Source organism: Rossellomorea vietnamensis, from assembly GCF_001305855.1.
Lineage (GTDB): Bacteria > Bacillota > Bacilli > Bacillales > Bacillaceae_B > Rossellomorea > Rossellomorea vietnamensis_A.
In genome coordinates this window covers 57,672-115,342 of the sequence record NZ_LIXZ01000009.1, presented here as the reverse complement: position 1 = coordinate 115,342, position 57,671 = coordinate 57,672, and the positions used below count along the sequence as shown (strand labels likewise).

Sequence of the window (57,671 nt, the reverse complement as noted above, 5' to 3'; positions counted from 1 at the left end):
GGAGATTCTCCGGTTAAGACTTCAGAATAGAGCTTTATTCTGGATATAAGCGGAGGTATTCCGACTAAGCAAAGAAATATTAACCATTTTCACGTTTTTCGAGTAAATAGTCGGAATCTTTCCGTCTATTTAAGGTAATTTCAGTTCTATTTGATAATTAAGCGGAATTCCTCCGCTTAATTATCAAATTGGCTTTATCCTCCTTTGTTGAACATGGACAAAAGAAAAAAGCCTTAGAGGTATTTGCACCTCTAAGGCTTTTTCACTGTGAATTATGCTGTGGAAGTTTAGCTGATGATTCGCTATTAGAATCGGTCTGCGATTAACCGTTTTGCACCTAACAAATAAACCCCCACTCACAAAGAGCAGGGGTTCATACTACTTATCCATCAGTCTTCCATCGTACTCAAATCACCTGTCGGCAAATCTAACTCCCATGCCTTCAATACGCGGCGCATGATTTTTCCGCTTCGTGTTTTAGGAAGTTTGTCGCGGAATTCGATTTCTCTCGGTGCCGCGTGGGCAGCGAGTCCTTTTTTCACGAATTGGCGAATCTCTTCCTTCAACTCGTCTGTCACTTCGTATCCGTCACGAAGGGCGATGAATGCTTTGATGACTTCACCGCGGACCGGGTCGGGCTTCCCGATTACACCCGCTTCAGCGACAGCCGGATGTTCAACAAGCTTGCTTTCCACCTCGAAAGGACCTACCCTTTCTCCTGAAGTCATGATCACATCATCGATCCGTCCCTGGAACCAGAAGTATCCGTCTTCATCCATGTAAGCGGAATCCCCTGAAACATACCAATCGCCAGGCATGAAGTATGATTCATATTTCTGTGGATTATTCCAGATTTGATTCATCATCGATGGCCAGCCCTTTTTGATGGCCAGGTTCCCCATCCGGTAAGGCGGTACTTCATTTCCTTGATCATCGACGATCGCGGCTTGGATACCAGGGAATGGTTTTCCCATGGAGCCCGGTTTGATTTCAAGGCTTGGATAGTTACAGATCAGCTGACCGCCTGTTTCCGTCATCCACCACGTATCATGGATGCGCAGGTTGAATACTTTCATTCCCCAGCGGACAACCTCGGGATTCAATGGTTCTCCCACGCTGAGGATATGACGGAGGGAGCTCAGGTCGAATTGTTTCACGACTTCATCCCCTGCACCCATCAGCATCCGGAAAGCGGTCGGTGCGCTGTACCAGACCGTCACACCATAGTCTTCAATCGTTTTATACCAGTTCTCCGGCTTGAAACGACCCCCGACAATGACATTGGAGGCACCCGTCAGCCACGGACCGAAGATTCCATAGGAAGTACCTGTGACCCAGCCTGGATCCGCTGTGCACCAATACACATCTTCCTCTTGAAGGTCCAGTACCCATTTAGACGTTTGATAGTGCTGGATCATTGCGTTATGGACGTGAAGGACCCCTTTGGGCTTTCCAGTGGAACCGGACGTATAGTGAAGGATCAGACCATCGTTCCGGTCCACCCATTCCACTTGAAGCTTATCGCTTGCTTCAGCAAACTTCGTCATGAAGTCTACGTGTACATCATCTTCCTCCACACCTTCTCCTACAAGGAAGACGTGCTTCAGATTCGGCAGCTCACTTACAGGAACCCTTGAAAGTAGCTCGGGAGTGGTAATGAGAACCTTTGCTTCGCTATCCTCCAGGCGATCCCGGATAGCTCCCTCCATGAATGCTTCAAACAGGGGTCCCACGATGGCTCCGAGTTTGATCGCCCCCAGGACGGAGAAATACAATTCCGGTGATCTTGGCATAAAGATGAACACACGGTCACCTTTCTCAACATCCCCAAATCTCTTCAATACATTTCCTGCTTTGTTCGACATCTTCTTCATATCAGAGTACGTATATTTTTCATCACGTTCTGCATCTCGGTAATAAAGAGCGACTTTATTCTTCCTGAAAGACACTGCATGCCGGTCAATCGCTTCATGCGCAAGATTGACGCGACCTGTTTCCGCCCATGAAAATTCCTTCTCGACGTCTTTCCAATCGAATGAATCATACGTATTTTCATAGTTTTCAAGATTATAGTTTCCCTTTGTCACTGGTAGCGCTTCCACTTTCATATACCGTATCCCCCTTATGTAAGAAATTACAATCTTATTATAGTATAAAACGAATATTTTCTCAATTTTTTAAAAAATCTGCCATGAAGTATTTCTACTGGATTCTGGTGCAATATCTCCTCAAAACCCCGTCACTAATAGGTATTTCAGAATAACAATCCTAATCTAAACGTCTGAATTTTTTGTGAAAGCGCTCTCTCGTTTTCGATTTCATGTATAATGGAAGGGAGGAATATCTTTAGGTGGTGTCCAGATGAAATTGAAAAAAACCTATAATGCAACAGAGTTAAAGACAACTAAAGGAAATATCATTATTGAAGGTCCGATTTCGGCAGAGGATTTGTCCCGTCTTGATTTCCATGAAGACCTGGTTGCTTTCAGACCTCCTGCCCAGCAGCACAAGGCCCTGATTGAGATTGCCGGTTTACCGGAAGGGCGCATCTTGATTGCAAGGGACAATCATACCATCGTCGGATACGTTACATATTTATATCCTGATCCCCTCGAACGGTGGTCACAGGGAAAGATGGAGAACCTGATCGAGCTTGGAGCCATCGAAGTCATCCCGAAATTCCGCGGGGCGGCCGTCGGGAAGAATCTATTAAAAGTGTCCATGATGGATGATCATATGGAAGATTATATCGTCATTACGACCGAATACTATTGGCACTGGGACCTCAAAGGGACTGGCCTGAACGTATGGGAATACCGGAAAGTGATGGAAAAAATGATGAACGCCGGCGGATTGGAATATTATGCAACGGATGACCCTGAAATCAGTTCCCATCCGGCCAACTGCTTAATGGCAAGAATCGGAAAACGAGTGGATTCAGATTCCATTCAGCAATTTGATCAGCTTCGATTCATGAATCGTTTTATGTATTAACGTGACTGTTTCTAAAAGGGGTGGAGAGCGTGATAGTAGAAGAGATAATGAAAACGAAAATCGAAACATTGAAAGCGGAGGATACGATTGAATCGGCCATAAACTTAATGAGGGAAAAGAAAATCAAACATATCCCGATCACGAATGACGAGATGGAGGTCGTCGGCATCGTAAGTGACCGGGACGTGAAGGATGGTACACCTTCTATTTTCCATGATGGATCTGTTACTTCCGAGTTACAGAAGCCCCTTAAATTCATTATGAAGACCGACGTGATCACGGGGCATCCACTGGATTTCGTAGAGGAAGTCGCTGCCCTTTTTTATGAGCATCATATCAGCTGCCTTCCAATATTGAAGGAAAAGAAGCTCGTAGGGATCATTACGGAGACCGATCTCTTGTATACCCTCATTCAATTGACCGGTGCACATCAGCCCGGATCTCAGATTGAAGTGAAGGTCCCTCATAAAGCCGGCATCCTCTATGAAGTGGCCGGCATCATCAGACGGCATAATTCCAATATCCAAAGTGTCCTTGTCTATCCTGATAAGAAAGACGAATCCTTTAAAGTCCTTGTATTCCGGGTGCGGACGATGAACCCGATGAACGTGATCAGTGATCTAAAGAAAGAAGGATATGACGTGTTATGGCCAAACATGCCGGGAATCTCATCATGACAAAGGATGCTGTCTTTATTTATTCAGATGAACTGCTGGGGTACCGGTTCTCTGATGAGCATCCCTTCAACCAGACCCGGATCACCCTGACAATGGACCTCTTAAAGGAAGTGAAGGCTCTTCAACCGGATGATATCGTCCCTCCGCGGATGGCTACAGACGAAGAGTTATTTCTTAATCATGATCCCAACTATGTAAACGCTGTCAGACAAGCGAGTAATGGCCAGCTTTCTCAAGATCAGGCAGAAGGATTCGGGATCGGTACAGAAGATACCCCCATGTTTCAAGGTATGCATGAAGCAAGTGCATATTTAGTGGGCGGCACGCTGACGGCCGTTGACTGCGTCATGACCGGTAAAGCGAAGCATGCTATCCACTTGGGGGGCGGATTGCATCACGGGTTCAAGGGTAAGGCTTCCGGGTTCTGCATTTATAACGACAGTTCCGTGGCGATCCGTTATTTACAGGAAAAATACGGGGCACGGGTATTGTACGTCGATACAGATGCCCATCATGGGGATGGGGTCCAGTGGTCCTTTTACGATGATCCCGATGTGTGCACCCTGTCGATTCACGAGACAGGCAGGTATCTCTTCCCGGGAACGGGCAATATCAATGAGCGCGGTCACGGAAAAGGATATGGATTTTCATTCAATATTCCCCTTGACGCTTTCACGGAAGACGAATCGTGGCTCGAGGCATATGAAACGTCCTTCCGGGAAGTCATTGAATTCTTCAAGCCGGACGTGATCCTGACCCAAAACGGTGCGGATGCCCATTACTATGATCCACTCACCCATCTTTCGGCAACCATGAACATTTACCGTGAAATCCCCCGCATCGCCCATGAACTTGCCCATGAGTATTGCGGCGGGAAGTGGATTGCCGTTGGTGGCGGCGGCTATGACATATGGAGAGTCGTCCCACGTGCCTGGAGCATGATTTGGATGGAGATGACGGGGCAGATGGATCTTGCCTCCTCTTTTCCATCTAAATGGGTCGAACGCTGGAAAGAGAAAGCAGGCGTCACATTACCAACGGAATGGACAGATGCACCCGATATCTATAAGCCGATACCGAGAAAAGGGGAAATCACGGAAAAGAACAAACAAACCGTTGAAAAAGCCCTGTATTCCATCCGGCAGCAACTGAAACACAAGCCATCGATTTAATCTAAGACTAACCAATGTACAGTAGAGATGATAGAATGATAGAATAAGTGCCAAGTCCAAAGGATGTGTCAGGGCTTGGCGCTTTTCTGATTAAATCTTTCTATCAATTTGTTTACATAGCTTTCTTGTAAAGGAAAATGTGTTAAACTCCTCCATAATCTTCTAAGAAAAAAGGATGTGTGAGGCAATGAATAAATATTTGCCGCTAATGTTAACCGTAACACTTGCACTGGGAGCCTGTTCCTCTCCCACTGCTACAAAAGAACCGGAGAAAAAAGAAACCACTTCGGAACAAGGGAAGTCTAAAGGAGAAAAGAATCCTAAAGAAGACAAGGTCGCAGAAAGCAAGGAAGAGAGTAAGCCACCTTTCAAACCGCTGGAACCGGCTGAAGATGCAGTGTCCCTGAAGGAAAAACTGTCAAATGAAGAAGAACAGCAACCGCCTGAAGGAGAGTCTAAGGAAGAGGTCCCTCAACGAACGGTACCTTTTGGTGAGACACTTGCAAACGGTGTGGAAGACCCCTCGGACGGACCACTAAAGAATCATCGACTGGTGACCTACTATGGAACGCCCGCATCCAAACATATGGGGATTCTCGGAAAATACGAACCAGAAGAATACATAAAGAAACTGAAAGAACAAACCCAGGTCTATTCCGATCTCGACCCGGATCGTCCAGCGGTCCCGACGATTGAATTGATTACCACCATGGCCCAGAATGCGCCCGGTCCGGACGGTGATTATGTGCAGATGACGTCTGAGGAAAATATCGAAACGTATGTGAAGCTTGCCGAGAAGCATGATGCCCTCGTATTGCTCGATATTCAACTCGGAACGGATACGGTGATGAATCAGGTGAAAATGGTTGAAAAGTGGCTTAAGCGCCCGAACGTTCATCTGGCAATCGATACGGAATTCCACGTTGCCGAAGGGGAAAAGCCCGGAGAGGATCTCGGCGAAGTCGATGGCCGCGAAATCCAGGAGGCCATCGAGTATATATCAGCCCTTGCGGAGAAAAACGATCTACCGGATAAACTGGTCCTCGTCCACCAATTCACCGGTCCCGTGCTGACGAACAAAGATGCGATCAAACCGACTGAAAACGTCGAAGTCGCCATCAACTTCGATGGCTGGGGAGCAGCTGCTGATAAACAGGCATTGTACGGCCGATACGTTCGGGATGAACCGACTCAGTATGGCGCCTTCAAAGTCTTCTATGAGAAGGATTTCCCGGTCCTGACACCCGAAGAGGTGCTGAAAATGGATCCGAGTCCGGCAGTCGTCAATTATCAGTGATCCCTTCGATCATTTTAAAAAAGCAAGGATTTCTCTTTGGTGAGAAATCCTTGCTTTTTCATTTATCCTCCAATATAGGACATCTCGATTTTCCGGGATGCCTGGCTTTCTTCCGTTCTTATTTCAGAATAACGATCATCCCGTTTTTCCCATACGCTTCTGATCGCTTCTTTCAGTTCATCATCAGAAGCATTGCCCCGCATCATGGCCTTCAAGTCGAATCCACTTTCGGCAAATAGACACGTGAACAGCTTTCCATCTGTGGATATCCGTGCGCGGTTGCAGCTGGTACAAAAACTTTCCGTTACGGAGGAAATGAATCCTACCTCTGTATCTGTCCCGCTGTACCGATACCTTTTGGCCACTTCTCCATCGTAACCGGGCTCCACGGGTTCCAATGGATAATGACTGTTTATAAGATCATGGATTTCCTTCTTGCTGATCACATCTTTATAATTCCAGCCATTTGTGGTTCCGACATCCATAAACTCGATGAATCGAAGCGTGATCCCTTCTTGTTTAAAATAGTGAACCATCGGCATGATTTCATTGTCGCTAAGGCCTTTTTTCACTACCATATTCACTTTCACTTCAAGGCCTTCCTGTTTGGCAGCGCGAATCCCCTCCAATACAGGTTTTACTCGCCTGCCCACATCATTGATCTTCATAAATACCTCATCATCCAGGGAATCCAGACTTACGTTCACTCTTGTAAGGCCGGCTTGTTTCAATGTCTTTGCATACTTCGGCAGGAATACTCCATTTGTCGTTAAGGCGATATCCTTTATATCTGTCACTTTAAATAAGCTTTCAATCAACTCGGGCAGATTTCTTCTAAGCAGGGGTTCTCCCCCCGTGAACCTGATTTTTTCCACACCGAATTCAGAAAAAATGCCGGCTAAACGGGTGATCTCCTCAAATGAAAGAATCTCTTCTCTTTCTAAAAAGGGATAATCTGCTCCAAAAATTTCTTTCGGCATGCAATACCTGCACCGGAAATTACATCGATCCGTTACAGAAATCCTCAAATCACGAAGGGTTCGGGTTCTCTTGTCTATGATATGGTCCATGCATGCTCACTCCAGTTACAGTTTTCATACTTTCATTTAATATAAGTATCGTAATCTTGCTTCGTATTGATATTATGAAAGGCTTCCTTTTCTGCTACTTCCTCTTCTGTCAGATATAGGACAGAGAGGCTTTTAAGTATATTACCCATCTTATAATCTTCATTAACAAGCTGTTCATAAATCGTTTCCCTGACAGACTCCCGATACAGGGCTAACAAAGGTTGGAGCTTACCCCCAATGACGGGAACAATCGCATCATACCTTTCATCCACTTTACTTACCAGCCGATTCACTAAGCTGCTCGTCACAAGCGGGACATCGACAGGAAGTACGGCGTACCATTCTGCTTGATATGCACTCATGACCGTATAGATTCCAGCCAGAGGACCACAGCCTTTGAATTCGTCCACATCCTCTACTACGTGTACATTTGGCAAAGCTTCAAATCGGGAGAATAACCTTGAGCTTGTCACAATGATCATCTCATCGGCAAAGGAAGAAACGGCCTGAAGCGAGTGCTGGAAGAACGGCTTCCCTTTATATAAAGAGAAAGCTTTGTCGCTTCCAAATCGCCTGGATTGTCCCCCTGCCACGATGACTCCGGCTATTTTGATATCACGAATCTTCAAAACCCCCTTTCCTTTTTTTTTAGAGATGCCTGAAGCCATGAAAGATACCATTTTTCAAATTCCTTCATCCCGTCATTTGAGAAATAAGCGATCGTCACCTTCTGCTCTTCAATCGGGAAAGGGGCTATCACCGCAACCACATTCTCGATTTCCTGAAGGATTCGTTGATCACTCTGATTCCGAAGAAGAACGATCTTGGGGTATCCTTCCCTTTTGTATCCTTCTACTATAACCAGATCCGTTTTCATATAAGAATAGATTGAGAGGATGTCATCAAGCTGCCAATCCGATTTTGAAATAGCGAGCTGAAGCATGCCACCTCCTTCCACACCTGATATCGCTGCTCCAGCCCTCTGATGCAAAGTACTATCGGTGCCTTCAACCACATCAGGCTTTCCACCGTGACCATGATGTTTGCATGAAGAAACGGAAATCCCTGATTCAGCAGCCCATTGGATCATATTGCAAACCAGGGAAGTCTTCCCACTATTTTTAAAACCAACCACCTGTATCACCGAAAGATCCTCCAACACACCCATCACCTCACTTCCATTTACTGAACCACATACACTAGCTACGGCAGTGGGCAATTTACTTTCGTTCAAATTACGATTACACTAAAACAGAGGTGAACATAATGTCTAACTTTACTCATTTTAATGAAGAGGGCAGAGCGAAAATGGTTGATATCTCAAGCAAAGAGGAAACCGTCCGAACGGCCAAAGCTCACTCTTCCATTCAAGTCAATCAGGAAATTCATCAAAAAATAGTCAATCATGATTTTAAAAAAGGCGATGTCCTTGGAGTCGCCCAGGTTGCCGGTATCATGGCGGCAAAACAAACATCTGCCATTATCCCGATGTGCCACCCCATTCCCATTAGCAGTGTGAATATCTCTTTTACATGGAAAGAAATAAGTGATGCCGATTATGAGTTACATATAACGGCCGAAGTCAAAACGAAAGGGAGCACCGGGGTGGAGATGGAAGCCTTGACTGCGGCTACGGCAACAGCCCTTTGTGTGTATGATATGTGTAAGTCTGTAGATAAAGGTATGATCATTGGACAGACCTACTTATTGAATAAATCGGGCGGGGAAAATGGTGATTTCCACCGGGATCATCTCTGACACACGATCCCTATGAATCTTCTGGCCTTCGCTCTTCAGGGCCGGTCGTTGATTCGATTGACCAACAGCAGGAAGATGAAGGAAACCGCAATGCTTATCCCGACATATTTCCACGCCAGACTGTCTTCCCCGGATTCAATGGCCACATAAATGGCCGTTGAGATGGTCTGGGTTTTCCCAGGGATATTCCCTGCAAACAGTAAAGTGGCCCCGAATTCCCCCAATGCCCTTGTGAAACTGAGTACCGATCCGGTCAGCAGGGATCTGCTGGCAAGCGGGATCGAAACATACATGAGAGTCTTCCTCTCTGAAGCACCATCCACCCTTGAAGCATCCTCAATATCTCCATCTATGCTCAGAAATCCCGCTTTGGCTGATTGATACATCAATGGAAAAGCCACTACGACAGCGGCAACGATGGCGGCATATGGGGTAAACAAAATCGTTTCTCCCATTACTTTTTCTATTCCTCTCCCTATTGGACTATTGATCCCAAACATGATGAGAAGAATGAACCCAACGACGGACGGGGGTAATACGAGCGGCAGCATGAACAGGGTTTCCAAAACGGTCTTTCCCCGAAAGTTGATCCGGGAGAACCTGTGTGAAAGTGCTATAGAAACAATGAACGTAAAAATGGTTGCTGACACTGCGACCAAAAGGGAAAGCTTGATAGGGAACCAGAATGATTCCATTTGAATGTCCACCTACTTCTTTACAAATTACCCTTTCGTAAATCCAAATTTTTCAAACGTCTCTTTTCTTTTATCGCTAATGACAAATTTGTAAAAAACGGCTGCTTCTTTTGGATGCTTGCTGTTTTGCAGAACTCCTGCATAGTAACCGATTTTCGAATGATAGGAAGAGCTGATCGACTGTATGGATTTCACCTTTTTGCTTGCAGTCAAATCACTGGCATAGACGATCCCCAACGACACAGACTGATTTTCCACCAGCGTAAGCACCCCTCTTACATCTTTGGCCAATACGAGCTGATCCTTGACAGCATCCCACTTATCCATCCCCATCAATGCCTGTTTCGCATAGTTTCCCGCCGGAACAAATGCCGGATTTCCTATGGCAAGCTTGTCCTTGGAGTGGGAAAGGGCATCAAGACTTGGGTCACTGCTCGATTCAGGGGCGATGATCACTAATCGGTTTGTTAAGAACGACCCTCCCAGGGTTGAGTCAATCAATCCCCGGTCTATCAATCTTTCGTAATCTTTTTTGGATGCAGAAAGAAACACATCGCTCGGGGCCCCTTGTTCCACCTGTTTTCTTAACGCGCCGGTTCCGCCAAAGTTAAAGACGATCTGAATGCCGGGATGCTGTTTCTCGAAGTCCTTTTTCACTTCCATCATACTATCTTTCAGGCTGGCCGCTGCCGATATGGTCAGGGTGACCTTGTCCTGGTCTTTAGGGGAACAGCCGGTTACAAGGAGTAAGATGGTGATGAGGATCCATATCCTTTTAGTCATCATGTTTCCCTTCTACCTCGAATCCTTTGTCATTTCATTTGCAATATGACCTATCTCGGGAATGATCAGTTGTTCCATGGCAAGCTTCACGGCTCCCGATGATCCCGGCATGGAAAAGATGATCGTGTCACCCGATACCCCTGCAATCGCCCTCGATAGAATGGCAGCGGAGCCTATATCATCCCGGTAGCTCAGGAAACGGAACAGTTCACCAAAGCCCACCAGTTCCTTATCCAGTAAAGATTTCACCGCTTCTATCGTTACATCCCTTTTGCTTATGCCTGTTCCACCATTCAATAAAACTGCCTGTATGTCTTGATTATGTACCGCTTTTTCAAGTGAAGCCGTGATGGTGCTGATATCGTCTTTTACGATTTCATATTCAGCGACGGAATGTCCTGATTGTTGGAGGAATTCCATTAGAAGCTTTCCACTTTTATCTGTATCTTTCGTTCTTGTATCGCTTACTGTCACCACTTTACATGTCACGGCTTCAGCCGCTGCCTTCCTATGCTCCTCTAGCATTGGATCATCTCCTTTCTTCTCTTCATCGTCGGTCGTGTAACCCCATCATCCCCCGCTGACTGGAGGAATGAGTGCCACCACGTCTCCTGAGGAAATCACTTCATCTTCCACGGAGTATTGTTCATTGACGGCAACCATGACGCCATCTAAGGAAGGAAGGTGGAAGTCATCCATCAGCCGTTCCTTCAGCTCTTTCACGGTGAGTTCCCCCTGGTCTACCGTCACCTCTTGTCGCCCTGCACTTTCCTGCAGATGGGCAAAAAGGAATACTTTAATCATCCGCTCCACTTCCTTTCATTGGTTTCCCGTCCGGATATTCTTGCTGCCCGCGTTGATCTCCTATCCACTGTTCGCCATCTTCCCAGTGTTCTTTCTTCCAGATCGGGACGATTTTTTTAATCTGTTCGATTACGTATTCATTGGCCTCATAGGCCGCTTTCCGGTGGGGGGATGATACGGCAATGACCACTGCCAGGTCAGATATTTCGAGCCTTCCCACCCGGTGTGTAATCGCTACCTTGGCAGCCGGCCACTTTTCTTGGACCTGCACCCCGATTTCTGCAAGTTTCTTCACAGCCATTGATTTATAGGCCTGATACTCTAAATAGAGGGTTCTTCTTCCTTTCGTCCATTCTCTGACGGTGCCGCAAAAAATGGTTACGGCTCCGGCGTTCCTGCTTTCCACTTTCGCCGAAACTTCTTCTGTAGAAATAGGGGCATCTGTTATCACAAATAAATCATCATTCACGGAGCTGCATCCTTTCTTCACTTGATTCATTCTTCTGAAAATAATACCCGGTCAGGTCGCTTCCCTGCTGGTCTTCCAGCAGTAATACGTGCACCCTCATTCCCTCCTCATATCCCCTTGTTCCACTCGGAAGGACAATCAGGACATTGGCGGAAGCCAGGGAGGAAACGACACCCGATTTATCCAGACCTGTCGGCGAGGCAAACACGCTTCCTCCTGAATACGTCATTTCCCCCCTGACAAACCGGGTGAACGGATTAGGCTTTGGAAAATCTTTACCGAGAACGGCTTCTTCCCTTCTGACAAAGAGATGGGGGCACTGTAGATAAAAGCGAATGACGGGTCGGACGAATAATTCAAAACCTACATAACAGGCAGATGGATTTCCGGATAACCCGAATAGGAGCTTTCCATCCTTCTCAGCAACCGTTGTGACACTTCCCGGCCGCATTCCCACTTTATTGAACAGCACATTGGCCCCAAGCTTTTTATAAATAGCCGGAAGGTAATCATAATCCCCTACTGATACACCACCTGTCGTGATCAGGAAATCCACCTGTTGAAGGGCATTTTCCACATGCCCGAAGCACAGGTCAAAGTCATCGCTCAATTGCCCCAGGAATATCCCTTCGCCCCCTGCCCGTTCAATCTGGGAGAGAACCATATAGGAATTACTATTCCTGATCTTACCGGGTACGAGGGGTTCATCTATTTCAAGCAATTCACTTCCAGTCGCCAGGACCCCTACTTTCGGTTTCCTGCTGACGGGGACTTCCTTATAGCCGAATGTGGCCAGGAGTGCAACGATCCCAGGATTGATGTACGTTCCTTTTTCAGCAAGGATCGTCCCCTTTTTCGTATCCTCTCCCCGGAAGGAAATATTGTCCCCCTCTTTATATGGCCGGTTTATGGTGATATATGCTCTTCCGTTTTCCTCATGGTTCTTCACTAATTCAAGCATGACCACTGCGCTCGCTCCCTCGGGAATCGGTGCGCCTGTCATGATCCGTACGGCCTGGTTCTCTTTTATCGGTTGATTGTATACACTTCCCGCTCCTATTTCAGAAACCACTTCCATGGAAACAGGGTTTTCCTTCGAAGCATATGTAGTATCTTCGGCTCTTATCGCAAACCCATCGTATGGGGAGCGGTCAAATAGCGGGACATCATGATCGGCAAAAAGATTTTCCCCAAGGAATCTGCCGGATGCCTTTTCGATTTCCACGGTTTCGACTGCGCCTTTCTTTTTGTACTTCAGAAGATATTCTATGGCTTCTTCTACCTTAATGGGCGTTCGACGTTCCAACATCTGCTCCCTCCTATCCGATTAAGCGATGATAAATCTTTTTAGCTTCGTTCATATCATTCGTACCATGGATAAATGTCCGGCCATCATGAAAGAACACGATCCTATATGGCTCATAATGAATTGAAAGTAAATATGGATTCCTCTTCATTTCCCCTAAACCTTTCAAGTTTCGTTCCAGTTCATTTAATGAGTGTTGATGATGCGGCGACCTGATCTGCACTGTGTCCCTTCCACATAGGACTGTTGTCTTGGTACGGTTTTCAAACTGTAGATATGGGTAAACCGGATTTTCGCCACAGGAAGGGCATCCATCCCTTTTGGCCTTTGATACATTCATTGTAAAGGATTGATTGCCCCACAGATCGAAGGTGATCAGCCCGCTTCTCAATGAGTCGTGATCCTCCACTAAAAGCTTCAGTGCTTCCGTTGTTTGATAGGCCGCTACCATTTGGACCACAGGAGCTATGATACCGGAAGAATCACACGTCCCCCCTGACATCGGAACGGATCCCGTGAGACAATTCAAGCAAGGCGTCTTTCCTGGAAGAATCGTATAGCTCATCCCTGTGCTCCCGACACAAGATCCATATATCCACGGAACGTGATATTTAAGAGAGATGTCATTTATGATAAAACGGATATCAAAGTTATCCGTACAATCCAACAACAGATCCGCATCCTTAGCGGCCTCCGACAGCCATTCTACGTCAGCTTCTGCCACGGTGGCTGTGATATGTACTCCTGAGTTAATCTCATTCAATCTGTTTTTGGCAGCGACGGCTTTAGGTAACCCCTCCATGGCATCGCTCTCTGAATATAGCTGCTGACGATGAAGGTTGCTCATCTCAACATAATCACGGTCAATGATCGTCAATCTACCTATCCCCGCCCTGACAAGAGATTCTGCATTGGCAGATCCCAACGCCCCCGCCCCAATTACGACGACATGCTTCTCAGCTATTTTTCCCTGCCCGGCTTCTCCGATAGGTTTAAACAATACCTGACGGGAATATCTGTCACTCATCCTGCTACCGCCCCTTTTAGGCTCTGTTCGTTTCAAGAGAAGGATTTGGACTACCTTTCTCGAACACTATATTTTCAGAGCATTCTCAAAAATTATAGAAACATTATCTTTTACCCTAAAGAGTTCATTAATATTCCTGTATGCGATCATAACTTTCTATCATTCTCTCATCATGCGCCTTTTTCGTCGCATTCAGATGCCCGACAGAACACAGTATATAGGGTTTATATTAAAATAAGAAGAATTTTTTCATTTTTTTAAAGATTTCATGTTTTCCTTTCTTACTTATTAGGGAAAACACGAAATGATGATAGTTTCATAAATGGGAGGATAAGCTGTTGGAGGATAAAAGTATTCTAACCCGTACCGTCCGTAAATATGGTGATGGTGCCTTTTTTGAGGAAGTGGACGAGGTGGCTGCTGAATTCCCGCTTACCGTTCATTTAAATGGAGAAGAATGGGCGACGATGGTCTGTTCCCCTTCCAACCTGAAGGAATTGGTGGTTGGCTTTCTGGCTTCAGAGGGGATCATTCGGCGCTTCAACGAAATCACCCGTCTCTCCATCGATCAGGATAAAGGGTTCGCCTATGTACAAATCGATAAGCTGCCTGAAGACCGGGCAAGGAATACCTCGAAACGATTTATCGGTTCCTGCTGTGGGAAAAGCAGACAATTTTATTTCACTAACGATATGCTCACAGCCAAAACGGTTACGTCCAAAACGGAACTAACCGCCCTCATGGCCATTCATCACATGCAAGAGCTGCAGAACCATTCCCGGGACTTTCACAGGACCGGTGGAATGCACAATGCAGCGATTTGCAGTACCACAGGCATCATCCAATGCTATCAGGATATCGGAAGACATAACGCACTTGATAAGCTCTATGGATACTGTCTCATGAATCACATTTCAGTCAAGGATAAGGTCATTGCGTTCAGCGGGAGGATCTCTTCTGAGGTGCTTCTGAAGATTTCCAAGATGGGGATTGCCATCCTGCTATCCAAGTCGGCACCTACCAATCTTGCATTGGAACTCGCAGATGACTTGGGGATCACGGCCGTTGGATTTATCAGAGGCGACAGAATGAATATCTATACACACCCTGAAAGGATAACAGACGAAGACCTACATATTTCGGAAAACAAGTAAATCGATCAAGAGGAGGAGTTTTTATAATGGAAGGAAAGTTAACCGTTTTCGTTAATGGCATTCAATATGAGGCAGAGCCCGGTATGTCTGTCCTGGAATTTCTTAATATGAGGAAAGTGGAAATTCCGCAGGTTTGTTACCAGGAAAGCCTAGGTGCAATCGAAACCTGTGATACTTGCATTGTCTCCATTAATGGGGAGATGAGAAGAGCCTGTGGGACACTGCTTCAAGAAGCAATGGATATTCAGACAGAGCTTTCCCATGTGAAAGAGGCCAGATTCAAAGCGATGGACAACATCCTCGAGAACCACGAACTTTACTGTACGGTATGCGAGAAAAACAATGGTGACTGCACCCTCCATAATACTGTGGCCATGATGGGGCTCGAACACCAGATGAAACCGTTTGAACCGAAGCCATATGAAAAAGATTTTTCCGGCCAATTCTATCGATATGATCCGGATCAATGCATCCTTTGCGGAAAATGCGTGGAAGCCTGTCAGGATATCGAGGTCAACGAAACCCTTTCCATTGACTGGGAGCGTAAAAATCCCCGTGTCATCTGGGATAACGATGTCCCGATAGATCAATCCTCCTGTGTGAGCTGCGGCCAATGTGTGACCGTATGTCCGTGCAACGCCCTTATGGAAAACGATATGCTCGGAAAAGCGGGTTATATGACAGGATATAATACGAGCCTCCTCCGATCGATGATTGATATTACGAAAAATGTGGAAACAGGCTACGGTCCCCTTTTCGCCGTGTCCGATTCAGAAGCCCAGATGAGGGATGACCAAATCAAGAAAACCAAAACCGTGTGTACGTATTGCGGGGTGGGCTGCAGCTTCAATGTCTGGACAAAAGGAAGAGAAGTGTTGAAAATGTCCCCGACCGAAGAAGCCCCTGCCAATGGCATTGCTTCCTGTGTAAAGGGAAAATTCGGCTACGGCCATGTAAACAGCGACAAACGACTCACCCGTCCGTTGATCCGCGAGGGTGATCATTTCAAAGAAGTCGAGTGGGAAGAAGCCCTCCATTACGTGGCAGAGAAATTCAGGGAAATCAAAGAAAAGAATGGACCGGATGCACTCGGATTCATCGCCTCATCCAAAGCAACCAATGAGGAATCCTATCTCGTGCAAAAGTTGGCCAGGCAAGTCATCGGAACGAATAACGTGGATAATTGTTCCCGCTATTGCCAGTCTCCTGCAACCAAAGGGTTATTCCGAACAGTCGGATACGGGGGCGATGCAGGTTCCATGAAGGATATCGAGCATGCTGACCTTGTCATGCTGATCGGGACTAACACAGCGGATGCCCATCCAGTGCTCGCTTCCAAAATCAAACGTTCTCACAAACTCTTCGGCCAAAAATTGATTGTGGCTGACTTAAGAAAGCATGAAATGGCCCGGAGAGCCGATCTGTTTCTACATCCAAATCCAGGGACAGATCTTGTATGGCTATCTGCCCTATCCAAATTCATCATTGATCAGGGTTGGCACGATAAAGAGTTCATCAATAAAAAGGTGAATGATTTCGATGAATATTACCAAAGCCTTGCTCCTTTCACAATGGAATATGCTGAGGAAAAAACGGGTATCTCCCGAGAACATCTTAAAATCGTCGCAGAAAATATTCACCGTGCGGGTTCAACTGCCATTTGTTGGGCGATGGGCGTTACCCAGCACCAAATCGGGTCTGATACGTCCACTGCCATCTCCAACCTCCTGCTGGTTACAGGAAACTATGGAAAGCCCGGGGCAGGCGCATACCCTCTCCGCGGTCATAATAATGTCCAGGGAGCAAGCGATTTTGGAAGCATGCCGAATACGTTCCCTGGCTACCAGAGTGTGGAAGATGAAGAAATCCGTGCAAAATTCGAAGAGGCTTGGAAGACAGAGCTCCCTAAAGATATCGGTATGAACAATCACGAAATGGTGGAGGAAATCCACGAAGGAAATCTTAAAGGATTGTATGTCACCGGTGAGGATATGGGAATCGTCGACTCTAACATCAATTACGTGACAGACGCATTTGAGAAGCTTGAGTTCTTCGTTGTCCAGGATCTGTTCCTTACAAAGACCGCCGAATATGCCGATGTGGTGCTTCCTGCCGTGCCAAGTGTCGAAAAGGAAGGAACCTTCACGAATACGGAGCGACGCATCCAGCGTATTTATCAAGCCCTCGAGCCCTTGGGTGAAGCAAGACCAGACTGGGAGATATATTCAGGTATCGCTGAAAAACTCGGATTCAACTGGGGCTATCACTCTCCCGCAGACATCATGGATGAAGCCGCATCACTGACTCCATTGATTGCAGGGGTTTCCTACGATAAGCTGGAAGGGTTCAACAGTCTGCAATGGCCCGTGCAGGAGGACGGTACGGATACACCTCTCCTTTACACGGACGGATTCCACTTCGAAGACGGGAAAGCCCGGTTCTATCCGCTCCAATATGAATACAACTATCCTGCACAAAAAGGATACGATTATCATGTGAATAACGGGCGGGTGCTTGAACATTTCCATGAAGGAAACATGACCTCCCATACGAAAGGCATCCGAAATAAAATGCCTGAACCATTCTTTGAAGTATCCGAAAAAATGGCTCAAGAACTTGAAATTGAAGAAGGCGCCCTCATCAAGCTTTCCAACGATAATGGTGTGAGCACAGGAAGGGTTCATGTGACGAAGGAAGTGTTTGATAAGGAATTGTTTATCACCTTAAACAGTGACGGTAAAAATGCGGTGAACTATTTGACGAGCAACAATGTAGATAAAGACACGGATACACCTGCTTATAAAGAGGTCTCTGCCAAAGTAGAAGTTCTCGAGAAAAAAGGAAAATCGCCAATACCCCATAACAATCACCGTTGGGCAACACGCAATCCGCAAATGGGCCCTGAAGTAGAAAGAAAATGGGCTCGAAAAGATTACGTCTTCCCTGGAAATGAGGTTGATACAAATGGCTAAATCCATTGACAAGATTATTCCACTGGAGATTCCGAAAGAAAAGATTCAGGAGCAGAACCTGAATGAACTGATAGAAGCCCTTGCTGAAAATAAAGATTCTCTTTTAAAAGTCATTGGGATCATTAAGCATATGGATGAAAATCGAAATCTGGATACAATCAGCTCCATGGTAAACCATCAGGAAGATATCCTGTATAACTTCTCAAAGGAAGCCAACAAAGATCAGAACGCGGCCATCCTAAATAACGTAGCCCGCATGATTGAATTACTCGGGAGTTTGAATCTGGAAGGGATTGAAACCTTGAGTGTCCGGAATACACGAAATCTGAACATAGGAAAAGAAAGGCCATCTACGAAGAGAACCGGGATTTTCGGATTGTTTCGTGCCCTTGGGGACCCTGCGGTTCAGCGTACCATTACGATCATCATCTATATTTTAAGAGGGATCGGTAAAAACCGCGTAAAGAATGATAAGAAATAATACAAAAAGACAGGCTGCCGACCTCTAAGGTTGGCAGCCTGTTTTCGATTGTCTTTACAATTGTTCTTCATAAGCGGGATCGGTGATGATCACTTCGACCCTCCTGTTCTTCTGAAGGTTCTCCACTTTATCATTAGGAGCGACTGGACGCGTGTCGCCATAACCGACGGCGATGAATCGTTTTGGATCGAGATCTTCCGTTGTGATCAAGTAACGCACCACACTGCTCGCCCTTGCGGATGAGAGCTCCCAGTTAGACGGGAAACGATATGTATTGATAGGGCGGTTATCTGTATGTCCCTCCACCTTCACAAAGTTCGGGATTTCGGATAAAAGCACGCCGACCTTATTCAAAAACGGATAGGCATCCGGAAGGACCGTTGCTTCCCCTGAGGCAAACAGTGCTTGTTCCTGAAGGACCAGCACGACCCCTCGCTCGGATCTGGTTGCCACTATTGCGTCACTCAATTTGTTTTCCTTCAAATAGCTCTGAATAGTTGCTAGTAAGGAGTTCAGATCTTGATTTGCCTCATTACCCTGCTGTTTCGAATCCTCCGACTCCATTTCAGGCTCTGCCGAGGGATTATCGAAAGGGATGACGGAAGGATAGAATTCGAGAATCTGCCGTTGCTGAAAGGAATCAGCGATAGTCCTGAACTTCACAATATCGATCTGTGACATCGAGAATAATAGAATGAAGAATACGAGAATAAGAGTAATAAGATCAGAAAACGTAACCATCCATTTAGGAGCCCCCGGAGGCTGAGATGCCGGTCTTCGTCTACGCTTCATCTGGTGCTGCCCCTTCTTGTTTCCTGTCTGAATACATCTGTAATTCCTCGTTGGATAAGAACACTCTTAACTTTTCTTCTAATATTTTCGGATTTTGACCGGATTGTACCCCGACGACCCCTTCGATCATGATTTGTTTCATAAACACTTCTTTCTCTGTTTTCATCGCAAGCTTGGATGCCATTGGCAGGAAGACAAGATTCGCAAGCAGTGATCCATACAAAGTCGTAAGCAAGGCGATCGCCATATTGGGACCAAGTGAAGCAGGATCATTCAAATTCTTTAACATCAGTACGAGACCGATCAGCGTACCGATCATCCCCCATGCAGGGGCATATTCCCCTGCCTTATCCAATAAACTCTTATTTTTACGGTGCCGCTCTTCTAAGGCAATGATTTCAGCATTCATGATATCGACGATCACATCCTGCTCGATTCCATCGACTGCGAGCAGGACGCCTTTTCGGATAAAGGGGTCCTCGACCGCTTCCACCTCTGCCTCAAGTGAGAGAAGGCCTTCACGTCTTGCTTTTTCTGACAGGGTCACAAACGTCCGGATCAAATCATGAAGATCATATTCCACATCCCGGAAGGATTCTCTCATCACTTTCCCCAGCTGTTTCAATTCCCTGATCGAGAAGCTGACCAGCATGGCTGCGATCAATCCGCCGATGACTACGAACATGGACGGAAGATCGATGAAGGAACTGAATCCGGTCACTCCCGCATTCGAAATGATTGCGAATGCAACGAATAGAAACCCTACTACAACCCCGATTGGTGTAAGAACATCAAGCTTTTTCATTTTGACTCTCCCTACAAAATAAGTTCTGTTTGTCTTTATCCTTTATATCGACAAACTCCTTACTTTGTTGAGTTACGGTATTCAAGTCGATGAGGAAGAACAACTGTCGATTCTTCAACCGTTTCCTTATTCATGTATTTTGTCAATAACCGCATGGCTACTGCTCCGATATCGTATAAAGGCTGTACAACAGACGTTAACTGAGGTCTGACCATCAGGGCAAGTCTTGTGTTATCAAAACTGATGATTTCCACTTCTTCCGGGATGGAAACGTTTTGATCCTGGGCACCATGTACGACACCAAGGGCCGTTTCATCATTCCCTACGAAAATGGCTGTCGGCTTGTCCGATAGCTCTGAGAACTTCTGCCAAGCTTCAAGTCCTGAATCATACGTATATTCGCCTTCTACAACAAGATCATCACTGTATTCGACGCCTGCCTTCGCAAGCGCCTCTCTGTATCCTTCCAGCTTGAACTTCATGTTGATCGTATCGTGGAAAGGACCGCTGACGAATCCAATGCGCTTGTGACCTTTTTCAAGCAGTTCAGAAACTGCGTCAAAGGAAGCAGCCTTGTAATCGATGTTCACGGACGGAACTTTGTTCGTTTCTTCAACGGCACCTGCCAATACGATCGGAACCGGAGAACGTTCGAATTCCTGCACATGTTCTTCAGAAATATGGCCGCCGAGGAACAGGATGCCATCCACTTGCTTCCCTAGCATCGTATTCAATAAGTGAAGTTCCTTCTCGGTATTCTGATCCGAGTTACTTAAGATGATATTGTATTTATACATCGTGGCAATATCTTCAATCCCACGTGCGAGTTCTGCATAGAAAATATTTGAGATATCAGGGATGATGACCCCGACCGTTGTCGTTTTCTTACTGGCAAGCCCTCTTGCTACAGCATTCGGACGATAGCCGAGTCGATCGATGACCTCTAATACCTTCTTCCTTGTTGCCGGCTTAACATTCGGATTTCCGTTAACCACTCGGGAAACCGTCGCCATACTTACATTGGCTTCTCTTGCTACATCATATATTGTCACGTTCATAGCTTACACTCCTTTACTCTTCTACTCATTTACCTTATTCTACACCAAATAAACCTAAAGAAAAAAGCGATTACAATAGTTTGTTAAAAAATGCACATATTTATGTTCACATTAGTGTTATATAGGTTATTTATCTGCAATTATGTAGATAATCATACGATAGTCTTGATATTACTGCAATGTCCACATTTGGTTTGTGCAAAAAGATTATTATAGCATATTGATGGGGAGTTGGGTGGATCGATTTCAGAGTGGAAAAATAGGTGGGATTGAGGGTTCACTGCTACATTTAGATTTCCGCTGATATCCGTACCAGTCCCCTACATAAATTTCACTTCCTTCCAACAATAAAAGGGCTGAATCCCGTTAAAAAGGATTCAGCCCTTCATTCATTATACTTCTATCGTTCTGCCCTTCAATACTTCCCTGTAGAAATGATCGAATTGATCCAGATCCATTTGCTGAGCCGAATCGGATAAGGCAACGGCAGGGTCGGGATGAACCTCGGCCATGACGCCATCTGCGCCGATGGCAAGTGCCGCTTTCGCCGTTGGAAGCAGAAGATCTCTGCGTCCGGTTGAATGGGTTACATCCACGAATACCGGTAGATGCGTTTCCTGCTTAAGAATTGGTACAGCAGAAATATCGAGTGTGTTTCTAGTGGCCTTCTCGTACGTACGGATTCCACGCTCGCAAAGGATGATGTCCCCATTCCCTTGAGAGATGATGTATTCAGCAGCATTGATGAATTCATCGATTGTTGCAGCTAGACCACGTTTAAGTAATACGGGCTTTTTAACGGCTCCTGCTGCTTTTAATAATTCGAAGTTTTGCATATTTCTTGCACCGATCTGGATCACATCAATGTATTCCAGTGCCGGTTCGATATCAGCCGGATTCACGATTTCACTGACGACAGCCAGACCGTATTCATCGGCCACTTTTTTAAGGATCTTCAATCCTTCAATGCCAAGACCCTGGAAGTCATAAGGTGATGTTCTTGGTTTGAACGCCCCGCCCCGAAGCAATTTAAGACCTTTTGCTTTAACGGCTTTCGCGACTTCAGCCACTTGCTCGTATGATTCAACGGCGCATGGACCGAAGACGAAATGAGGCTTTCCATCTCCAATGGCTTCTCCATTAATATTGACGATCGTGTCTTCCGGTTTCTTTTTACGGGAAACCAGCAGTGCTTTCCGGTGATCGTCCTTCTGAAGTTCCAGACCGGCTTTGAAGATTTCTTTAAAAATATGTTCAATGGTCGAATGTTCGAATGGACCATTATTATTTTCTTTAATCAGATTAAGCATTCCTCGTTCACGAACAGGATCATAGCGGTATACTCCTTGAGTCTCCTTGACACGACCGATTTCCTGAACTAATTTAGCACGTTCATTAATGGTGTCTAATAGTTTTAAGTTCATCTCGTCTACTTGTTTACGTAATTGATCGAGCTCTTGATTACTCACAATACAGCACCCTTTCTTTTTTTATCCTGTTCATACGTAAAAACTGTTATAGTTTTAAGAAAGTATGATACATTTTTGATATTGAAACTTATTATAATAGAACACATCGAAAATGTCACGATAAAATTCTTTATTAATTAGACGCTTTTAAGCGCTAAAGTATTTTAGTATTGTATGAGACTAGGCTAAAGTGGGTGAACACGAATTGAAAAAAAAGCAAAAAATCTTTGCGTTAGACATCGGGACCAGGTCGGTTGTCGGGATCATTTTGGAAGAAATAGACGGAATATTTCAAGTTTCAGATATATTAATAGAAGAACATAAGAAAAGGGCCATGCTCGATGGACAGATTCATGATGTACCCGCTGTTTCGGAGGTCATCTCCTCCATCAAAGGACAATTGGAAAAGAAACACGGTCCCCTTCATAAAGTATGTGTCGCAGCAGCAGGACGCGCCCTGAAAACGGAGACGGCCCTATCAACGACAAATATCAAGGGGAAACCCCTTCTTCAGAAAAACGATATCCTTCATCTCGAATTAAGCGCCGTACAACAGGCACAGGCATTGGCTGCAGAAAATGAGAACGACTCGAAAGGCTATCATTATTACTGTGTCGGGTACTCCGTCCTTTTTTACCGGTTGGATGGCGAGGAGATCGGCAGCCTGATTGATCAGCAGGGGGATGAAGCAAGCGTCGAAATCATCGCAACCTTCCTCCCCCGTGTCGTCGTGGATTCACTGATTGCGGCACTGACACGATCCGGACTTGAGATGGAAGCCCTGACACTTGAGCCCATTGCTGCCATCAACGTCCTTATTCCTGAATCCATGCGCCGTCTGAACGTTGCGCTTGTTGATATCGGTGCAGGAACCTCGGATATCGCCATTACCAATATGGGCACGGTCATTGCCTATGGGATGGTACCGACTGCAGGTGACGAAATAACTGAAGCGATCAGTAACGAATTATTGCTTGATTTCCCTTTGGCCGAACAGGCGAAGCGGGATCTTCAGTCTTCAGAAGAGATCACGGTAACGGATATTCTTGGGTTTGAAACGAGTTTCCCGTCACATGATGTGGTAAAGAAGATCTCTCCTTCTGTGAATCGGCTCGCCGGAGAGATTTCAAATGAAATCCTCCGCCTGAACAACGGAAAGCCCCCACAGGCCGTCATGCTCGTAGGGGGAGGCAGCCTGACACCCGGCCTCCCTGTACAACTCGCTTCCTCCCTGGAGCTGCCTTCCAATCGGGTGGCCGTAAGAGGCGTCGACGCGATTCAGAACGTCACTGTATCGGATGAAGTGACAAAGGGACCTGAACTTGTCACGCCGATCGGGATCGCCATCGCAGCGAAGCAGGCCCCGGTCCAATATGTCACGGCGTATGTAAATGACCAGCCTGTCCGCTTATTCGAAGTCAAGGATCTGACAGTGGGTGACTGCCTCCTAGCGGCGGGCTTGAAGTTAACCAAGTGGCATGGCACACCTGGAAATGGCTTCTTTGTTACTGTCAACGGACAGGACATTACGTTACCCGGTGGTCACGGCGAGCCGCCACTCATTGAAAAAAACGGCCGGCAAAGCGAACTGGACGAAACGATTCAGAATCATGACCGAATCTCGGTACAGAAAGGGAAAGACGGATCATCCCCTCAGGTGACGATCGGTGACCTTGTGGATCCTTCTTCGTCAAAACAGATTGTCATAAACGGGAACCCGTATCTTCTCTCCCCTCCCGTCTACAGGAACAATCAGCCTGCACGATTGGAAGACATCATTTGTGACCGTGATTCGATTCGGATTGAATTGATTGATACTCTCCAGGAACTGTTGGCCCATTTTGGTTACAACGAATGGATGGAGGGTACGAAGCCTTATCGAATCTCCATCAACGGAGTGGATACATTCTTCCCTGTCTATTCCGGAAAATTACTGATAAATGGGATGGAGGCCAGACACACCGCTAAAGTCAAGAATGGCGATATTATCTCATACAAACCCGGTGGCACTCCAACGGTAAATGAACTTCTTACCAAGAAACAGTTAACAGTGGCAAAAGCAATCACGATAACCTTTAACGGCAAAGAATTGCATCTTAAGAAAGAAAGCAGCAGCATCACCCGGAATGGCATCAAGCTCACAATGGACGATCGCTTATTCCCTGGTGATTCCATCCTGATAGAAGAGCAGCATGCAGGTTCATTTATCTTTCAGGACTTATTTAATGCAGTGGAAATCAACATGCCCCCTCATTCGAACGGAAGCTTTGTCCTTTTGAAAAATGGAGTGGAAACGACTTTTTACGAAGAAATTGAGCAAGGTGACGACCTGGAAATCGTCTGGCCCCAAGCCTCGAGTTGATGTATTTTAACAACAAAAAAAAACTGGCAGTTACGCCAGTTTTTTTATTATGATCCAACTTGACCCGGAATGCTGCTTGTACGGTTCGTTGGATGAATGGACTGATCTTCAGATGTGGAAGTAGAACTTGTCGCAGACTGTGACGAAGTGGAGTCCCCAGTTACTTCTTCTCCCGCTTCTTTCACTTTACTGCCGATGTCCTTTAACTCTTCTGCCGCTTCTTTCGTCGAGGCAATCATTTCAGTTGAATCATCTTTAATTTGATTGACTTGATCCACCACATCGTCATTCACCTTTTCGTACAGGTTCTGCGCGTCGTTGATGGCTTCTTTTAACACATTGGACGCTGTTTTCAGGCGGTCCTGCCAGTCATTGACCAATCCTGAAGGATTTTCTCTCACCTTGGCGACCATCCCCATTGTAGAGTCCTTCATATCAGATGTTCTTGATGTCACATTTTTCCTCGTTGTTTTATCCAGCATGGCAAGGGCTCCACCTACAACGGCTCCCATCACCATTCCTTTTACTAACTTGCCGCTCCTCTTTCCGTTCACTTTCACATTATTTGTTGTTCCAGTTTCATAAGGTACAGGCTGTGTCATTTATCGTTCCTCCATTTATCTATTTTTTATTCTTATAAGTTACCTTCCCTGTATGAAGCTAAATAAACGTAAAGGGAGTAATTACCAAATATTATCAAAACGAGCGACTTTTACCTTTGTTGCTTGCGAAGAAGCGAGAAGTGGTTGATTTGCGCTGCAGGTGCTCGCTTTCCGCGGGGCTGGCGGTGAGCCTCCTCGGCTGCGCCTCCGGGGTCTCACCTGTCCAGCGTTTCCCGCAGGAGTCGAGCACCTTCCGCTCCAATCAACTTAATAAGCATATGTTTTACTGTTTTAGAGTAAAGGCTAAATCCCCTTCAAATTTCTGCACTGGTCAAAGGCAATTAAATAAATACTTTCTCTCCGCTAGATTTAATCCACTCTGTATAAGTTGCTTGAACATATTATAATCCTCACGAAAAAACCTGAATAATAAAAGGACCCTGACTAATCAGAGTCCATTCCTTTATAGCTTATCCAATTCACTTTCGGTGATTTTCCAGTGGGATGCGGTCCAGCCCGGTTTTCCTTCTATGAAGAGGAAAGCTTGGGGTGATTCGTGGCGGATGCCGTATTTTTCGGCGATATGCTGCGACAGTTCCCTCGATTCCTGGACGGCTAGATAGTAGCCATCTTCCTCTTCATGCTTGTTCAAAAATGCCTGGTACTCGGTAAAGGCATTCGAGCTTACAGGGCAAGTAAGACTGTGTTTCATAAAGAAGAAACGCGGGTTTGTCTCGGAAAGTTGTTCAAACTCCTGAACGGTATCGATCTTTTTCATGTGTTCCATACTTCCTTTCATACTTGTAATGATTCCTTAGCCAAAGCGATTTATAGACCCTTTCATTTCAACAAAAAAACGGTGAAGTCATCATATCACTTCACCGCCCTTTGAATCAATGATTATTGATTGTATGTTTTCTCAGTTTCGTCAAAAGCTTTCTTCGTTTCTTCAAGCTTCTGATTCACATCTTCTGTTTCTTCCACAGGTGTCGTTCCCGCTGATGGAACAGCTTGAAGCTCTTCATTTGTTTCTTCCAGTTCGTTGTTATTAGAGCGGTATGTTTTCAGCTTCCCAACCACATTGTTGGACTGCTCTTGTACGGATTTTGTAAGGGAAGAAGATTTTTCTTTCGCCACTGCTGCAAGCTCATTGCTCTTCTCTACAGCTGTGTCTTTCCACTGACCTGTCTTTTCCTTCAGTACGACAGTTTTCTCATTGATATCATGACGAAGGTCTTTACCGGATTTCGGCGCCATCAGAAGGGCTGCTGCCGCTCCTACGATTCCCCCGATCAGTGTCCCGATCATGAAGTCCTTTGAGTTGATGTTATTGCTGTCGTTTGTCTGGTTTTGATTTTGATTTTGATTGTACTGTTGTGTCATGTAATAATTCCCCTCTCTAATTGTTATAAGATCTTGCTCTTTTAACTAATTTTTCTCTAGTCCGAACTTCCTTGGATGTTTGGTTTGGAACAGCAACATCAGCAACACCAGGTTGTGCTGGCTGTTTTTCCTGTTTTTGTTTCCATTTGTCCTTTAACTCAATGAATGCATTTCCCCATTGAACCACCTGTGAAATCTTTCCTTGGTTGCGCTCAAGTTCAGTTGAAATGGAAGTACTTACCTTCTTCACCGAGTTATTAAGGTTCTGGATAGAATGCCCTACATCTCTTACCGCATAAACAACTGTGTTCAGATCCTCAGACTTCTTCTGGATATCCTCAGCCAATAAATTTGTTTTATGTAGTAATTCTGTAGACTCTCTTGTTACTCCTTGAAGCTGGCTCTCAAGTCCGGTCATTGTCGTTGAAACACTATCTAATGTAGAGCCCAGGGACTTCAAAGTCTTCATTAAACTCATTACCAAAATGAAAAATGCAACTGCTATGACAGCTACGCTTAGATAAAGAATGATTTCCATATGCCACACCTCCATGTATAGGAACTCTTTACCCTTATGATGAACAAATAAACATTATACTAGTATTTCTTCCTCCCCAAACCATTTTCCTGCATGAAAAATAAATAATTTTTTTCATGTTTTAGCATTTCACATTTTGGTCAAGTCATGCCTGTGCATTTTAGGGTACAATAAAAAAGACTACATATAAGGGGGAAAATGAAATGAAAGATCCACGTATTGAAAAACTGGCAAAAAATTTAATTCAATATTCAGTCCAATTACAGCCTGGAGAAAAAGTGCTGATCGAAAACTTCGGATTGCAGCGTGAACTGGTGACGGCTCTCGTGAAAGAAGCGTATGCAGCAGGAGGACATCCCTTCGTATCCATCAAAGATCATGCAGTCGACCGCGCCTTATTAATGGGCGCTCAGGAAGAGCAGTTTGATATGATCGCAAGCTTCGAAGCAAATGTCATGGAGCAGATGGATGCATACATCGGTTTACGTGCAGGTGATAACATCAGCGAGCAGTCTGATGTGCCGGACGAAAAAATGAAGATCCATGGAAACACGATTGGGAAGAAAGTACATAGGGAAATCCGCGTTCCTAAGAAGAAGTGGGTCGTGCTCCGCTACCCTACTGCGTCCATGGCACAGCTCGCCAACATGAGCACAGAAGGCTTTGAAGACTTTTACTTCGATGTCTGCAACCTGGATTACAGCAAAATGGACAAAGCGATGGATAACCTCGTCGAACTCATGAACAACACAGATAAAGTCCGCCTTGTCGGTGAAGGGACGGACCTTACTTTCTCCATCAAGGACATTCCTGCAGTGAAGTGTGCGGGACGCCTGAACATTCCTGATGGTGAGGTGTACAGTGCACCAGTGAAGGATTCGGTAAACGGCGTGATTTCCTACAATACGCCATCTCCATATAACGGGTTTACGTTCGAAAACGTCAAATTGACATTCAAAGAAGGAAAGATTGTCGAAGCCACTGCGAACGATACAGACCGGATCAACAAGATCTTTGATACGGATGAAGGGGCACGATATGTAGGGGAATTCGCCATCGGAGTGAATCCGTTCATCCAGCATCCGATGCAGGACATCCTCTTTGATGAGAAAATTGACGGCAGCTTCCACTTCACACCGGGTGAATGCTATGAAGAGGCATATAACGGAAACCACTCGAACATCCACTGGGATATGGTGATGATCCAGCGTCCTGAGTATGGCGGCGGCGAAATCTATTTCGATGATGTATTGATTCGAAAAGATGGAAGGTTTGTCATCGAAGAGCTTGAAGTGTTGAATCCGGAGAATTTGAAATAAGAATGTTGGAGCCACCGTCAAGGTTATGACGGTGGCTTTATTTTGCAAAAAAACCGGCTCCCATAGGAACCGGCTTCATCGATTAATTCTCTTCTTTCAATTGTCCCTCAAGTGTGTGCTCATATGCTTGTTGGAACTTTTGTACGTCTCCCGCCCCCATGAAAATCAGTACGGCGTTTTCATGTTTGAGTAAAGCGGTCGTATCTTGTTCGTCTATGATTTCGCATCCTTCGATTTTACTTTCAAGATCGTGGATGGAAAGTTTCCCGTGGTTTTCCCTTGCGGAACCGAAGATTTCACATAAGTACACTTTGTCCGCAAGACTTAGCGTTTCGGCAAACTCTGTCAGGAAGGTCTGCGTACGTGTAAATGTGTGAGGCTGGAAGACAGCAATGATCTCTTTTTCCGGATATTTCTGTCTTGCCGAATCAACGGTTGCCTTGATTTCAGTCGGATGATGAGCGTAGTCATCGATCAGGATCTGTGAGCCCACTTCTTTTTCAGAGAAACGGCGCTTGACCCCTTTAAATGTGCTCAGTCGTTCTTGAACGATGGCTGTATCAAGCTCTTCGTAATGACAAATGGCAATGACGGATAAGGCGTTCATGATGTTATGGTCACCGAATGTCGGGATTTTGAATGCTGCATAAAATTCATTGCGCACAAACACATCAAATGATGTACCTGTTCTGTCCCGTGATACGTTTCTCGCCTGGAAGTCGTTTTCCTCGGCAAAGCCGTAAAATACCACCGGCACCTGTGCCTGGATCTTTTGTAACTGCTCGTCATCCCCGCATGCGATAATCCCTTTTTTCACCTGCATGGCCATCTCCTGGAACGCAGAGAACACGTCATCCACATTGGCAAAATAGTCGGGATGATCGAAATCGATGTTCGTCATGATGGCATAGTCAGGGAAATAAGACAGGAAGTGTCGTCTGTACTCACATGCTTCGAATACAAAGTAATTCGCATCCACTTCGCCTTTACCGGTTCCATCCCCAATCAGGAAGGAAGTCGGCTTGGCGCCACTGATGACATGTGCCAGTAGACCGGTTGTCGATGTTTTTCCGTGAGCACCCGTTACGGCAACACTTGTGAATTCCTGCATGAAGTCACCAAGAAATTTATGATATCTGGTGACAGGCAGTCCTTGTTCAACGGCAGCTTGTATTTCTTCATGCGTGTCAGGGAAAGCATTCCCTGCGATCACATGCATATCCCCTCCAATGTTTTCTTTTTGGAAAGGTAGTATTTTTATATTTGATTCATCCAGAGCCTTCTGAGTAAAGAAATACTTATCTACGTCAGATCCTTGGACCTCGTAGTCCATATCGTGGAGTATCTGGGCTAATGCACTCATGCCCGACCCCTTTATTCCTACGAAATGATATATCGTCATAATAGAACCTCCAACAATCGTCTATCTAAAAGCATTATATGAAATCTATATTTATTTTGCCATCGGTCTTTAGCTTTCGATATTGAGTATAGAAAAAAGCGTACTTTCTTCAACTTGAAACATTATATCATTTTTTGAAATCCCTGACCATGAAGAAGCTACGAAAGACTTGGGAGAATGAAGTTTGGCGCTTCTTCCTTTAAAAACGTTCTCCATAATACCCCAGTTTTTTGATTCATTTGACTATAGTGTGTTTGCAGATTTGCTATCACGTCCATTGATTTCACGGGAAAAACGGGACCTAAGATCCACTGATGAACGACCAGCGGGACTTTCCTCACGAAATAGACCTGTTCTTCAATTATTTCCTTTTCTATCCAATCAGGGTTCATTTTAACAATCACTTCATCTCCCTGAACGATCGTTTGACAGCGTAAGGTCCGTCCCTCTTTTTCTTTCACTATGACGGGTTCCCAGGCAGCCGTCAATACGACGGCACCAAGGAGTTTGGTTGATTCCTGAAGGGGGTGTGACTGAAGAAATTGAAAGAATAGGGTCTGCCCCTTGATGGTCTTATAATCAAATAGGAACCATTCTTGAAACAATTTCTCCACTCCAGCCTCCAAGCGGGCCTCATCGTGTTGAAGAAACCGTTTAGAGAAAAGCATTTTAGCCCGTACTTTTTCTCTTATATTCGTTTCCTTCAAAGCGAACTCATACGCTTTCCTGTAGAGGTCCTCAATATGATCCTCGGCGATCTTCTGCTTTTTCTGCCTGAACCGTTCAAGATCTAACGTGCTTTGCTGTTCTTGCATGTTCTCACCTATTCGAATTCTACTTTTTCCAGTCGGGGGTTCGGACGAAGCTTCCTTCCTGCCTTAGCTTCCGGGGAACCGTCGATGACGACGTTGTCCCCTGTAAATCCAACATGGATCTTCAGAAGACTGCTTCCGACTCCGTACATATCGACTGGAACTTGATTTTCCTCAAACTGACGTATGCGGTCTTCATTAAAGCCGCCCGACACGACAATCTTGACGTGGCGGTACCCTTCCTCGTCCAAAGCATCTCTCAATGCATTGATGAGCTGCATATTGACCCCGCGCGGATCAAAGGTTCCCAGCACATGTTGATTACGAAGGAAATATTTATCGATCATCATTCTTGATGTATCTACCCTTACCCCTTTTAATTCCTGGCCAAACTCTCTTGCGACCTTCAATGAGTCAGTAATGACATCATTATTGTAATCAACCAGGGTAATGAGCTCGTCCTCCGGGAATGTTTCCTTGTACGCTTTCGTTGCTTCTACGATATCCCCATTGAATAATTGAATGAGGGCATGAGGCATCGTCCCCATCCCTTTTTTTCCCCACCATTCATTCATGGCATGGGTCGCCTGGGCTGTAGAGCCACCTATGAAAGCAGCATAACCGTCTCCAGCCTGTTGGGTAAAATGATCGTCACGGTCTCCCATAAAGATGACTGGCTTCTGTTTACCCGATAAAGAAGCAGCTTTCATCACATTGTAAACGCTCGTCGCAACAGACGTTCTTCTCGCAAGGATTCCGTCGATGATGCCTTCTAGATATCCAAAGTCCTGATAACGGCCCTTGATGGTCAGCACGGTTTCAAACGGAGAGATCTGGTCCCCATCCTTTAGGGAATGTATCTCAAGATTCTGCGGGTTATCAGCGAATGTATGCAGAAGGGCGATGACTTCATCCGTTCCACAAATCACGGCATGTGTCTTTTGAAAGAATTGCATGGTGATGACTGCATCCGGTTTATGTTTCTTCGCAATTTCCTTCGTTTTTAAAAAATAGACAGCTGAGAACCAGCCATCCTTGATTCTTTCATCAAACTTGAATGTATGATTGGTCAACCTGTTGAGTTTTCCTTGAAGTTTCAATTCGATTTCTTTCATCACTAGTGCTCCTTATGGCTCTTCCTACACAAAAAGAATAGGTATTCTGTTTACATTCGTCCTTATCGGACAGATATAAACAGAATACCATGTATTAAATGTTTGTACTAGTCTATGCGAGTGTCTCCAATTCACTTTCGGAAATGAGGACATCCCTTGGTTTACTGCCTCTGGACTCGGAAATGATTCCATTACTCTCCATCATTTCCATCAATCTTGCGGCCCGGTTATAACCGATTCTGAATCGGCGCTGCAGGCTTGAGGCCGATGCCCCGCCCTGATCGACGACAAACTCACATGCTTCTAAAAATAAGTCGTCCTCTTCCTCCGTAACCTGTGCTTTCTTGATCAATTCATCTTGTTGGAAGAGGTAATCCGGTTCCCGCTGATCCCTTACATGGCGGATGATGTCATCGATTTCGTCATCTGATACGAACGTACCCTGCAACCGGACAGGTTTGGATGAACCATTCTCAAGGAATAGCATATCCCCTTTACCGAGCAGGCGTTCAGCCCCGCTGCCATCGATGATCGTCCTTGAGTCAACGCTTGAAGAAACGGAAAAAGCGACCCTTGTCGGTACATTGGCTTTGATCAATCCTGTGATAACGTCAACAGAAGGACGCTGGGTGGCAATGATCAAGTGTATACCGCATGCACGCGCTTTCTGGGCAATCCGGCAAATGGCTTCTTCCACGTCTGCCGGCGACGTCATCATCAAATCCGCGAGCTCATCGATGACAATCACCAGGTAAGGAAGCATATCGCTGTACTGTTTATTCCGCTTGGCGAGTTCGTTGAAGCGCTTGATATCCCTTACCCCCGTGTGGGCAAACAATTCATATCGTCTTTCCATCTCCTCCACGGCCCATTTAAGGGCGGCGGTCGCTGCTTTCACATCGGTGATCACCGGGCTCACCAAGTGAGGGATCCGGTTATACGGTGCAAGTTCGACCATCTTGGGGTCAATGAGGAGCATCTTCAATTCATCCGGAGATGACTTGTATAGAAGACTGACGAGAATCGAATTGATACATACACTTTTACCCGAACCGGTCGCTCCGGCGATGAGACCATGGGGCATCTTACTCAGATCCGTCACGATGGGCTGGCCGGAAATATCCAATCCAAGAGCGGCGGTCAATGGTGAAGACGGTTCTTGGAACGCAGGACTGGCAATCACTTCACTGATGCATACCGGACGGCTCTCCCTGTTCGGCACCTCGATACCGATTGTGTGTTTACCCGGGATCGGCGCTTCCATCCGGATATCCTTGGCTGCCAGACTCAGCTTGATATCGTCTGTCAGATTCGTAATCTTATTGACCTTCACCCCTGGTTCAGGCTGCACTTCAAAACGGGTGACCGACGGCCCCTGGGTGACATTCACCACTTTTGCCCTGACGTTGAAATTATGCAGGGTCTCGTCGAGTAATAGTCTTTGGGAATCCAGCCACTCTTCACTCATTTCCTTTGATACGGGAGGCGTCAAATAATCCACTTTCGGGAAGACATAGTCCCGCGTCCGTTTCGATGACGAACTTAATTCACTGTAGCTCTTTACCGCTTCTTCTCCCTGGACCTGTGTCTGTTGAGACGGCCTTTCTTCCGGACGCTGCACGTCTTCAGCGGATTCTTCAACACGTGCCTCTTGAACAGGAGGTTTCTGTTCGGTTTGTTCAGTGGTTCCCTGTCTCTCCATTGAAGGGGCACCTTCCGTACGAGCGGACGATCGGCGGGTATCCATCTGCCGCTTATCTTGTTTAAGCATCAATACGTTAAAAGGAAGATGCGATCTCTTCCTTCTTTCCGGTTCTTTCTTGATCGGTTCTGAAGATTCGGTCGCTTCAGGTTCCTCTTCTACCTGATTTTCTTCAGCCACCGGCTCGACATGCTTCTCATTAGCATCCGGTACTTCTTCATCCACCGATTCCAAGACTACCGTTTCTTGTCGGGAATGCTCCGGTTCGCCAGCTGGTATTTCCTGTACGGGTTCGGCTGTCTCCATTGTTTCGCTAACAAGGGACGGACCTGCCTCTTGGATTTCATCACGATGTACTAACATCTCTGGTTCTTCTTCAACTGGATCAGGTTCATTTATAAGTGAAATACGCTCACTTGTTGTCGGGGGACTGTCCGTGATTCCGTCAACATTTTGTTCCGTTTCATCCATTCGTTGGGCTTGTATCTCTTCCACTTGAACAGGTTGGTCTACCGGCTGGCTGCTTTCTTCCACTTCTTCCGTAAGCGACTGTACAGGGACTTTAGCCTCTGGCTCAGTCGCAATGACAGGCGCTTTTTCGACAACAGGAAGGGAATCCTCTACGATCGATAGAGCTTTTTGATCGATGACTGCTTCTTTTCTCTCTTCTTCATTATGTAAAAACTTATTCAGCTCATATTCGACACTTTCTTCTTTCTTAACCGGCCTTCCTCTAAAACCATAGATGGGGGATGGAATCTCCGTTGGCGTAAATGGTCGGCTGTTTCCTTTTTCCACCTTTGTCGCTTTCTTTGGCTTGACGGGAGTGGACTGGTTCTCTTCTTTCCATTTCCGGCTGCCCGAAGATTGGTTTCGATTCTTCGGCTGCTGCTGCTCCTGCTCTTTAGGCTTCTCTCTTTCTCTTTCTCTTTCTCTTTCTCTTTCTTCTCTTTCTTGATTTCTTTGTGCTCGCCGCGGACGCTCCCTGTTTTCCCCGTCTGATATAAGGGGAAATCGGAAATTCCCTTTAGGGTATTGGTAGGTCATCCTTGCTTCTACATCACGTGAATGATTTGGCGCTGCTATATGTTTACGTTCAGCCTTTGTCGGTTTCGGCTCTTGAATATCGTCGTGGGTATCATCATAGTACTCTTCAAATTGTTCATCATTATCTGATAATTTACCAAATATTTTTTTAATCCAGCTCACAAACATCACTCTTTCTTTCATACTTACTATTTATTTTATCAGGTAAAGAGAAAAATTCGAGTCATTTCGATAGAATTAGAGAATTGTTAAAGGATTGTGTCGAAATAAACATAGGTGTAAAGAGAATGTAATACGTAGTTTCGTCACATGAGTGTGTGCTGGTTGATTTCCGCTGCAGGTGCTCGCTTTCCGCGGGGCGTGAGTTGAGCCTCCTCGGGCTAAAGCCCTGTGGGGTCTCAACTTTCCCGCTATTCCCGCAGGAGTCGAGCACCTTCCGCTTCAATCAACTTACGAATTATCGGTTAAAACCTTAGAAACCTGTAAAAAATCCAATAACCCGTCGTTATCATCTGAATATTTCCACCTTATTCATTCACAAAGTAAACTGAAAAATAAACAAAAATACCTGAGCCCACACTCCGGACCCAGGTATATGTTTTTATGCTGTGAAGGGTTGACCTACTTGGTAGGTGTCTTCAAGGACGAGGATACCCTTTTCTTGTGGTGCGTCGGGAAGGGAAAGTTCTTTGGCAGAGCAGATCATGCCTGATGATGCGACTCCGCGGAGTTCTGCATCCTTGATGACCATTCCGCTTGGCATGACTGCTCCCACTTTCGCGACAACGACTTTTTGCCCTTTGTCAACGTTAGGTGCACCACAGACGATTTGCAGGGTTTCTTCCCCGACATCCACGGTACAAATGTTTAGCTTGTCCGCATTCGGATGCTTTTCTTTTTCTGACACATAGCCTACCACGAACTTTGGAGAAAAGTCTGCTTCCAATACTTCATCGAAACCGTTCTTCTTGATGGCTTCATTGATCAATTGGAGCTTCTCATCATTCATTTCGACAGGTCCCACTTCACTTACACTTATATACTTAGATGCATGGAATAGGTTATAGCCGAGTGTTTTCCCTGTTTTCTCATCGTATAAACGTGCTGCGTCTTCTTTTCTTTCGTGTTGAACTTCTCCTTCAAAGCCCGGATCCAGTGTAACGATCAGGGTATCACCAATGCCTTCCAAGTTATAAAATACGTTCATCATTTTTTCTCCCTTTCCTTTTTGCGATTTTTTGCCAAAATGAAGATCGGTTCGAGTTCCCCTTCTTCATATACAAAGGATAATGCTGTAATCGGTACATTTCCTGTCGTAAAGAAACTCATCGTCATCTGGGCAAGGACGTCATAGCCCGTTTCATTGCGGATATCCCCGATGACTAATACATCCTGATGGGGGACCGATACCGTCATCTCACCCTGCACATCCTTGCTTACTTGTTTTAAGAAGGCGTCATTCAAGATGCGGCTGGCATCGTATCCATCATTATTGTTCAGAAAATAGAAGATGTTCCCCGCTACTTCATCCTTCTTCATGTCTGTTGACAGGCTTCTGACATTGAAAAGGGCAGTCTCCTTCATTTGCTCATGAGTCCATCCTTCAGCCTTCAGCATGTTTTCATCCAACAATCGGTAGGTTTTCCCTAAATCAACAGCATAGTAGATACGCGTTTCAGCTGTATGGTCGTCTGTGACGAGGGCAACCCCGTCATTGGATTCTGTTGCAAAAGAGGTGGAACGGATGACAGGAAAGACCTTCTTCTGTTTACTAGCAAGATCCGCTTCGGTTCCCATGACATTTAACGCTTCTTCTACGTAATAAACCACTTCATCAATGATGGATTTATTATTTTCTTTCCATTTTGATACGATCGGCGGCAGGGCGACGGTGATCCCTTTTTTCGTAGTGGTGTTTTCAATTCGTAGTGAATCTTTATCCCGATCATATGTAAACGTACGATTTGGTTTCTCTAATCGTTCCTGGAGTATACTTTTTAGCTTTTTAATGTCCAAATCTGATCCTCCTTTATTCTTATATTTAGACTTTTTTCTAAAATATATTTTACAGTAGAGAGTGGTTGTTGATTTCCGCTGCAGGTGCTCGCTTTCCGCGGGGCGTGAGTTGAGCCTCCTCGGGCATTGCCCTGCGGGGTCTCAAGATCCAGCTACGGTGGCTAGCCCCTCGAGGTCATAAGCTAAATGGTCCAAGAAGGCAAAAGAACGCCTTCTTAGCCCATTCATCTTATGCTTGTCGGGGCTGAGCAAGCCACCTCCGCTTTTCAGGCTTTCCCGCTATTCCCGTCGGAGTCGAGCACCTTCCGCTTCAATCAACTTTATAAAATCTAAATAAAACCAAACTCACTATTCTTTTGTACTAAATCCCGGAAAGCAAAAAGACCGTCCTTTTAATGGAAAGTAATCGACCTCTTCCCTCTCTCGATAGATGATTCACTTATAACATTTTACATGAAAATGGCGAGATTACAAAAGGAACCTTTTGTTTTGGGGAAAAAGAAAAGGGATCCCGTTTTTCAGGAGATCCCCTCTGCTGTTAGTTATGAAGCTAATGAGTTCATGAAGTCCTCGATTTGTTCTTTTGATTTCCGGTCTTTGCTTACGAAGCGTCCAAGTTCACGGCCGTCTCCGTAGGCGATGAAGCTCGGGATTCCGAAGATATCAAGCTCAATGCACAGGTCAATGAATTGATCTCTATCTACATATAAGAATGTATAGTCTCCGTACTCACTTTCGATTTCCGGCAGGATCGGTTCGATGATTCGGCAATCCGGACACCAGTCGGCTGAAAACATGAATACATGCTTCCCGCTTTCTTTCAACTGGTGGAATTCTTCCACTGATTCAAGTTTACGCATTTTATTTGCCCCCTGTTTCAATCGTCATTTGGTTGGGTTTGATCCAACCTAGTTTACGCATATATTCAGATATTAACAGGCTTATGAAGGCAGGTCCAACAAAATGCAACAGAAGGATTTTCATTGTGACATCCCAGCTGAATCCCATCGTTTTAAACGTCATGATCTGTCCGACAAATCCGCTCGTCCCCATACCGGCTCCTGCTGCATTGTTTTCCATCAGCCAAACGGTCGTGCCGATGGGAGCGAGAATCATGCCTGCAACACTCGGGGGAATGAGGATAAGGGGATTTCGGACGATATTCGGGACTTGTAACATGGAAGTCCCGATTCCCTGGGCGAATAATCCGCCCACCCTGTTCTCCCTATAACTGATGACGGCAAATCCAACCATTTGAGCGGCGCAGCCAATCGTGGCGGCACCGGCAGCGACCCCGTTCAAATCAAGCATCAACGTAATGGCTGCACTTGAAATCGGGGCAGTCAGGGCAAGACCCATGAGGGCCGCAACAAGGATGCCCATGATGATCGGTCTCTGCTCCGTCGCCCAGCTGATCCAGCTTCCAAACATACTCATAAAGTCTGCGATTCCGGGACCGATGAAGTAAGCGACCGTGAATCCTGCAAAAATCATGACAAATGGCGTCACGATAATATCTATTTTCGTTGTCTTACTGACCAGCTTTCCAATTTCTGTGGATAGGACTGCCGCTACATACGCTCCCGCCGGTCCTCCAAGGGTGGCTCCCGCAGCCCCTGTCACCACTGCAGCGAATATGACCAGCGGCGGTGCCCCAAGCCCAAAGGCAATCGCCACACCGATCGCCGGGCCCATCAAGCTGATGGCAAGTGTCCCCATCTCTATGAAGAATTCACTTAACCCTGCTGGAAGGGGAAGCTGCTCTCCGATTGTCTTGATGATCAATCCAATGATCAACGAGCTGAACAACCCCAGTGCCATATAACTTAAAGCATCTATAAAATACGTCTTCGCCGATAACGTAACGCCTTTTCTCTCTAAATACCCTCTCATGCCCCTCACTCCTCTGTATACCTTTCCTTTTACTAGTGTAAAGACACATGTTTGATTTGTCTATTATTTTTACCCTTCAGTATGATCAGCTTTTCATTTTCTTATTGTTCATCTATTCTAAACCCATAAAAAAAGACCGGCCCCTCCCTGCTCCCGCAGAAAAAAACCGGTCGATATCTATCTAGTTGTGTTTGACTGAAGCTGCGATTTTCATCATCATTTCCGCGTTATCCGCCAAGTCTTTCATTTCTGACTGAGTTGTTACTTTCGTTCCGCCCACTCCTACAGTAAGTTCGTATTCTTCTGTATCCGGCAATTCCTTAATGACATAATATCCTAAGCGGTTGTCTTCTTTAAAAGTCCCATGCTTCACAAGACTCTCTTTGTCATTAATAGCCATTTTATATAGAAGTTCACTATCCTTATCTTCTTGAGGGTTCGTGAAAAGTATAAACGTATCGGAGCTTTTTGAAATAATGATATTATAAGGAGATTCTTTTTCTATCTTGGCACCAAACGGGAGATAAAAGCTGATGTTCCCAGCGTCTTCACCGGCTTTCTCATTGGAGTTCAGTGCTCCCTCCACCACGCCTGCCGTCTCCTCTTTTTCCTGGTCGATCGATGTATTGCATCCTGCTAAAATAAGCAATAGTATAAAGAAAATGATCGATGGTGCGGTTTTCATCCTCGATTTCCCTCCCTTTCATACTTAGGACCTACGCTTATGATACCCTCACAAAGTCCCGGATGGCAACCCTTCCAAAAAGAAATTCCACCTTTTTCATGGGAAAGGTGGTTGAATTACCTTCGAAAGGGTATTTATGATAAGATGACTAAAAATAGGAAGGTGATCAGTATGGAATTAACCGTGTATTTAGCCGGAGAGATACATAGCTCCTGGAGGAACGAATTAAAAGAGAAAGCAAAAGCCCTGAGACTCCCCCTTCAGTTCGTCGGTCCCATGGAAAATCATGACCGTTCCGATTCGGTCGGGGAAGAAATCCTCGGTGAACAGCCGAATAAGATTTTCCGGGATGAAGCTGCTTCTGCCATCAATAATTTCAGAACGGAATTGCTTATGAAGAAATCCGATGTGGTGATTGCTTTATTCGGAGAAGAATATAAGCAATGGAACACGGCGATGGACGCGAGTACGGCCATTACCCTACAAAAGCCCCTGATCCTCATTCGCCCGGAAAAACTTCATCACCCATTGAAAGAGCTTACAAATAAGGCGAATGTCACAGTAACGTCCATTGACCAGGCACTTAAGACTCTTTCTTACGTTTTTGACACCGAATAATGACATTCCCCAAAAAAGCCTTCAGCTTCAAAGCTGAAGGCTCTTTTTATGTATGAAAAGGCGGGAACAAAAGACCTAATTATTTTCACTATTTAAAAATAATATAATATTAGCAATCTATAGAAATTTTATGTTATAATTAACCATTTGCAAACTTTTTTTGACTTTAAGAAAATATTAAAATATTATAGTAAAAGAATAAGGGAGGTAGTAACATGTCATCAATGAATAAACAGAAAATTGTGGATAGTGTCCCTCAAAAAGGATTCTTCGGACATCCAAAGGGATTATTCACTTTATTCTTCACGGAATTTTGGGAGCGCTTTTCCTATTATGGAATGCGTGCCATCCTCGTATTCTACATGTACTATGAAGTTTCAAAAGGTGGTCTGGGTCTAGAGGAAAGTACAGCTTTAGCCATCATGTCCATTTATGGTTCACTCGTGTATATGTCCGGGGTCATCGGAGGCTGGCTGGCTGATAGGATATTCGGAACGTCGAAAGCCGTCTTCTTCGGTGGAATATTCATCATGTTTGGTCACATTGCTTTATCATTTCCAGGGAGCTTATCTCTGTTCTTTGTTTCAATGGTATTGATTGTTATCGGAACAGGTTTATTAAAACCGAATGTTTCCACTGTTGTAGGTGAAATGTACAGTGAAAATGATACCCGCCGTGATGCGGCATTCAGTATTTTCTACATGGGTATCAACTTAGGTGCTTTCATCGCTCCACTGATCGTAGGAAGCCTGATGGAATCGAAAGGTTTCCACTGGGGATTCGCAGTAGCCGCAATCGGTATGTTCTTAGGTCTTGTCGTATTCATGTTAACGAAGAAAAAGAATCTTGGCCTTGCGGGTACATATGTTCCAAACCCGCTTAATGCCCGCGAAAAGAAGAAATACGGATTAATCGTTGGTGCAGTCGTAGTCGCATTGGCAATTATCTTAGGTACTACAATTCCTGCAGGTTTATTTACATTAGACGTATTCATCAATATTGTCGGAATCTTTGGTATCGTCGTTCCAACCATCTACTTTATTGTGATGTACTATAGTCCGAAAACATCGGCAACGGAACGTTCAAGAGTATTAGCGTATATTCCATTATTTATTTCAGCAGTGATGTTCTGGTCGATCCAGGAACAAGGTTCAACTATCCTTGCCGCTTATGCAGACAAGCGTACACAGCTTGATTTCATGGGGATTTCCATCTCTCCTGCATGGTTCCAGTCATTGAACCCATTATTTATCATCCTTTTAGCTCCAGTATTTGCATGGATGTGGGTGAAATTGGGTGACCGTCAGCCATCCATTCCGAAGAAATTCTCATTCGGTCTATTGTTTGCCGGTTTATCTTTCTTAGTGATCCTGCTGCCTGCACAAATGGGTGGAGAAGGTTCACTGGTTAATCCATTATGGCTTGTGCTAAGTTACTTCATCGTTGTTCTTGGTGAACTTTGCTTATCACCGGTCGGTCTGTCAGCTACAACAAAGCTTGCCCCGGAAGCGTTCTCAGCTCAAACGATGAGTCTCTGGTTCCTGGCTTCTGCAGGTGCACAGGCTCTGAATGCACAGCTTGTCCGCTTCTATTCACCTGAAAATGAAACACTTTACTTTGGTTCAATCGGTGGAATGGCAATCGCGCTCGCTGTTATCCTATTCCTCATCTCCCCTATGATTCAACGGGCGATGAAAGGTGTAAAATAATTGATCGATCCCTCTGAATGATTTCAGGGGGGTTTTTTGTTTTGTACAAAAAAGAACCCCGTTTAAAAACGGAGTTCAATCCTTTTTTACCAGAATAGATTGCACAAGCAGTTTCTGTGTCTTCTTTTGCATCCGCAGTTTCGATGGTTGTCTTCATCGCCTCTTCTGCCTCTGCAGCCTCTGTTCCGGTCTTCTGCTCCTCTGACATTGTCTCTTCCGCATCCGCATCGTCTGCGATCATCATTCGCCCCAAACAAATTGCATCTTCTTCTGTCCCCAAACAGGAATTTATCCCAGTCGCAACAGAAGCGATCGTCCCGACGATCATGACGACGATCATCACGATCATCACGATCATCCCGGCGTCCTCCAACTCGGTCATTACAATAGTTGCATCCCATAAATTCTAACCTCCTTAGAAAGAATTTATCAGATAATAGAAAGTCTGATATACTCCATCCTATGAAGGAACGGTGAATTTGGTATGGGCCAAGTACCTTTGAAGGACATTTATACTTCAGATTATTTCGTCCGGTATTGCCACTGACCAAGCAGGAGCTGAACGACGTGATGGAACATCGTTTCTCTTGTGACGAGTCCATTGGTGAATACCCCTACGGCCCCTTCTTTCTTTCTGATTCCCGTACGCTGGGTATACTCATCCATTAAGGGACCAAGCTCTTTCCCCTTCTTTAACTCCCGGCTGATCTCTGCAGGCAGGGAGATCCTGGCACCGCCGCCGATGATTTCGTTCCCCTGCCGGTCGACGAGCGCCCCCCAGTTACAGACGAACATGCCATAGAGGGATTCTGAAACTCCCCCTTCAAGGCCGATCCCTACGTCACTATCTGTCTCCTTGAGAACATTTTTGGCGCGGTTTAATGCCCCTTCAATCGTTTCCTGATCGGTCATGGGCTGCTCACTTACACGGGATTCGGTTTTCAGGCACTGGAACTGAACCTCATTGTATTGCTCCCCGAACGCCTTTTGTATCGCTTGCACCTTTGCAGGATTCGTTGTTCCGATTGCTATATTCAACAAATTCATACCTCATTTCTTAAAAGGCCTGACAATCGCCCTTTTTTCTCTCTATAAAAAAGCTGTCCCAACTCGTATTGAATGAGACAGCCCTTTCCTATTTTTCTAGTAGTGATCATCCATTGGATTTAATGGTCTCGATGGTCGAGCGGTCACACTCTTTCACTAACTTGACGATCAGCTCTTTGGCAGCCGCATAATCATCTACATGAATCATGGACGCGTGAGTATGGATATATCTCGAACAGATTCCCACTACCGCACTCGGGACTCCTTCATTGGACATGTGAACTCTCCCGGCGTCTGTCCCGCCTTGAGAGACAAAGTACTGATACGGAATGTCGTTTGACTCCGCTGTATCCAGTACAAATTCCCTTATGCCCCTGTGCGTCACCATGGAACGGTCAAGTATGCGTAACAGCGCCCCTTTTCCAAGCTGACCAAATTCATTCTTATCCCCTGACATATCATTTGCAGGACTTGCATCGAGGGCAAAGAAAATATCGGGATCTATCATATTGGCAGCCGTCTGTGCACCGCGCAGTCCGACTTCCTCCTGAACCGTCGCACCGGAGTATAGGGTGTTAGGGAGGGTTACGCCCTGTAGCTCTTTTAATAATTCAATGGATAATCCGCATCCATAGCGGTTATCCCAGGCTTTGGCAAGGATCTTCTTCTCGTTTGCCATTGGGGTGAACGGACAGATCGGTACAATCTGCTGCCCTGGTTTGATTCCGATTTCACGTGCATTTTCCCGATCATCCGCACCGATATCAATGAGCATATTCTTGATGTCCATCGGTTTCCGGCGCTGCTCTTCCCCTAATAGGTGAGGCGGTATACTTCCGATCACACCTGTCACCGGTCCGTTATCCGTCATGATCTGGACCCGCTGAGCGAGCAGTACCTGGCTCCACCAGCCGCCAAGGGTTTGAAAACGGATCATCCCATTGTCTGTGATCGATGTAACCATGAAGCCCACTTCATCCATATGCCCGGCAACCATGACAACGGGATCCTGCTCGCTGCCTTTTCTCACACCGAATACCCCTCCTAATCGATCTTGCACGATTTCATCAGAGTATCGGGATAAATGTTCTTTCATGAATGCACGAACCGCATGCTCATTACCTGGAGCTCCCTGTAATTCAGTCAATGTCTTAAATAACTCTAACGTATCTTGTTTCATGTCTTATGCCCCTTTTATATAAAATCTGCTGTATGTATAATCTTATTTTACAGAACTTTCGCACCTCTTACCACCTATTGAGAATAAAAGCAGTTCTCTTTTTTCTGTTTTCTTTGATAGAATGTACTTAAGAATAATAAATTATCGATCAATGCCGGGTAGGCTCTCAGGGACCGGATGGACGGTCCGGGGCTTCCCGCACGTAAAATCAGCCTGTGGAGGGAATAAAGGATGAACTGGAAATCTTTCGTATTTGGACTTGGAATCGGAGCAGCGGGCGGATATCTACTTAAAGACAAGCTGGATGATTCACGCCTGATTTCTGCTGAAAAAGTATTAAGAGACGTCAAACATTTATTCAAAAAAGAGGGCAGCATCGATGGTTCATGGATCGGGATGAAGCCTGAAGACTATCAGAAGCACTCTGTCAGCACCAAAGTATATAAAGGTGGTATATCAAGACGAAAAGACGGCGAACTCGAGCAGTATGAGTTCGTAGCCGATGCGTATACCGGTACAGTGGTGGATGTATATCCTTTAGCGTAAAAAAATGGGATGATCCCGATACACTCCGGGATCATCCTTTTCTTATTTTTCCCTCATTACCTTATCAATGATTTCCCCGTCTCTATTCCACTTGATGCCTCTATATACCGCATCATGATAGAAAAGGAACCAGTACTCTCCTTCAATCGCTTTCCCTATCCATTTTTCTTTTGCCCCGATGGACGTCATCGGATAGTCATCATATGCTAGTACCCATAAAGGATTCTTATGTGCATGAGTCGGCATGATATCTGCCATATGAATGAACGTCTCCCCGCCTTGCTCTATGAGGATGATCGAATGGCCGTCACTGTGACCGCCGGTGTGAACCATCTTGATCCCTGGAAGGACTTCCATCTCGTCTTTAAACGTTTCCACTTGTGATTGAATGCTTTCCCAATTTTCCTTCCAGTATGTATTGCGGGAACGCACATTGGGATTCCTCATCTCATCCCATTCCACCTGAGAGGTGTAGATGACGGCATTCGGGAAGACAGGAACCAGTTCCTCTCCCTCCACCTTCGTCAATCCGCATGCATGGTCAAAGTGCATATGCGTCATCAAGACCACATCTATATCGTCTGGCGTAAAACCAAGGGATGCAAGGGATGCTTCAATATCCGATTCTTCATGCACACCGTAGTTACGCTTTTGTTTATCATTCAGTTTTCCTTTGCCGATCCCTGATTCGATCAAGACATTTTTCCCTTCCCACTGAAAGAAAAGGGGGTCGGTCCGCAATTCGATCTGGTTGTTTTCATTGACGGCATATTTTTTTGACCAGAGTGGCTTCGGAACCACCCCAAACATGGCTCCCCCGTCCATGTGAGTCACACCGCCGTTCAACCAGTGTATCGTTAAATCTCCAACTTTCAACGTTTCCATCCTGACTCCTCCTTTGTTCATACCCTTTCATTTTATCAGAATACACGGACAACTTGTAGGAGTAGGTCTTGGCAATCAAAACAGCCCTGCGGATTCACAGGGCTGTTTTCGTACCTTTATTGATTTTGAAACTGGGCTTCGACGCGGTAGATTCTTTGCCCTTTGGCTGAGAATTTTTCTTCGTATTCTGTCATGATGTTGCCTTCGAATTCACTGTTATGAAGGTCGAGGCTTAAGAAGTTCAGATGAAGTCCGTACCATGAGAAACTCATTAAGGAGTACTCGAATAATCCTTGATTATCGGTCTTAAAGTGGATTTCCCCGCCCTTGATCAGAATTTGTTCATACATGGATAAGAAGTCCTTGTACGTCAGGCGGCGTTTTTCATGGCGGTTTTTCGGCCATGGGTCAGAGAAGTTCAGATAGACCCTGTCCACTTCCCCTGCTTCGAAGTATTCCGTCAGATTCTTCGCATCGACATTCAACAGCTTAACGTTCGGAAGTTCCGCTTCGATCAGGCGATCAAGAGCCGTCACGATGACACTTTCATATAACTCAATTCCTATATAATTAACGTCCGGATTGGCCCTGGCCATTTCCGTGACGAATTGACCTTTCCCTGTCCCTACCTCGATATGGATCGGGTTATCATTGCCGAATTCTTTGTTCCATTGACCTTTTTTCTCCTGGGGTTCTGCCACAACATACTGTGGATGATCACTGATTTTCTCAGAAGCCCATGGTTTATGACGTAAACGCATGTAGACACCTCAATTTTTTATTATCGAAAAAACCATACCATGACTCCCTGTCCTATGCAAGAGCCAAAAATGGAATGGAGCACCGCTTGGAGGTCCGTCCCTCAAAAAAGGGCGCATAATTGAAAAAGGAATTCACACACTAGTAGTGAATTCCTTTTTGGGTCTGGTCATTTGAAGGGACCTTTAGAATGTACGTGTTTCATTCAACCATACGAAAAATGAAAGGGTGTATTCGATGCCTTTAAATTCACAGAATCAAATGCAGTTATTATCAGATATATTAAGCAATCATTCAACGGATTGCTGCGGTTCGGTTTCGGAATGTGAGCAGGTTGAACGGTTGGTCAAGTCATTGATGGTCAATGCCGATATTCATGAAAACGTGAAACCCGTTTTACAGGAAATTTATCAGTACAGTCAAAGCGGGATTTCTTCATCTGACTTAACGGACCATATTACGACGAATAAACAAAACCTGTCCCAATGGGTCACGGATATGAACAGCTATTCCTGATTCATATCACCTTGTGTAAATATTGAATCCAGTGATTCATTTCGTGGAAACGCGCTTTCCCTTTATGCCATTGGATGGATAGGATCGTCTGGGCAACAACATACCATTTCATGCGCAGCTTCAAGTTATCCGTCAGCTCTGCACCATATTGGGTCAGCCAGCTTTCCCACTGAGCTTCAGGGATATACCAGTATAACAGCAATCCTACATCAAAGGCCGGATCTGCGATCATCGCTCCGTCCCAGTCGATTAAATACAACTGGTTGTAATCCGACAACAGCCAGTTGTTATGGTTGACGTCTCCGTGACAGACCACATATTCATCCTGTTGTACTTCCATAAGCTCCTTTTGAAGAAATGAAAGCGCCTCCCGGATGACAGGCAATGAAAGAAGATCGAACTCGAGTCCCGTCTCCACTTCCGTCAGCATATGCTCCGGTTGAAACGGTTCTTTTCCAAGCCGTTCAAGCATGGTTGAAAGAGGTTTCGAGGAGTGGATCTTGTTCAACAGCCTCGCCACCCGTTCATCCTTCATCTCTTCGGGCTTTAACTCTCTCCCATTTAACCAGTGTTGTGCCGTGATGACGTCCCCGTTTTCCATTCGTTTTGTCCAGACAAGCTTGGGCACGATTCCTTCAGCTGATAAAACAGCCACAAAAGGGGAAGAATTACGCTTCAGAAATAACCTCTGCTCCTGATACTGAGCAAAGAACGCTTCTCCCGTAGCACCGCCTGCAGGGACTATTTCCCAATCTTGGTCAAATAAGTGTTCCAATATATTCACCTTCTATTGGTCCTTTGTCATGTTTATATGTTCACGTTTATAGGTTCTTTTGTATCATGTTGGTTTCTTATTAAAAGAGTCTTATAAAATAAAAAAGACAGCTATTGGGCAATACAAATCAATAGCCATCTGTTTACGATTTTATCGTCATCTTGCGTTTTCGTCAAGCACTGGAATGAATGGTTACCTTACAAATACATAGGAAGACACCGGCCGGAGGGTGATGGAAGTCTCCTTCACATCATACAGGCCGCTTACGCTTGCCTGATTTCCATCCGATAAACAGATCCATTGTTTTCCTTCAGAGAGAACATACTCGCATGGTTTTGTATCCGAGTGAAAGACCATGAGGATCTCATCCCACGGACCATATGGATGGACATTCTGATAGGTGACATCCACGAGATTCGTCTTGCTGTGAGACACTTTTACATGCTCCCGGATCAAATCACCCTTTGGAAACCGGAAGGCCCCGTGACTTTTCCGTATCTGGATCAGACCTTTCACATACCGGACCACTTCATCGTATTCTTCTCTTCTGACCCAATCCAGCTGATTGATTTCTACCGGTGAGTTATAGCTGTTCTCGATTCCCTTTTTCGTTCTGAAGAATTCCTGCCCTGCATGGAGAAACGGGATGCCTTGAGACAAGAGGACCATCGTGGTCGCTAATTTGTGCCTTGCCTTGAGAGTTTCTTCTTCTTCATTCATGCACGCCTTCATTTTGTCCCACAACGTATGATTATCATGGGACTCTACATAGTTGACGGATTGAGCTGGTTCTTTGAAGAGTCCCCGTTCCCCGCTCTTCATCCCGATGCTGCCGGTGAGGACGAGCTCCACCTTCTGTTCGAGGTGTCCGTGACCGAGGGCAAAGCCCTTGTCATACAAATTAAATGTACTTCCTTTAATGGTATCCCTGAACCAATCATTGAATTGTCCGATTCCCTGAAGATGATGGGCATTCCGGAGATTGGCTTTTTGGTGGGGAGGGAGGGGCGTATTCAAATCCCAGCCTTCTCCTATTAAAATCGCTCCAGGCAGCACTTTATCCACTTCTTCACGGATCACGGTCATCGTCTTGACGTCCAGGATCCCCATTAAATCAAAACGGAAACCGTCGACCCCGTATTCTTTCATCCAATAAAGAATCGAATCGACAATGAACTTTCTTGCCATGAGACGTTCTGAGGCGAAGTCATTCCCTACCCCCGTCCCGTTTGACGGTAAGCCATTTTCATCATGCCGGAAAAAATACCCGGGTACGAGTTTTTCAAAAGATGAATCTTCACGGATGAACACGTGGTTGTAGACCACGTCCTGAATGACCCTGATATTCTCATCGTGAAGGCTTTGGATCACAGCTTTCAATTCCCTGATCCGTTCATATGGATCTTCAGGCTTTAAGCTGTAACTCCCTTCAGGTGCATTGAAAAATAACGGATTGTACCCCCAGTTATAGGAGGTGCCTGAAGGGTTATCCGTCACACCGTCAAAGTCGTTCACAGGAAGCAGTTCCACATGTGTGACGCCGAGCTCCTTCAAGTACTGTATCCCGCTCGAGAATCCTTTCGGTGTCTTCGTTCCTTTTTCCGTAAAGGCGCTGTACTTCCCCCGAAACTTCATCCCGCTCTCTTTTTGGGCAGAGAAATCCCTGATATTCAATTCGTAAATCACGCTATCCGTCGGCGAGGCCAATGGTGCGAGTGGAGCAATCTTTTCCCGGGGATTGATGACACAGCCCCATTCACTATTCAATGAGACCGCTTTCGCATAAGGGTCTATCAGCTCATCCCAAACGAGATTGATGCACGGGAGGATCGAATACAAATAGCCTTCTATATCGGAATCCACCCGGCATTCCCATACACCGTCTTTCATTCTCGTATACGGGTATTGGGTTTCTTCATCATCGGGTGATTTGAGCTTCAACCGAACCTCTGTCGCTGTCGGGGCCCATACCTTGAATACGGTGCATCCATCCTGATACGTCACACCGAGGTCATTTCCATTGTAATAGTACCTTTGATCAAATTCTTCGGTCCGTATGACCGCACCGATCTGAAGGTCTGTCGTTGTACCATGTTCGTCGACGATTTCATATGGAACGCCCAGGGTGACCTTTTCACTCTGAATGGTCGTCACATATTTCATGGCATCGTTCAGGGGAATCTTCTCTTCGATATGAAGAGCGATCTTTTCATCATCCTTGATCAGGGTGAAGTGATTCGAATTCCCTTCATGATAATCGTATGGAAGGATCATGGTAATTTCATTGAATGTATCTAAAAACGCGTCATATTGCCTGCTAATGACTAACACTTCTGCCACCCACTTTTGTTTAACATTTTCCGACTCTCTGCCCTCTTTAAGAACCGTTTTCGTTAGAATGACCGCTACCTTATATTATTCGCTACATACGTATTTGCTCCGCTGTTCACGGTTTCATTTCCCATCTCTGGATTTGATCCTTTAGTAAGGTATATGCTTGTTTTATATGAAGTAGTCAATCATCCGCTATTTGAAAGAATATACCCTATACGCGTCTTCTCAAAACCGCCGGCTACTCTTCTGACGCCGCTTCCCACTGCAGCCTCTTGAAGGATGTCGTTTGACAATACTCCATAATGGCCTGAGCCGCTTTCAGCTGGACACTCTTGATCGGTGAAGAGCTTGAACGCTGCTGCTGGAACCATTCATGGTGTATCCGTTTATCCAGAAACTGTATCCCGACTGGGGATTGGGGATAATCTATGTAACCATTCCTGCTTATGACGGCTTGGTAAATAGGAAGTTCCACCCCGGCATAACGCATGATCTGATGGACGATTCTCTCCATCCTTTTCAACCCGATAAGGGGATTCAACACCTTTTCTTCCCCATCCCCCCATTTTTTTACCCAGAACCGCTCGCCTGAACCGATATAGGCGGTTCCCTCTTCAAACTCGAGAAAGGTTAAACACCATATGCCTGTAGGTGTGATCAGGACCGTTTCCAGTTCGACGGGTGCATTTTTTATTTTCAGGACGGGGTTATACATGACGAAAATATTATCCGGGAAGCGTTGAAGAAGATACCGTAATCGTTCGTCATAATGATAGCTGTTATCCACATAGGATTTCTCCATAATTGTGGAACTAGCCCATCTCAGCTGAAAATCAAATACAAGGTTCAAAAAGGACGCCTTCAATTCCTCTTCCGAGTGGATATCCTGACTTACATCCATATCCAAATGGAGGTCTTCATCACTCGGCTCTGGAATCGTTTCTTCTTCTTCATCCTCTTTCTTCTTAAAAAGGGAAAAGAGCTTGTCTTTCATGGAGTCCTTCTCTTCATCAGCCCATTCCTGTACGGGTGGGGATGGCTTTGGCAGATCTCCATTCTCCCAATGTTGTTTCATTTTTTCCCATTGCTGCTTTTTTAATCGGACAAATTGGGAAGGATATCTATATAAATCCGTTTCGTATCGTGAAACATAATCTTGAAGTTTAATGAGCTGTGCCATAAGAATCGTCCTTTCGTGTCGGTCAATTTGTCTGTAAAGGTATGGTCTGGACGGCTTCATACTTAGGCAGCCGGTCCGGGTGTGTTTGATATAATACCACTTCTGTTGCAGTAAACGTATGGCGATCAGCGGGCTGGAATCGATCCAGCCACTCATGGGTAAAGGAATACTCCTCACTCCATTTCCGCCCCACTGTGATATGAGGTGAAAATGGTCTCAGATCCAATTGAAAGCCCGCTTCTTCACATGCACCATACACAAGGTCCCTGAGACGGTGCAGCAACCCGGAAAGCTCGACCCCCATCCACAGGATTCTCGGGGAATCACCCTTTCCGAACGTACCAAACCCGCTCAAGGTCAATGGAAAAGAAGGATGCGTCAACCTCCCCACTTTATCCATGACCGGCCCGAGTTCATCCGCACTCCCTAAAAAGGCAAGGGTCAGGTGATAATCCTCCGGGTAGACCCACTTCTTGAACGAGTCCCCAAGCCTCATCGGCTCCATGCATGCGTTAATATACTTTTTCGTTTCCTCTGACAGGGAAAGGGCAAAGAAATAGTGGGCTTTCAACATATCATCCGTCCTTTCTGTTATTACTTTCATTTTAGCAAAATGTGTCATGAGAGAGAATGACTAGAAGGAAATGCAACAAAAATGAAATACAAAGCTAATTTATTTGATAAGATTTGTCTGAATTAGTACGATAGAAGAAGAAAGTTTTCTGAAAGGAAGATGAACATGAAAGTAGTACAAAATATCGCAGACTTGATCGGGGACACCCCCCTTGTAAAATTAAATCGGTTAAACCCTGCTGACGGTGCAGATGTATATGTGAAATTAGAATTCTACAATCCGAGTAAAAGCGTCAAGGACAGAGCCGCCTATCAAATGATCGTCGAAGCGGAAAAAGAAGGCTTCTTGAAGGAAGGTTCGACCATCATCGAACCTACCAGTGGAAACACAGGTATCGGCCTTGCCATGAATGCAGCGGCACGGGGCTATCGTGCCATCCTTGTTATGCCGGATACGATGACTCAAGAGCGCATCAACCTCTTGAAAGCCTATGGAGCTGAAGTGGTATTGACACCGGGGGATGAGAAAATGCCCGGTGCTATCGAGAAAGCGAAAGAATTGACGGAGAAAATCCCTAACAGCTTCATGCCCATGCAATTTGAAAACGATGCGAATCCGGACGCCCACCGGAAGACAACGGCCCTTGAAATCGTCGAAGCCATGAAGGAAATCGGCAAGCCATTATCGGCATTCGTAGCTACGGCGGGAACAGGGGGAACGATCACCGGAACAGGTGAAGTGTTGAAAGAGCACTATCCCGAGCTCGCTGTCCATGTAGTGGAGCCGGCGGGGTCGCCCGTCCTATCAGGTGGGAAACCAGGCAAGCATAAATTGGTCGGTACAAGTCCAGGCTTCGTTCCAGACATTCTGAATACGGATGTATATGATGAAATTCATAAAATCGAAGACGAACAGGCCTATGACATTGCCCGCAGAATGGCAAGCGAAGAAGGAATCTTAGTCGGACCATCATCAGGGGCCGCATGTTACGCCGCGATCGAAGTGGCGAAAAAATTATCGCCTGAAGATGTCGTCGTCTGCATCGCCTGCGATACGGGAGAACGTTATCTATCAAGTGACTTATTCAGATTTTAATAAAATGCCAAGAGGCTGCCCAATATGCGGCAGCCTCTTTCTTATGTTCATTTAACGCTATGATAATGTGAGATGAATTGTTCGGGAGAAGATTTTACGACGAACGTCCAGACCCCTTCGATGGTGTGAAGATACAAAAATGTATAGTAAGCGGACAGGGGCTTACTTGACACATCCATCACATCCTTAATGGTGAAGCTTTTTGTCGGAGTGACGATCCGGTCACTGTACAAATAAAGATGCTCCTCCGTCTCTACCGTGAATTGCTGGTTGTCTTCTATTCTTCGTTCGGTCTTCATAAATGGTTGTGAACAAATCAACATGTATGGCCTCCAACTTGTTTAACGGGCTTCCATTCCTTTTCTTTCATTGAATAGCTCCTGAAGCCTTTTCGTGACAGCACCTGGTGTTCCTTCTCCGATTTCCTGTCCATCAATTTCGACTACAGGCATCACTTCTGAAGTGGTACTGGCAATGAATACTTCCTCCGCTTTCATCAATTCAGAAACGGAAAACGTCTCTTCTTGAAAAGAAAGCCCATTTTTTCTGCATAGTTCTTCAATGACTCTCCTTGTGATTCCATTCAGGATCAGATTTGTAACGGGATGCGTGTAAATGACCCCGTTTTTCACCATAAAGGCATTGGAAGAGGAGCCTTCGGTTACTGTTTCGCCGCGATGCAGAATTGCTTCAAAGTGGCCCATTGACGCCGCCTCCTGTTTTGCCAGAAGGTTCCCAAGCAGATTAAGGCTCTTTATGTCACAGCGCAGCCATCTGATATCTTCGACGAGCTTGGCTGTTACCCCTTCTTGCATCTGGAGGGCAGGTACAGGGAAATCCTTTGTATACGCAACGACACTTCCCACTACATCTTCTCGAGGAAAATGATGCTGACGTGCTGATACACCTCGTGTCACTTGTACATATACGATTCCGTCCCTGACCCCATTGAGGTCAATCAAATGAAGGAGTTTTGATGTGAAATCCCCTTCTTCATACGGGATGGAAAGCTTCATTTTTTCTGCGCTTTGATATAGTCTTTCCATATGCTCTTTCATGGTGAATGTGTTTCCACCGTACACCCGGATCACTTCATAGATGCCGTCACCGAATTGATAACCCCGGTCCTCGATATCGACCTTCGCCTTGTCGCGATCGATCAGTTCCCCGTTTACAAATACTGTGTTCATCCTAGCCTCTCCCCCACTCTCTCTTATGCTTCACACGCTAATTCATAAATCGCCTGGGCGTATATGGCCGTCGCTTTAAGAAGATCCTCTATATACATATATTCATCCTTCTGATGGGCAATATCTTCGCGACCCGGGAATAATGCCCCGAAGGCTACACCGGCTTCCAGACTTCTCGCATATGTCCCTCCGCCGATACTCAATAACTCGCCTCTTTCGCCTGTTTGATCTTCATATACTTTTTTCAGGGTCTGTACGAGTTCATCATCCTTGGAAACATGATGAGGTTTGCTGTCCGTGAAATTCTCGATGGAATATCCCTTAACGTTCTCGATGATGCTCTTTCCTTTATCCATATCAAACGTCACCGGATAACGCATGTTCAAGCCCAATCGTCCGCCTTCAGCTTCCGAGTAGCGGAGCTTCCCTACATTGATGGTCAGATCCCCCGTAATGTCGTCCGTATAGCTGACACCAAGCTGGATTCCCCTTGAATCCTTGAAGAAATGCTTTGTCGTAAATTCAAAGAACTGCTCCCCTTGAGAGGAGAGTGGCAATTTTGATAAGAAAGCGGCTAAATAAAGTCCTGCGTTTTTTCCATTGTCAGGCTCCATCCCGTGGGAGGATACGCCTTCCACCTGGAACACAAGCTCCCCATTTTCAATATAATAGCTTCCTTTGACTCCTTCATCTTTTGTGAAGATTTCAAAATCCTGTACCCATTTCGTATGGTCCTCATCGACAGCCATGATCGCCTTTGCAAAATCAGGTACCATGTTATACCGGCGGCCGGACTCGAAGGAAAGGACTTTGATCCCTGATTCAGCAACCTCCTCGGGCTTCACCTGAACAAGATCATAATCCGCGATCCCTTTTTCTGCATGGATGATCGGGAAATCGGCATCAGGTGCAAATCCCATCGTCGGCATTTCCTCGTTTTTGAAATAATGCTCCACGCATCTCCAATCGCTTTCTTCATCCGTCCCGATGATCATGCGGATCCTCTTATTGAAGGTTGGATCCAGATCCTTGACGATTTTCATGGCATAATAAGCGGCCATCGTCGGTCCCTTGTCATCGATCGCTCCGCGGGCAAAGATCTTCCCGTCCTTGATCTCACCGCCATAAGGGTCGACACTCCATCCGTCCCCTTCCGGAACCACATCCACATGGCAAAGAATGCCGAGGAGGTCCGTCCCTTCACCGAATTCTAAATGCCCGGCAAGATGATCGACGTTCTTAGGAGTGAAACCGTCCTTCTCCCCAAGTGTCAAAAGGTAGGAAAGGGCTTCCTTCACACCTTTCCCAAGGGGTGCATCTTCTGTCGCGTTCTCTTCATCAAGCACACTTTTAATCTGAAGGAATTTCTGCAAGTCCTTAAGCAAATCATCTTTCCGTTTCTCGACTTCATTTGTCCAATTGATACTCATTCACTCCACCTGCTTTATATGTATTTTCTTCCCCTCCCATTTTATACTGTTTGACGGGGAAATCCAAACGGGGCGAATGAAGAAAAATCCTACTTATGAAAACTTTTCAAAGGTTGAAATCGTTTATCTTTTAATAAAGCAATTTTCGTAAACATTGTTGCTTTTGATGTAGCGAGAGGTTGGTTGATTTCCGCTCCAGGTGCTCGCTTTCCGCGGGGCGTGAGTTCAACTTCCTCCCCGCCGGAAAGCAAGTGCCTGCAGCGGAAAGGAACGCTCTACGTTTTATTCCTACCTCTAGCACAATTCAACTACTTCCTATCATCTGTGAGGTAGCAATACTCTACACCAGAAGAGCTTTATAGATATTAATACATATTTTTAGCATTTTCTGCATATTCTAGGAATACATCCATGAAGTTACTAGGTAAATTGTTTGTAAATTTGGACAATATTCTAGAAATTTTGTCGGATTAGGAGTACAATGTAATTGTCTGACATCATATGAGTAAACTCTATTTGTAGAAAAGGGGTTGTCTAAAGCGCATAGTACATATGGTAGCACGTGAGGTGCACACATGACGCATGTAGTCTTTGCCTTTCGGAAAAATGATGAGGGAGTGGTTTTTTGAAACCTTCAACCAATCGTATGCTCACTAGAATCAAAGCTGTATACATGTACATCAAACAGAAGGGTACTGTAACAACTCAAGATCTTGTAGACGAATTTGGCATTACTCCTCGCACCATACAAAGAGATCTCAACGTGTTAGCTTATAACGACCTCGTCCAAAGCCCGAGCCGCGGCCAGTGGACGACTACGGAGAAGAAAGTAAAGCTGACGTCCTAAACGGACATTGACGGCTGCAGACTGAACTTAAAAGAACTAATAACGGACTACACTTACTAAAATAACAAAAAAACGGGACAGCACCTTTAACCAAGGGTGCTGCCCCGTTTTTTTATTGTGGTTTATATTCCTTCAGGAGCGTTACTTCCTCTTCCGTCAGTTCACGGTACTCCCCAAGCTCCAGGTCTTCATCAAGCTCAAGAGGTCCCATGGTCAAACGCTTCAGATAGACCACGTGCTTCCCGACACTTTCAAACATCCTTTTCACCTGATGGAATTTCCCTTCCGTAATCGTCAATTCGATATCAGAAGTCAAACCCGATTTTAAAATGGTTAAATCCCCCGGCTTCGTTTCATACCCATCATCCAATGTGACACCTTTTTTGAACGCTTCCACATCGGCTTCGGTCACTTCCCCGTCGATCACGGCAAAATACGTCTTTGGCACATGGCGCTTCGGTGAAAGAAGCTGGTGGGATAATTGACCGTCATTCGTAATGAGGAGGAAGCCTTCCGTATCCTTATCCAGTCTTCCCACTGGAAACGGATTGAAGATTTGATCTTCCAGCTGGAGGAGATCAATCACTGTTTCATCCTGGCCGTCCTCAGTGGCGGAAATGACTCCAGGCGGCTTATTCATCAGCAGGTAGATGTATTCCTTATACTCGACCTGTTCACCGTACAGCATGACGGTATCCTTTTCTGTATCAATATGGACCTTTCCGTCCTTGACGACGTCCCCATTCACTTGAAGGCCGCCATCTTTTAATAATTTCTTTACTTCCTTACGGCTGCCGTAGCCCATATTCGCAAGCATTTTATCTATTCTCATTTCAATCACTCTCCGTTTGGTTTTTCCTATTTTACCGGTCTCCAGCGGGCATGTGGCCCTTCCTTCTATTATTCTTAACACAGACTGCTGAAGGTAAGCAGCTTTAATCAAAATAAAAAAGGGATGACGACGGATCATCCCTTTTTCTTTTACCCAATGCGCAGTTTACTGCGGATTTTTGAAATCTTGTCACCGAACAACCGGTCTGCGAGTTTGCTTCTTAAGCTCAGGTAGAAGTAAACGAGTGCTCCCACTCCACCGCAAATGGCAACGAGTAGGATCGATTGGAATCCTGTCTCCGGACTAAGGAATCTAACCAGGATACTATACAGAACCAATACGACCACGGCCATGGCGGCATTCAATGCGCCGATAAACATGGTCCTTCTCAAAATCAGCCTGAACTGGTATCGTGCATACTTTTTGATCACATATAGATTGATCAGGATCGCCACTACATATCCAATCGTTGTCGCAAGCACAGCACCCTGTGTT

Annotated in this window: 58 protein-coding genes (1 of these 58 only partly in view); 16 read left to right on the top strand and 42 right to left on the bottom strand. The window is 45.5% G+C overall.

Features of this window, described 5'->3' with window-relative positions; translation table 11 throughout:
- Nucleotides 1–389: 389 nt before the first annotated feature.
- The gene (gene acsA, locus AM506_RS13370) at nt 390–2,108 is read right to left on the bottom strand and encodes an acetate--CoA ligase (RefSeq protein WP_060672981.1); all 1,719 of its coding nucleotides are present in this window, start codon (nt 2,106–2,108) and stop codon (nt 390–392) included.
- Between the two features lie 253 nt (nt 2,109–2,361).
- Between acsA and AM506_RS13365 the strand changes: the two genes are divergently transcribed.
- From AM506_RS13365 to AM506_RS13350, 4 genes are all read left to right on the top strand, one after another.
- Nucleotides 2,362–2,994, top strand: a complete 633-nt coding sequence (locus tag AM506_RS13365; protein ID WP_060672980.1) for a GNAT family N-acetyltransferase — start codon at nt 2,362–2,364, stop codon at nt 2,992–2,994.
- A gap of 29 nt (nt 2,995–3,023) precedes the next feature.
- Entirely contained in the window at nt 3,024–3,671 is a 648-nt protein-coding gene (locus tag AM506_RS13360; protein WP_060672979.1) for an acetoin utilization AcuB family protein, read from the top strand.
- On the top strand, nt 3,668–4,843 hold the full coding sequence (locus AM506_RS13355; protein WP_060673013.1) for an acetoin utilization protein AcuC: 1,176 nt from the start codon (nt 3,668–3,670) through the stop codon (nt 4,841–4,843). Before AM506_RS13360 ends, AM506_RS13355 begins: the two co-directional genes overlap by 4 nt.
- 187 nt (nt 4,844–5,030) lie before the next feature.
- On the top strand, nt 5,031–6,140 hold the full coding sequence (locus AM506_RS13350; RefSeq protein WP_060672978.1) for a hypothetical protein: 1,110 nt from the start codon (nt 5,031–5,033) through the stop codon (nt 6,138–6,140).
- A 62-nt stretch (nt 6,141–6,202) separates the two neighbouring features.
- On the opposite strand, the gene moaA is transcribed toward AM506_RS13350, so the two are convergent.
- The 3 genes from moaA to mobB are packed head-to-tail and all read right to left on the bottom strand — an operon-like array spanning nt 6,203 to nt 8,354.
- Nucleotides 6,203–7,210 carry a GTP 3',8-cyclase MoaA gene (moaA, locus tag AM506_RS13345; protein WP_060672977.1) on the bottom strand — a complete coding sequence of 336 codons (1,008 nt, stop codon included), beginning with the start codon at nt 7,208–7,210 and terminating at the stop codon, nt 6,203–6,205.
- Nucleotides 7,211–7,242: 32 nt separating this feature from the next.
- Nucleotides 7,243–7,839, bottom strand: a complete 597-nt coding sequence (locus AM506_RS13340) for a molybdenum cofactor guanylyltransferase (protein WP_160316880.1) — start codon at nt 7,837–7,839, stop codon at nt 7,243–7,245.
- A complete protein-coding gene (mobB, locus tag AM506_RS13335) occupies nt 7,836–8,354 on the bottom strand; it encodes a molybdopterin-guanine dinucleotide biosynthesis protein B (protein ID WP_160316879.1) in 519 nt (172 codons plus the stop codon). The genes AM506_RS13340 and mobB overlap by 4 nt, the downstream gene beginning before the upstream one ends.
- 122 nt (nt 8,355–8,476) lie before the next feature.
- Between mobB and moaC the strand changes: the two genes are divergently transcribed.
- Complete coding sequence (moaC, locus tag AM506_RS13330; RefSeq protein ID WP_060672975.1) at nt 8,477–8,968, top strand: cyclic pyranopterin monophosphate synthase MoaC; 492 nt, start codon at nt 8,477–8,479, stop codon at nt 8,966–8,968.
- Between the two features lie 35 nt (nt 8,969–9,003).
- Here moaC and modB read toward each other — a convergent pair whose 3' ends face one another.
- Genes modB through AM506_RS13295 form a run of 7 tightly spaced genes read right to left on the bottom strand, consistent with a single transcriptional unit; the run spans nt 9,004 to nt 14,052 of the window.
- Nucleotides 9,004–9,663, bottom strand: coding sequence for a molybdate ABC transporter permease subunit (gene modB, locus AM506_RS13325; protein WP_060672974.1), 660 nt, complete (start codon nt 9,661–9,663; stop codon nt 9,004–9,006).
- A gap of 27 nt (nt 9,664–9,690) precedes the next feature.
- A complete protein-coding gene (gene modA, locus AM506_RS13320) occupies nt 9,691–10,446 on the bottom strand; it encodes a molybdate ABC transporter substrate-binding protein (protein ID WP_060672973.1) in 756 nt (251 codons plus the stop codon).
- Nucleotides 10,447–10,458: 12 nt separating this feature from the next.
- Nucleotides 10,459–10,971: a MogA/MoaB family molybdenum cofactor biosynthesis protein gene (locus tag AM506_RS13315; RefSeq protein WP_060672972.1), complete on the bottom strand. Its 513-nt coding sequence runs from the start codon at nt 10,969–10,971 to the stop codon at nt 10,459–10,461.
- 45 nt (nt 10,972–11,016) lie between these two features.
- Complete coding sequence (gene moaD / locus AM506_RS13310; protein WP_060672971.1) at nt 11,017–11,250, bottom strand: molybdopterin converting factor subunit 1; 234 nt, start codon at nt 11,248–11,250, stop codon at nt 11,017–11,019.
- Entirely contained in the window at nt 11,243–11,719 is a 477-nt protein-coding gene (locus tag AM506_RS13305) for a molybdenum cofactor biosynthesis protein MoaE (protein WP_235576114.1), read from the bottom strand. The genes moaD and AM506_RS13305 overlap by 8 nt, the downstream gene beginning before the upstream one ends.
- A complete protein-coding gene (locus AM506_RS13300; protein ID WP_152968604.1) occupies nt 11,712–13,028 on the bottom strand; it encodes a molybdopterin molybdotransferase MoeA in 1,317 nt (438 codons plus the stop codon). The genes AM506_RS13305 and AM506_RS13300 overlap by 8 nt, the downstream gene beginning before the upstream one ends.
- 10 nt (nt 13,029–13,038) lie before the next feature.
- Nucleotides 13,039–14,052, bottom strand: a complete 1,014-nt coding sequence (locus tag AM506_RS13295; protein ID WP_060672969.1) for a MoeB/ThiF family adenylyltransferase — start codon at nt 14,050–14,052, stop codon at nt 13,039–13,041.
- 338 nt (nt 14,053–14,390) lie between these two features.
- On the opposite strand from AM506_RS13295, the gene fdhD reads away from it, so the two are divergent.
- Genes fdhD through AM506_RS13280 form a run of 3 tightly spaced genes read left to right on the top strand, consistent with a single transcriptional unit; the run spans nt 14,391 to nt 18,659 of the window.
- A complete protein-coding gene (gene fdhD, locus AM506_RS13290) occupies nt 14,391–15,206 on the top strand; it encodes a formate dehydrogenase accessory sulfurtransferase FdhD (protein WP_060672968.1) in 816 nt (271 codons plus the stop codon).
- A gap of 26 nt (nt 15,207–15,232) precedes the next feature.
- The gene (fdhF, locus tag AM506_RS13285; RefSeq protein ID WP_060672967.1) at nt 15,233–18,178 is read left to right on the top strand and encodes a formate dehydrogenase subunit alpha; all 2,946 of its coding nucleotides are present in this window, start codon (nt 15,233–15,235) and stop codon (nt 18,176–18,178) included.
- On the top strand, nt 18,171–18,659 hold the full coding sequence (locus tag AM506_RS13280) for a DUF1641 domain-containing protein (protein ID WP_060672966.1): 489 nt from the start codon (nt 18,171–18,173) through the stop codon (nt 18,657–18,659). The genes fdhF and AM506_RS13280 overlap by 8 nt, the downstream gene beginning before the upstream one ends.
- A gap of 54 nt (nt 18,660–18,713) precedes the next feature.
- Here AM506_RS13280 and motS read toward each other — a convergent pair whose 3' ends face one another.
- The 4 genes from motS to AM506_RS13260 all read right to left on the bottom strand — a co-directional run bounded on the left by motS (nt 18,714) and on the right by AM506_RS13260 (nt 22,783).
- Nucleotides 18,714–19,451, bottom strand: a complete 738-nt coding sequence (gene motS, locus AM506_RS13275; RefSeq protein WP_060672965.1) for a flagellar motor protein MotS — start codon at nt 19,449–19,451, stop codon at nt 18,714–18,716.
- Nucleotides 19,441–20,256 carry a flagellar motor protein MotP gene (gene motP / locus AM506_RS13270; protein WP_060672964.1) on the bottom strand — a complete coding sequence of 272 codons (816 nt, stop codon included), beginning with the start codon at nt 20,254–20,256 and terminating at the stop codon, nt 19,441–19,443. Before motP ends, motS begins: the two co-directional genes overlap by 11 nt.
- 59 nt (nt 20,257–20,315) lie before the next feature.
- Nucleotides 20,316–21,314 (bottom strand): catabolite control protein A, encoded by a 999-nt coding sequence (ccpA, locus tag AM506_RS13265; RefSeq protein WP_060672963.1) that lies wholly within the window; start codon nt 21,312–21,314, stop codon nt 20,316–20,318.
- 392 nt (nt 21,315–21,706) lie between these two features.
- Nucleotides 21,707–22,783, bottom strand: a complete 1,077-nt coding sequence (locus tag AM506_RS13260; protein WP_060672962.1) for a bifunctional 3-deoxy-7-phosphoheptulonate synthase/chorismate mutase — start codon at nt 22,781–22,783, stop codon at nt 21,707–21,709.
- Nucleotides 22,784–22,988: 205 nt separating this feature from the next.
- On the opposite strand from AM506_RS13260, the gene AM506_RS13255 reads away from it, so the two are divergent.
- Complete coding sequence (locus tag AM506_RS13255; protein ID WP_060673010.1) at nt 22,989–25,145, top strand: cell division FtsA domain-containing protein; 2,157 nt, start codon at nt 22,989–22,991, stop codon at nt 25,143–25,145.
- 47 nt (nt 25,146–25,192) lie between these two features.
- Here the strand turns inward: AM506_RS13255 and AM506_RS13250 are convergent, their stop codons facing one another.
- From AM506_RS13250 to AM506_RS13235, 4 genes are all read right to left on the bottom strand, one after another.
- Nucleotides 25,193–25,747 (bottom strand): YtxH domain-containing protein, encoded by a 555-nt coding sequence (locus tag AM506_RS13250; RefSeq protein ID WP_060672961.1) that lies wholly within the window; start codon nt 25,745–25,747, stop codon nt 25,193–25,195.
- Nucleotides 25,748–26,210: 463 nt separating this feature from the next.
- Nucleotides 26,211–26,525 (bottom strand): bacillithiol system redox-active protein YtxJ, encoded by a 315-nt coding sequence (gene ytxJ, locus AM506_RS13245; RefSeq protein ID WP_060673009.1) that lies wholly within the window; start codon nt 26,523–26,525, stop codon nt 26,211–26,213.
- A 122-nt stretch (nt 26,526–26,647) separates the two neighbouring features.
- On the bottom strand, nt 26,648–27,130 hold the full coding sequence (locus AM506_RS13240; RefSeq protein ID WP_060672960.1) for a YtxH domain-containing protein: 483 nt from the start codon (nt 27,128–27,130) through the stop codon (nt 26,648–26,650).
- Nucleotides 27,131–27,146: 16 nt separating this feature from the next.
- Nucleotides 27,147–27,668: a DUF948 domain-containing protein gene (locus tag AM506_RS13235; RefSeq protein WP_060672959.1), complete on the bottom strand. Its 522-nt coding sequence runs from the start codon at nt 27,666–27,668 to the stop codon at nt 27,147–27,149.
- Between the two features lie 203 nt (nt 27,669–27,871).
- On the opposite strand from AM506_RS13235, the gene AM506_RS13230 reads away from it, so the two are divergent.
- On the top strand, nt 27,872–28,987 hold the full coding sequence (locus AM506_RS13230; RefSeq protein ID WP_060672958.1) for an aminopeptidase: 1,116 nt from the start codon (nt 27,872–27,874) through the stop codon (nt 28,985–28,987).
- 82 nt (nt 28,988–29,069) lie between these two features.
- On the opposite strand, the gene murC is transcribed toward AM506_RS13230, so the two are convergent.
- The 9 genes from murC to AM506_RS13185 all read right to left on the bottom strand — a co-directional run bounded on the left by murC (nt 29,070) and on the right by AM506_RS13185 (nt 39,659).
- A complete protein-coding gene (gene murC / locus AM506_RS13225) occupies nt 29,070–30,389 on the bottom strand; it encodes a UDP-N-acetylmuramate--L-alanine ligase (RefSeq protein ID WP_060672957.1) in 1,320 nt (439 codons plus the stop codon).
- 158 nt (nt 30,390–30,547) lie between these two features.
- Nucleotides 30,548–31,204: a hypothetical protein gene (locus AM506_RS13220; protein WP_060672956.1), complete on the bottom strand. Its 657-nt coding sequence runs from the start codon at nt 31,202–31,204 to the stop codon at nt 30,548–30,550.
- A gap of 8 nt (nt 31,205–31,212) precedes the next feature.
- Nucleotides 31,213–32,316, bottom strand: a complete 1,104-nt coding sequence (locus AM506_RS13215; RefSeq protein ID WP_060672955.1) for a nicotinate phosphoribosyltransferase — start codon at nt 32,314–32,316, stop codon at nt 31,213–31,215.
- 112 nt (nt 32,317–32,428) lie between these two features.
- The gene (locus tag AM506_RS13210) at nt 32,429–35,227 is read right to left on the bottom strand and encodes a DNA translocase FtsK (RefSeq protein ID WP_060672954.1); all 2,799 of its coding nucleotides are present in this window, start codon (nt 35,225–35,227) and stop codon (nt 32,429–32,431) included.
- Between the two features lie 439 nt (nt 35,228–35,666).
- On the bottom strand, nt 35,667–36,272 hold the full coding sequence (ytpR, locus tag AM506_RS13205; protein WP_060672953.1) for a YtpR family tRNA-binding protein: 606 nt from the start codon (nt 36,270–36,272) through the stop codon (nt 35,667–35,669).
- Nucleotides 36,272–37,081, bottom strand: coding sequence for a DUF1444 domain-containing protein (locus AM506_RS13200; protein WP_060672952.1), 810 nt, complete (start codon nt 37,079–37,081; stop codon nt 36,272–36,274). Before AM506_RS13200 ends, ytpR begins: the two co-directional genes overlap by 1 nt.
- Before the next feature lie 542 nt (nt 37,082–37,623).
- Nucleotides 37,624–37,941: a thioredoxin family protein gene (locus AM506_RS13195; RefSeq protein ID WP_060672951.1), complete on the bottom strand. Its 318-nt coding sequence runs from the start codon at nt 37,939–37,941 to the stop codon at nt 37,624–37,626.
- Between the two features lies 1 nt (nt 37,942).
- Nucleotides 37,943–38,974 (bottom strand): PTS transporter subunit IIC, encoded by a 1,032-nt coding sequence (locus AM506_RS13190; protein ID WP_060672950.1) that lies wholly within the window; start codon nt 38,972–38,974, stop codon nt 37,943–37,945.
- A 181-nt stretch (nt 38,975–39,155) separates the two neighbouring features.
- Complete coding sequence (locus AM506_RS13185; protein WP_060672949.1) at nt 39,156–39,659, bottom strand: hypothetical protein; 504 nt, start codon at nt 39,657–39,659, stop codon at nt 39,156–39,158.
- Between the two features lie 171 nt (nt 39,660–39,830).
- Here AM506_RS13185 and AM506_RS13180 point away from each other — a divergent pair, with 171 nt between their 5' ends.
- Both AM506_RS13180 and AM506_RS13175 read left to right on the top strand, forming a co-directional pair.
- Complete coding sequence (locus AM506_RS13180; protein ID WP_060672948.1) at nt 39,831–40,277, top strand: YtoQ family protein; 447 nt, start codon at nt 39,831–39,833, stop codon at nt 40,275–40,277.
- Between the two features lie 215 nt (nt 40,278–40,492).
- Entirely contained in the window at nt 40,493–41,986 is a 1,494-nt protein-coding gene (locus AM506_RS13175; RefSeq protein ID WP_060672947.1) for a peptide MFS transporter, read from the top strand.
- Here the strand turns inward: AM506_RS13175 and AM506_RS13170 are convergent.
- The 3 genes from AM506_RS13170 to AM506_RS13160 all read right to left on the bottom strand — a co-directional run bounded on the left by AM506_RS13170 (nt 41,952) and on the right by AM506_RS13160 (nt 44,213).
- Nucleotides 41,952–42,368: a hypothetical protein gene (locus AM506_RS13170; protein WP_060672946.1), complete on the bottom strand. Its 417-nt coding sequence runs from the start codon at nt 42,366–42,368 to the stop codon at nt 41,952–41,954. The genes AM506_RS13175 and AM506_RS13170 overlap by 35 nt on opposite strands.
- A 140-nt stretch (nt 42,369–42,508) precedes the next feature.
- Nucleotides 42,509–43,033 (bottom strand): DUF84 family protein, encoded by a 525-nt coding sequence (locus AM506_RS13165; RefSeq protein ID WP_060672945.1) that lies wholly within the window; start codon nt 43,031–43,033, stop codon nt 42,509–42,511.
- 106 nt (nt 43,034–43,139) lie between these two features.
- Nucleotides 43,140–44,213 carry a M42 family metallopeptidase gene (locus tag AM506_RS13160; protein ID WP_060672944.1) on the bottom strand — a complete coding sequence of 358 codons (1,074 nt, stop codon included), beginning with the start codon at nt 44,211–44,213 and terminating at the stop codon, nt 43,140–43,142.
- A gap of 231 nt (nt 44,214–44,444) precedes the next feature.
- Here AM506_RS13160 and AM506_RS13155 point away from each other — a divergent pair, with 231 nt between their 5' ends.
- Nucleotides 44,445–44,759, top strand: a complete 315-nt coding sequence (locus AM506_RS13155) for a PepSY domain-containing protein (RefSeq protein ID WP_060672943.1) — start codon at nt 44,445–44,447, stop codon at nt 44,757–44,759.
- 42 nt (nt 44,760–44,801) lie between these two features.
- Here the strand turns inward: AM506_RS13155 and AM506_RS13150 are convergent, their stop codons facing one another.
- Nucleotides 44,802–45,644, bottom strand: a complete 843-nt coding sequence (locus AM506_RS13150) for a YtnP family quorum-quenching lactonase (RefSeq protein WP_060672942.1) — start codon at nt 45,642–45,644, stop codon at nt 44,802–44,804.
- A gap of 116 nt (nt 45,645–45,760) precedes the next feature.
- Complete coding sequence (trmB, locus tag AM506_RS13145) at nt 45,761–46,405, bottom strand: tRNA (guanosine(46)-N7)-methyltransferase TrmB (protein ID WP_060672941.1); 645 nt, start codon at nt 46,403–46,405, stop codon at nt 45,761–45,763.
- Nucleotides 46,406–46,640: 235 nt separating this feature from the next.
- Here trmB and AM506_RS13140 point away from each other — a divergent pair, with 235 nt between their 5' ends.
- Nucleotides 46,641–46,919: a YtzH-like family protein gene (locus AM506_RS13140; RefSeq protein ID WP_060672940.1), complete on the top strand. Its 279-nt coding sequence runs from the start codon at nt 46,641–46,643 to the stop codon at nt 46,917–46,919.
- A 1-nt stretch (nt 46,920) separates the two neighbouring features.
- Here the strand turns inward: AM506_RS13140 and AM506_RS13135 are convergent, their stop codons facing one another.
- The 4 genes from AM506_RS13135 to thpR form a co-directional block, all read right to left on the bottom strand.
- Nucleotides 46,921–47,694, bottom strand: coding sequence for a phosphotransferase family protein (locus AM506_RS13135; protein WP_060672939.1), 774 nt, complete (start codon nt 47,692–47,694; stop codon nt 46,921–46,923).
- Nucleotides 47,695–47,886: 192 nt separating this feature from the next.
- Nucleotides 47,887–50,025 (bottom strand): type I pullulanase, encoded by a 2,139-nt coding sequence (gene pulA / locus AM506_RS13130; RefSeq protein ID WP_060673008.1) that lies wholly within the window; start codon nt 50,023–50,025, stop codon nt 47,887–47,889.
- Nucleotides 50,026–50,266: 241 nt separating this feature from the next.
- The gene (locus AM506_RS13125; RefSeq protein ID WP_060672938.1) at nt 50,267–51,208 is read right to left on the bottom strand and encodes a nuclease-related domain-containing protein; all 942 of its coding nucleotides are present in this window, start codon (nt 51,206–51,208) and stop codon (nt 50,267–50,269) included.
- A 22-nt stretch (nt 51,209–51,230) separates the two neighbouring features.
- Complete coding sequence (gene thpR, locus AM506_RS13120; RefSeq protein WP_060672937.1) at nt 51,231–51,782, bottom strand: RNA 2',3'-cyclic phosphodiesterase; 552 nt, start codon at nt 51,780–51,782, stop codon at nt 51,231–51,233.
- Nucleotides 51,783–51,947: 165 nt separating this feature from the next.
- On the opposite strand from thpR, the gene cysK reads away from it, so the two are divergent.
- On the top strand, nt 51,948–52,877 hold the full coding sequence (cysK, locus tag AM506_RS13115) for a cysteine synthase A (RefSeq protein ID WP_060672936.1): 930 nt from the start codon (nt 51,948–51,950) through the stop codon (nt 52,875–52,877).
- A gap of 47 nt (nt 52,878–52,924) precedes the next feature.
- On the opposite strand, the gene AM506_RS13110 is transcribed toward cysK, so the two are convergent.
- From AM506_RS13110 to pepV, 3 genes are read right to left on the bottom strand one after another with little or no spacing between them, the layout of a single operon-like run.
- Nucleotides 52,925–53,200, bottom strand: a complete 276-nt coding sequence (locus AM506_RS13110; protein WP_060672935.1) for a hypothetical protein — start codon at nt 53,198–53,200, stop codon at nt 52,925–52,927.
- A gap of 18 nt (nt 53,201–53,218) precedes the next feature.
- Nucleotides 53,219–54,067 carry a D-amino-acid transaminase gene (gene dat, locus AM506_RS13105; RefSeq protein WP_060672934.1) on the bottom strand — a complete coding sequence of 283 codons (849 nt, stop codon included), beginning with the start codon at nt 54,065–54,067 and terminating at the stop codon, nt 53,219–53,221.
- A 23-nt stretch (nt 54,068–54,090) separates the two neighbouring features.
- Nucleotides 54,091–55,497, bottom strand: a complete 1,407-nt coding sequence (gene pepV / locus AM506_RS13100; protein ID WP_060672933.1) for a dipeptidase PepV — start codon at nt 55,495–55,497, stop codon at nt 54,091–54,093.
- A gap of 625 nt (nt 55,498–56,122) precedes the next feature.
- Between pepV and AM506_RS13095 the strand changes: the two genes are divergently transcribed.
- Nucleotides 56,123–56,344 (top strand): DeoR family transcriptional regulator, encoded by a 222-nt coding sequence (locus tag AM506_RS13095; protein ID WP_034765604.1) that lies wholly within the window; start codon nt 56,123–56,125, stop codon nt 56,342–56,344.
- 112 nt (nt 56,345–56,456) lie between these two features.
- On the opposite strand, the gene AM506_RS13090 is transcribed toward AM506_RS13095, so the two are convergent.
- Together AM506_RS13090 and AM506_RS13085 are read right to left on the bottom strand one after the other, a co-directional pair.
- Nucleotides 56,457–57,176 (bottom strand): pseudouridine synthase, encoded by a 720-nt coding sequence (locus tag AM506_RS13090; RefSeq protein WP_060673007.1) that lies wholly within the window; start codon nt 57,174–57,176, stop codon nt 56,457–56,459.
- A gap of 149 nt (nt 57,177–57,325) precedes the next feature.
- Nucleotides 57,326–57,671, bottom strand: partial view of a putative polysaccharide biosynthesis protein gene (locus AM506_RS13085; protein ID WP_060672932.1) — the 3' end only. It continues 1,274 nt past the right edge of the window; 346 of the gene's 1,620 nt are visible here — the last part of the coding sequence; its start codon lies beyond the right edge, outside the window; it ends in the stop codon at nt 57,326–57,328.

What these genes read in the sequence shown, in the direction of transcription:
- acsA (WP_060672981.1), bottom strand. Translation starts at nt 2,108, where the DNA reads ATGAAAGTGGAAGCGCTACCAGTGACAAAGGGAAACTATAATCTTGAA.
- AM506_RS13365 (WP_060672980.1), top strand. Translation starts at nt 2,362, where the DNA reads ATGAAATTGAAAAAAACCTATAATGCAACAGAGTTAAAGACAACTAAA.
- AM506_RS13355 (WP_060673013.1), top strand. Translation starts at nt 3,668, where the DNA reads ATGACAAAGGATGCTGTCTTTATTTATTCAGATGAACTGCTGGGGTAC.
- AM506_RS13350 (WP_060672978.1), top strand. Translation starts at nt 5,031, where the DNA reads ATGAATAAATATTTGCCGCTAATGTTAACCGTAACACTTGCACTGGGA.
- moaA (WP_060672977.1), bottom strand. Translation starts at nt 7,210, where the DNA reads ATGGACCATATCATAGACAAGAGAACCCGAACCCTTCGTGATTTGAGG.
- moaC (WP_060672975.1), top strand. Translation starts at nt 8,477, where the DNA reads ATGTCTAACTTTACTCATTTTAATGAAGAGGGCAGAGCGAAAATGGTT.
- modB (WP_060672974.1), bottom strand. Translation starts at nt 9,663, where the DNA reads ATGGAATCATTCTGGTTCCCTATCAAGCTTTCCCTTTTGGTCGCAGTG.
- modA (WP_060672973.1), bottom strand. Translation starts at nt 10,446, where the DNA reads ATGACTAAAAGGATATGGATCCTCATCACCATCTTACTCCTTGTAACC.
- AM506_RS13315 (WP_060672972.1), bottom strand. Translation starts at nt 10,971, where the DNA reads ATGCTAGAGGAGCATAGGAAGGCAGCGGCTGAAGCCGTGACATGTAAA.
- moaD (WP_060672971.1), bottom strand. Translation starts at nt 11,250, where the DNA reads ATGATTAAAGTATTCCTTTTTGCCCATCTGCAGGAAAGTGCAGGGCGA.
- AM506_RS13300 (WP_152968604.1), bottom strand. Translation starts at nt 13,028, where the DNA reads ATGTTGGAACGTCGAACGCCCATTAAGGTAGAAGAAGCCATAGAATAT.
- AM506_RS13295 (WP_060672969.1), bottom strand. Translation starts at nt 14,052, where the DNA reads ATGAGTGACAGATATTCCCGTCAGGTATTGTTTAAACCTATCGGAGAA.
- fdhF (WP_060672967.1), top strand. Translation starts at nt 15,233, where the DNA reads ATGGAAGGAAAGTTAACCGTTTTCGTTAATGGCATTCAATATGAGGCA.
- AM506_RS13280 (WP_060672966.1), top strand. Translation starts at nt 18,171, where the DNA reads ATGGCTAAATCCATTGACAAGATTATTCCACTGGAGATTCCGAAAGAA.
- motS (WP_060672965.1), bottom strand. Translation starts at nt 19,451, where the DNA reads ATGAAGCGTAGACGAAGACCGGCATCTCAGCCTCCGGGGGCTCCTAAA.
- motP (WP_060672964.1), bottom strand. Translation starts at nt 20,256, where the DNA reads ATGAAAAAGCTTGATGTTCTTACACCAATCGGGGTTGTAGTAGGGTTT.
- ccpA (WP_060672963.1), bottom strand. Translation starts at nt 21,314, where the DNA reads ATGAACGTGACAATATATGATGTAGCAAGAGAAGCCAATGTAAGTATG.
- AM506_RS13250 (WP_060672961.1), bottom strand. Translation starts at nt 25,747, where the DNA reads ATGACACAGCCTGTACCTTATGAAACTGGAACAACAAATAATGTGAAA.
- ytxJ (WP_060673009.1), bottom strand. Translation starts at nt 26,525, where the DNA reads ATGAAAAAGATCGATACCGTTCAGGAGTTTGAACAACTTTCCGAGACA.
- AM506_RS13240 (WP_060672960.1), bottom strand. Translation starts at nt 27,130, where the DNA reads ATGACACAACAGTACAATCAAAATCAAAATCAAAACCAGACAAACGAC.
- AM506_RS13235 (WP_060672959.1), bottom strand. Translation starts at nt 27,668, where the DNA reads ATGGAAATCATTCTTTATCTAAGCGTAGCTGTCATAGCAGTTGCATTT.
- AM506_RS13230 (WP_060672958.1), top strand. Translation starts at nt 27,872, where the DNA reads ATGAAAGATCCACGTATTGAAAAACTGGCAAAAAATTTAATTCAATAT.
- murC (WP_060672957.1), bottom strand. Translation starts at nt 30,389, where the DNA reads ATGACGATATATCATTTCGTAGGAATAAAGGGGTCGGGCATGAGTGCA.
- AM506_RS13220 (WP_060672956.1), bottom strand. Translation starts at nt 31,204, where the DNA reads ATGCAAGAACAGCAAAGCACGTTAGATCTTGAACGGTTCAGGCAGAAA.
- AM506_RS13215 (WP_060672955.1), bottom strand. Translation starts at nt 32,316, where the DNA reads ATGAAAGAAATCGAATTGAAACTTCAAGGAAAACTCAACAGGTTGACC.
- ytpR (WP_060672953.1), bottom strand. Translation starts at nt 36,272, where the DNA reads ATGAACGTATTTTATAACTTGGAAGGCATTGGTGATACCCTGATCGTT.
- AM506_RS13195 (WP_060672951.1), bottom strand. Translation starts at nt 37,941, where the DNA reads ATGCGTAAACTTGAATCAGTGGAAGAATTCCACCAGTTGAAAGAAAGC.
- AM506_RS13190 (WP_060672950.1), bottom strand. Translation starts at nt 38,974, where the DNA reads ATGAGAGGGTATTTAGAGAGAAAAGGCGTTACGTTATCGGCGAAGACG.
- AM506_RS13185 (WP_060672949.1), bottom strand. Translation starts at nt 39,659, where the DNA reads ATGAAAACCGCACCATCGATCATTTTCTTTATACTATTGCTTATTTTA.
- AM506_RS13180 (WP_060672948.1), top strand. Translation starts at nt 39,831, where the DNA reads ATGGAATTAACCGTGTATTTAGCCGGAGAGATACATAGCTCCTGGAGG.
- AM506_RS13175 (WP_060672947.1), top strand. Translation starts at nt 40,493, where the DNA reads ATGTCATCAATGAATAAACAGAAAATTGTGGATAGTGTCCCTCAAAAA.
- AM506_RS13170 (WP_060672946.1), bottom strand. Translation starts at nt 42,368, where the DNA reads ATGACCGAGTTGGAGGACGCCGGGATGATCGTGATGATCGTGATGATC.
- AM506_RS13165 (WP_060672945.1), bottom strand. Translation starts at nt 43,033, where the DNA reads ATGAATTTGTTGAATATAGCAATCGGAACAACGAATCCTGCAAAGGTG.
- AM506_RS13160 (WP_060672944.1), bottom strand. Translation starts at nt 44,213, where the DNA reads ATGAAACAAGATACGTTAGAGTTATTTAAGACATTGACTGAATTACAG.
- AM506_RS13155 (WP_060672943.1), top strand. Translation starts at nt 44,445, where the DNA reads ATGAACTGGAAATCTTTCGTATTTGGACTTGGAATCGGAGCAGCGGGC.
- AM506_RS13150 (WP_060672942.1), bottom strand. Translation starts at nt 45,644, where the DNA reads ATGGAAACGTTGAAAGTTGGAGATTTAACGATACACTGGTTGAACGGC.
- trmB (WP_060672941.1), bottom strand. Translation starts at nt 46,405, where the DNA reads ATGCGTTTACGTCATAAACCATGGGCTTCTGAGAAAATCAGTGATCAT.
- AM506_RS13140 (WP_060672940.1), top strand. Translation starts at nt 46,641, where the DNA reads ATGCCTTTAAATTCACAGAATCAAATGCAGTTATTATCAGATATATTA.
- AM506_RS13125 (WP_060672938.1), bottom strand. Translation starts at nt 51,208, where the DNA reads ATGGCACAGCTCATTAAACTTCAAGATTATGTTTCACGATACGAAACG.
- thpR (WP_060672937.1), bottom strand. Translation starts at nt 51,782, where the DNA reads ATGTTGAAAGCCCACTATTTCTTTGCCCTTTCCCTGTCAGAGGAAACG.
- cysK (WP_060672936.1), top strand. Translation starts at nt 51,948, where the DNA reads ATGAAAGTAGTACAAAATATCGCAGACTTGATCGGGGACACCCCCCTT.
- AM506_RS13110 (WP_060672935.1), bottom strand. Translation starts at nt 53,200, where the DNA reads ATGTTGATTTGTTCACAACCATTTATGAAGACCGAACGAAGAATAGAA.
- dat (WP_060672934.1), bottom strand. Translation starts at nt 54,067, where the DNA reads ATGAACACAGTATTTGTAAACGGGGAACTGATCGATCGCGACAAGGCG.
- pepV (WP_060672933.1), bottom strand. Translation starts at nt 55,497, where the DNA reads ATGAGTATCAATTGGACAAATGAAGTCGAGAAACGGAAAGATGATTTG.
- AM506_RS13090 (WP_060673007.1), bottom strand. Translation starts at nt 57,176, where the DNA reads ATGAGAATAGATAAAATGCTTGCGAATATGGGCTACGGCAGCCGTAAG.